Annotated in this window: 53 protein-coding genes (2 of these 53 only partly in view); 27 read left to right on the plus strand and 26 right to left on the minus strand. The window is 62.9% G+C overall.

Going from position 1 to position 57,671, the window contains the following annotated elements; all coding sequences use genetic code 11:
• Positions 1 to 1,441, minus strand: partial view of an amidase gene (locus G9U53_RS07080; protein ID WP_007735205.1) — the 5' portion only. 38 nt of this gene lie to the left of the window's left edge; only the first 1,441 of its 1,479 coding nucleotides appear in the window; it begins with the start codon at positions 1,439 to 1,441; the stop codon falls past the left edge of the window.
• Between G9U53_RS07080 and G9U53_RS07085 the strand changes: the two genes are divergently transcribed.
• A complete protein-coding gene (locus tag G9U53_RS07085) occupies positions 1,433 to 1,573 on the plus strand; it encodes a hypothetical protein (protein WP_155277953.1) in 141 nt (46 codons plus the stop codon). The genes G9U53_RS07080 and G9U53_RS07085 overlap by 9 nt on opposite strands.
• Here G9U53_RS07085 and G9U53_RS07090 read toward each other — a convergent pair.
• Positions 1,567 to 2,676 (minus strand): ring-opening amidohydrolase, encoded by a 1,110-nt coding sequence (locus tag G9U53_RS07090; RefSeq protein WP_007735206.1) that lies wholly within the window; start codon positions 2,674 to 2,676, stop codon positions 1,567 to 1,569. The genes G9U53_RS07085 and G9U53_RS07090 overlap by 7 nt on opposite strands.
• A 223-nt stretch (positions 2,677 to 2,899) precedes the next feature.
• Here G9U53_RS07090 and upp point away from each other — a divergent pair, with 223 nt between their 5' ends.
• From upp to G9U53_RS07110, 4 genes are all read left to right on the plus strand, one after another.
• Positions 2,900 to 3,523: a uracil phosphoribosyltransferase gene (gene upp, locus G9U53_RS07095; protein WP_007735207.1), complete on the plus strand. Its 624-nt coding sequence runs from the start codon at positions 2,900 to 2,902 to the stop codon at positions 3,521 to 3,523.
• A gap of 92 nt (positions 3,524 to 3,615) precedes the next feature.
• Positions 3,616 to 5,313, plus strand: coding sequence for a PucR family transcriptional regulator (locus tag G9U53_RS07100; RefSeq protein ID WP_003946020.1), 1,698 nt, complete (start codon positions 3,616 to 3,618; stop codon positions 5,311 to 5,313).
• Between the two features lie 289 nt (positions 5,314 to 5,602).
• Positions 5,603 to 6,829, plus strand: a complete 1,227-nt coding sequence (locus G9U53_RS07105; RefSeq protein WP_030537716.1) for a CoA transferase — start codon at positions 5,603 to 5,605, stop codon at positions 6,827 to 6,829.
• Entirely contained in the window at positions 6,826 to 8,337 is a 1,512-nt protein-coding gene (locus tag G9U53_RS07110) for a carboxyl transferase domain-containing protein (protein WP_007735211.1), read from the plus strand. Before G9U53_RS07105 ends, G9U53_RS07110 begins: the two co-directional genes overlap by 4 nt.
• A gap of 87 nt (positions 8,338 to 8,424) precedes the next feature.
• Here G9U53_RS07110 and G9U53_RS07115 read toward each other — a convergent pair whose 3' ends face one another.
• The 3 genes from G9U53_RS07115 to G9U53_RS07125 form a co-directional block, all read right to left on the minus strand.
• On the minus strand, positions 8,425 to 9,858 hold the full coding sequence (locus G9U53_RS07115; protein WP_042450598.1) for a solute carrier family 23 protein: 1,434 nt from the start codon (positions 9,856 to 9,858) through the stop codon (positions 8,425 to 8,427).
• Positions 9,859 to 10,006: 148 nt separating this feature from the next.
• Entirely contained in the window at positions 10,007 to 11,650 is a 1,644-nt protein-coding gene (locus G9U53_RS07120; protein WP_165638507.1) for a PucR family transcriptional regulator, read from the minus strand.
• 102 nt (positions 11,651 to 11,752) lie between these two features.
• The gene (locus G9U53_RS07125) at positions 11,753 to 12,868 is read right to left on the minus strand and encodes an XdhC family protein (RefSeq protein WP_007735213.1); all 1,116 of its coding nucleotides are present in this window, start codon (positions 12,866 to 12,868) and stop codon (positions 11,753 to 11,755) included.
• A 282-nt stretch (positions 12,869 to 13,150) separates the two neighbouring features.
• On the opposite strand from G9U53_RS07125, the gene G9U53_RS07130 reads away from it, so the two are divergent.
• Genes G9U53_RS07130 through G9U53_RS07140 form a run of 3 tightly spaced genes read left to right on the plus strand, consistent with a single transcriptional unit; the run spans position 13,151 to position 15,697 of the window.
• On the plus strand, positions 13,151 to 14,338 hold the full coding sequence (locus tag G9U53_RS07130) for a CoA transferase (RefSeq protein WP_003946016.1): 1,188 nt from the start codon (positions 13,151 to 13,153) through the stop codon (positions 14,336 to 14,338).
• 43 nt (positions 14,339 to 14,381) lie between these two features.
• Entirely contained in the window at positions 14,382 to 15,041 is a 660-nt protein-coding gene (locus tag G9U53_RS07135; RefSeq protein WP_003946066.1) for a TetR/AcrR family transcriptional regulator, read from the plus strand.
• Entirely contained in the window at positions 15,038 to 15,697 is a 660-nt protein-coding gene (locus G9U53_RS07140; RefSeq protein WP_007735215.1) for an enoyl-CoA hydratase-related protein, read from the plus strand. The genes G9U53_RS07135 and G9U53_RS07140 overlap by 4 nt, the downstream gene beginning before the upstream one ends.
• On the opposite strand, the gene G9U53_RS07145 is transcribed toward G9U53_RS07140, so the two are convergent.
• The gene (locus tag G9U53_RS07145) at positions 15,665 to 16,210 is read right to left on the minus strand and encodes a hypothetical protein (RefSeq protein WP_257233117.1); all 546 of its coding nucleotides are present in this window, start codon (positions 16,208 to 16,210) and stop codon (positions 15,665 to 15,667) included. The two genes, G9U53_RS07140 and G9U53_RS07145, sit on opposite strands and share 33 nt — an antisense overlap.
• Positions 16,211 to 16,325: 115 nt before the next feature.
• On the opposite strand from G9U53_RS07145, the gene G9U53_RS07150 reads away from it, so the two are divergent.
• Complete coding sequence (locus tag G9U53_RS07150) at positions 16,326 to 17,057, plus strand: MBL fold metallo-hydrolase (protein ID WP_003946042.1); 732 nt, start codon at positions 16,326 to 16,328, stop codon at positions 17,055 to 17,057.
• Here the strand turns inward: G9U53_RS07150 and G9U53_RS07155 are convergent.
• Both G9U53_RS07155 and G9U53_RS07160 read right to left on the minus strand, forming a co-directional pair.
• Positions 17,049 to 18,440 (minus strand): amidase, encoded by a 1,392-nt coding sequence (locus G9U53_RS07155; protein WP_165638508.1) that lies wholly within the window; start codon positions 18,438 to 18,440, stop codon positions 17,049 to 17,051. The genes G9U53_RS07150 and G9U53_RS07155 overlap by 9 nt on opposite strands.
• Positions 18,441 to 18,590: 150 nt before the next feature.
• Entirely contained in the window at positions 18,591 to 18,902 is a 312-nt protein-coding gene (locus tag G9U53_RS07160) for a metalloregulator ArsR/SmtB family transcription factor (protein ID WP_007735219.1), read from the minus strand.
• Between the two features lie 91 nt (positions 18,903 to 18,993).
• On the opposite strand from G9U53_RS07160, the gene G9U53_RS07165 reads away from it, so the two are divergent.
• Both G9U53_RS07165 and G9U53_RS07170 read left to right on the plus strand, forming a co-directional pair.
• Positions 18,994 to 20,055, plus strand: coding sequence for an SDR family oxidoreductase (locus G9U53_RS07165; RefSeq protein ID WP_165638509.1), 1,062 nt, complete (start codon positions 18,994 to 18,996; stop codon positions 20,053 to 20,055).
• A 142-nt stretch (positions 20,056 to 20,197) separates the two neighbouring features.
• The gene (locus G9U53_RS07170) at positions 20,198 to 21,496 is read left to right on the plus strand and encodes a hypothetical protein (protein WP_165638510.1); all 1,299 of its coding nucleotides are present in this window, start codon (positions 20,198 to 20,200) and stop codon (positions 21,494 to 21,496) included.
• Between the two features lie 24 nt (positions 21,497 to 21,520).
• On the opposite strand, the gene G9U53_RS07175 is transcribed toward G9U53_RS07170, so the two are convergent.
• The 6 genes from G9U53_RS07175 to ugpC all read right to left on the minus strand — a co-directional run bounded on the left by G9U53_RS07175 (position 21,521) and on the right by ugpC (position 28,617).
• Positions 21,521 to 23,710, minus strand: coding sequence for a transglycosylase domain-containing protein (locus G9U53_RS07175; RefSeq protein WP_063315382.1), 2,190 nt, complete (start codon positions 23,708 to 23,710; stop codon positions 21,521 to 21,523).
• Positions 23,711 to 23,822: 112 nt separating this feature from the next.
• The gene (locus G9U53_RS07180) at positions 23,823 to 24,032 is read right to left on the minus strand and encodes a hypothetical protein (RefSeq protein ID WP_019746112.1); all 210 of its coding nucleotides are present in this window, start codon (positions 24,030 to 24,032) and stop codon (positions 23,823 to 23,825) included.
• Between the two features lie 22 nt (positions 24,033 to 24,054).
• Positions 24,055 to 24,891, minus strand: coding sequence for a carbohydrate ABC transporter permease (locus G9U53_RS07185; protein WP_003946046.1), 837 nt, complete (start codon positions 24,889 to 24,891; stop codon positions 24,055 to 24,057).
• The gene (locus G9U53_RS07190) at positions 24,888 to 26,063 is read right to left on the minus strand and encodes a sugar ABC transporter permease (RefSeq protein WP_007735224.1); all 1,176 of its coding nucleotides are present in this window, start codon (positions 26,061 to 26,063) and stop codon (positions 24,888 to 24,890) included. Before G9U53_RS07190 ends, G9U53_RS07185 begins: the two co-directional genes overlap by 4 nt.
• 20 nt (positions 26,064 to 26,083) lie before the next feature.
• The gene (locus G9U53_RS07195; protein WP_007735225.1) at positions 26,084 to 27,373 is read right to left on the minus strand and encodes an ABC transporter substrate-binding protein; all 1,290 of its coding nucleotides are present in this window, start codon (positions 27,371 to 27,373) and stop codon (positions 26,084 to 26,086) included.
• Between the two features lie 170 nt (positions 27,374 to 27,543).
• Positions 27,544 to 28,617, minus strand: a complete 1,074-nt coding sequence (ugpC, locus tag G9U53_RS07200) for a sn-glycerol-3-phosphate ABC transporter ATP-binding protein UgpC (protein WP_003946073.1) — start codon at positions 28,615 to 28,617, stop codon at positions 27,544 to 27,546.
• A 114-nt stretch (positions 28,618 to 28,731) separates the two neighbouring features.
• Here ugpC and G9U53_RS07205 point away from each other — a divergent pair, with 114 nt between their 5' ends.
• The 3 genes from G9U53_RS07205 to G9U53_RS07215 are packed head-to-tail and all read left to right on the plus strand — an operon-like array spanning position 28,732 to position 30,477.
• The gene (locus G9U53_RS07205) at positions 28,732 to 29,556 is read left to right on the plus strand and encodes a DUF2786 domain-containing protein (RefSeq protein WP_030537724.1); all 825 of its coding nucleotides are present in this window, start codon (positions 28,732 to 28,734) and stop codon (positions 29,554 to 29,556) included.
• Positions 29,553 to 30,050, plus strand: a complete 498-nt coding sequence (locus G9U53_RS07210) for a TIGR04338 family metallohydrolase (protein WP_042450620.1) — start codon at positions 29,553 to 29,555, stop codon at positions 30,048 to 30,050. The genes G9U53_RS07205 and G9U53_RS07210 overlap by 4 nt, the downstream gene beginning before the upstream one ends.
• Before the next feature lie 58 nt (positions 30,051 to 30,108).
• Positions 30,109 to 30,477 (plus strand): helix-turn-helix transcriptional regulator, encoded by a 369-nt coding sequence (locus G9U53_RS07215; RefSeq protein ID WP_003946041.1) that lies wholly within the window; start codon positions 30,109 to 30,111, stop codon positions 30,475 to 30,477.
• Here G9U53_RS07215 and G9U53_RS07220 read toward each other — a convergent pair whose 3' ends face one another.
• Positions 30,478 to 31,065: an ATP-dependent Clp protease proteolytic subunit gene (locus G9U53_RS07220; protein ID WP_003945993.1), complete on the minus strand. Its 588-nt coding sequence runs from the start codon at positions 31,063 to 31,065 to the stop codon at positions 30,478 to 30,480.
• 4 nt (positions 31,066 to 31,069) lie between these two features.
• The gene (locus G9U53_RS07225) at positions 31,070 to 31,678 is read right to left on the minus strand and encodes an ATP-dependent Clp protease proteolytic subunit (protein WP_007735229.1); all 609 of its coding nucleotides are present in this window, start codon (positions 31,676 to 31,678) and stop codon (positions 31,070 to 31,072) included.
• 280 nt (positions 31,679 to 31,958) lie between these two features.
• Between G9U53_RS07225 and G9U53_RS07230 the strand changes: the two genes are divergently transcribed.
• A complete protein-coding gene (locus tag G9U53_RS07230; protein ID WP_030537640.1) occupies positions 31,959 to 32,753 on the plus strand; it encodes an LLM class F420-dependent oxidoreductase in 795 nt (264 codons plus the stop codon).
• On the opposite strand, the gene G9U53_RS07235 is transcribed toward G9U53_RS07230, so the two are convergent.
• The 3 genes from G9U53_RS07235 to G9U53_RS07245 are packed head-to-tail and all read right to left on the minus strand — an operon-like array spanning position 32,675 to position 36,986.
• Positions 32,675 to 33,904 (minus strand): CoA transferase, encoded by a 1,230-nt coding sequence (locus tag G9U53_RS07235; RefSeq protein WP_165638511.1) that lies wholly within the window; start codon positions 33,902 to 33,904, stop codon positions 32,675 to 32,677. The two genes, G9U53_RS07230 and G9U53_RS07235, sit on opposite strands and share 79 nt — an antisense overlap.
• Positions 33,901 to 35,616 carry an acyl-CoA dehydrogenase family protein gene (locus G9U53_RS07240; protein ID WP_165638512.1) on the minus strand — a complete coding sequence of 572 codons (1,716 nt, stop codon included), beginning with the start codon at positions 35,614 to 35,616 and terminating at the stop codon, positions 33,901 to 33,903. The genes G9U53_RS07235 and G9U53_RS07240 overlap by 4 nt, the downstream gene beginning before the upstream one ends.
• Positions 35,616 to 36,986: an MFS transporter gene (locus G9U53_RS07245; RefSeq protein WP_165638513.1), complete on the minus strand. Its 1,371-nt coding sequence runs from the start codon at positions 36,984 to 36,986 to the stop codon at positions 35,616 to 35,618. The genes G9U53_RS07240 and G9U53_RS07245 overlap by 1 nt, the downstream gene beginning before the upstream one ends.
• A 146-nt stretch (positions 36,987 to 37,132) precedes the next feature.
• Here G9U53_RS07245 and G9U53_RS07250 point away from each other — a divergent pair, with 146 nt between their 5' ends.
• Positions 37,133 to 38,011: a LysR family transcriptional regulator gene (locus G9U53_RS07250; protein WP_064075487.1), complete on the plus strand. Its 879-nt coding sequence runs from the start codon at positions 37,133 to 37,135 to the stop codon at positions 38,009 to 38,011.
• Here G9U53_RS07250 and G9U53_RS07255 read toward each other — a convergent pair.
• The 3 genes from G9U53_RS07255 to G9U53_RS07265 are packed head-to-tail and all read right to left on the minus strand — an operon-like array spanning position 38,008 to position 41,887.
• Positions 38,008 to 39,699, minus strand: coding sequence for an acyl-CoA dehydrogenase family protein (locus tag G9U53_RS07255; protein ID WP_165638514.1), 1,692 nt, complete (start codon positions 39,697 to 39,699; stop codon positions 38,008 to 38,010). The genes G9U53_RS07250 and G9U53_RS07255 overlap by 4 nt on opposite strands.
• 10 nt (positions 39,700 to 39,709) lie before the next feature.
• On the minus strand, positions 39,710 to 41,215 hold the full coding sequence (locus G9U53_RS07260; protein ID WP_030537646.1) for a long-chain-fatty-acid--CoA ligase: 1,506 nt from the start codon (positions 41,213 to 41,215) through the stop codon (positions 39,710 to 39,712).
• Between the two features lie 36 nt (positions 41,216 to 41,251).
• On the minus strand, positions 41,252 to 41,887 hold the full coding sequence (locus tag G9U53_RS07265) for a TetR/AcrR family transcriptional regulator C-terminal domain-containing protein (RefSeq protein WP_030537647.1): 636 nt from the start codon (positions 41,885 to 41,887) through the stop codon (positions 41,252 to 41,254).
• Positions 41,888 to 42,063: 176 nt separating this feature from the next.
• Here G9U53_RS07265 and G9U53_RS07270 point away from each other — a divergent pair, with 176 nt between their 5' ends.
• The 11 genes from G9U53_RS07270 (at position 42,064) to G9U53_RS07320 (ending at position 54,251) form a co-directional block, all read left to right on the plus strand.
• Positions 42,064 to 43,044 carry a helix-turn-helix domain-containing protein gene (locus G9U53_RS07270; RefSeq protein WP_047270147.1) on the plus strand — a complete coding sequence of 327 codons (981 nt, stop codon included), beginning with the start codon at positions 42,064 to 42,066 and terminating at the stop codon, positions 43,042 to 43,044.
• A 204-nt stretch (positions 43,045 to 43,248) separates the two neighbouring features.
• Positions 43,249 to 44,310, plus strand: a complete 1,062-nt coding sequence (locus G9U53_RS07275; RefSeq protein ID WP_165638515.1) for a phenylacetaldoxime dehydratase family protein — start codon at positions 43,249 to 43,251, stop codon at positions 44,308 to 44,310.
• A gap of 115 nt (positions 44,311 to 44,425) precedes the next feature.
• A complete protein-coding gene (locus G9U53_RS07280) occupies positions 44,426 to 44,794 on the plus strand; it encodes a winged helix-turn-helix domain-containing protein (protein WP_007735244.1) in 369 nt (122 codons plus the stop codon).
• Between the two features lie 44 nt (positions 44,795 to 44,838).
• Positions 44,839 to 46,245 carry a substrate-binding protein gene (locus tag G9U53_RS07285; RefSeq protein WP_054187255.1) on the plus strand — a complete coding sequence of 469 codons (1,407 nt, stop codon included), beginning with the start codon at positions 44,839 to 44,841 and terminating at the stop codon, positions 46,243 to 46,245.
• Positions 46,246 to 46,359: 114 nt separating this feature from the next.
• Positions 46,360 to 47,925 (plus strand): amidase, encoded by a 1,566-nt coding sequence (locus G9U53_RS07290; RefSeq protein ID WP_118605719.1) that lies wholly within the window; start codon positions 46,360 to 46,362, stop codon positions 47,923 to 47,925.
• A 73-nt stretch (positions 47,926 to 47,998) separates the two neighbouring features.
• Positions 47,999 to 48,622 carry a nitrile hydratase subunit alpha gene (nthA, locus tag G9U53_RS07295; protein WP_003946052.1) on the plus strand — a complete coding sequence of 208 codons (624 nt, stop codon included), beginning with the start codon at positions 47,999 to 48,001 and terminating at the stop codon, positions 48,620 to 48,622.
• A 26-nt stretch (positions 48,623 to 48,648) separates the two neighbouring features.
• A complete protein-coding gene (gene nthB, locus G9U53_RS07300) occupies positions 48,649 to 49,287 on the plus strand; it encodes a nitrile hydratase subunit beta (RefSeq protein ID WP_065351660.1) in 639 nt (212 codons plus the stop codon).
• Positions 49,288 to 49,385: 98 nt separating this feature from the next.
• Positions 49,386 to 50,585: a zinc metallochaperone GTPase ZigA gene (gene zigA, locus G9U53_RS07305; RefSeq protein WP_042450649.1), complete on the plus strand. Its 1,200-nt coding sequence runs from the start codon at positions 49,386 to 49,388 to the stop codon at positions 50,583 to 50,585.
• Positions 50,586 to 50,616: 31 nt separating this feature from the next.
• Positions 50,617 to 51,531: an SMP-30/gluconolactonase/LRE family protein gene (locus G9U53_RS07310; RefSeq protein WP_165638516.1), complete on the plus strand. Its 915-nt coding sequence runs from the start codon at positions 50,617 to 50,619 to the stop codon at positions 51,529 to 51,531.
• Positions 51,532 to 51,682: 151 nt separating this feature from the next.
• Positions 51,683 to 53,500 carry an ABC transporter substrate-binding protein/permease gene (locus G9U53_RS07315; RefSeq protein WP_003946057.1) on the plus strand — a complete coding sequence of 606 codons (1,818 nt, stop codon included), beginning with the start codon at positions 51,683 to 51,685 and terminating at the stop codon, positions 53,498 to 53,500.
• Positions 53,501 to 53,504: 4 nt separating this feature from the next.
• Positions 53,505 to 54,251: an amino acid ABC transporter ATP-binding protein gene (locus G9U53_RS07320; protein ID WP_003946070.1), complete on the plus strand. Its 747-nt coding sequence runs from the start codon at positions 53,505 to 53,507 to the stop codon at positions 54,249 to 54,251.
• Here G9U53_RS07320 and G9U53_RS07325 read toward each other — a convergent pair.
• From G9U53_RS07325 to G9U53_RS07340, 4 genes are all read right to left on the minus strand, one after another.
• Complete coding sequence (locus tag G9U53_RS07325) at positions 54,237 to 55,421, minus strand: DUF6596 domain-containing protein (protein ID WP_165638566.1); 1,185 nt, start codon at positions 55,419 to 55,421, stop codon at positions 54,237 to 54,239. The genes G9U53_RS07320 and G9U53_RS07325 overlap by 15 nt on opposite strands.
• Positions 55,422 to 55,429: 8 nt before the next feature.
• Complete coding sequence (locus tag G9U53_RS07330) at positions 55,430 to 55,837, minus strand: YciI family protein (RefSeq protein ID WP_165638517.1); 408 nt, start codon at positions 55,835 to 55,837, stop codon at positions 55,430 to 55,432.
• Between the two features lie 153 nt (positions 55,838 to 55,990).
• Positions 55,991 to 56,605, minus strand: coding sequence for a response regulator transcription factor (locus tag G9U53_RS07335; RefSeq protein WP_003946002.1), 615 nt, complete (start codon positions 56,603 to 56,605; stop codon positions 55,991 to 55,993).
• Positions 56,602 to 57,671 carry the 3' portion of a histidine kinase gene (locus tag G9U53_RS07340; protein WP_165638518.1) on the minus strand. Its footprint extends 73 nt past the window's final position, so 1,070 of the gene's 1,143 nt are visible here — the last part of the coding sequence; its start codon lies off the right edge, out of view; it ends in the stop codon at positions 56,602 to 56,604. Before G9U53_RS07340 ends, G9U53_RS07335 begins: the two co-directional genes overlap by 4 nt.

The raw sequence follows: 57,671 nt of genomic DNA on the forward strand, positions 1-57,671 counted from the left end.
CCCACTGGGTTGCCTGCTCGAATGCGTAGGCGAGTTGGAGTACGTCCAAGTCGGCTCCGTGCCGACCGATGATCTGGATACCCATGGGAAGCGAACGATCGTCGAAGCCGACCGGCATCCCCGCAACCGGAACCCCGGCCATCGTCCAGGGAACAACCGTCTCCATCCACCGGTGATACGTGTCCATCGATCGGCCGTCGACGGTCTCGGGCCAGTGAGTGTTCTTGTCGAAAGGAAACACCTGGGCACTGGGCGCAAGAATGTAGTCGTAGGTTTCGAACATCTTGGTAATGGCCGACAGCCAGCCGTTGCGGGCCTCCGCGGCCTTGGTCACGTCGAGAGCCGACAGTGTGACCGCGTGCTCGAGTTCCCACAACAGTTCGGGCTTCATCAACTCGCGCAAGCTCGGATCGTTGTACTGATCGATCAAGCCGAGCTGTGCCCACCAACGCCACCGCAAGAACAGTTGCCAGATGTCCTCGGGTTTGAAGTCGGGAAGCGCCGCCTCGACGCGGCACCCCAACTGTTCGAAGACCTCGAACGAGGATTCGCACAACTCGAGAACTCCAGGTTCGGTTGCCAGGTAACCGTTCCAGTCACCGACCCATGCGATCCGAGAGCCCTTCAGATCACGTGCGAGGCTTTCGGTGAATACCGCGGGATCCTCACGAATCCCCAACGGTGCATAAGCATCCGGCCCCGCCATCGTGGAAAGCAGGTGAGCCACGTCGGTGACGGTTCGGCCCATCGGGCCCACAACGGCGCCCTGAGCGATGAATCCCGTCTCCGGTATCCGACCCCAGGATGGTCGAAACCCAACAACGTTGTTGAATGCCGACGGGTTTCGGAGCGAACCCATGTAATCGCTTCCGTCAGCCACCGGCAACATGCGGAGCGCCAACGACGCTGCGGCGCCACCGCTGCTACCGCCGGCAGTGCGCGAATTGTCGTACGGCGACACCGTCGTACCCCACACCGGGTTGTACGTCTGGGATCCGAGCCCGAACTCCGGTGTGTTCGTCTTGCCGATCACAATGGCACCGGCAGACCTGATCCGCTTGACGAACAGTTCGTCATCTTCGGCGATTCGGTCCGCGAACATCGGCGACCCGGACGTGAACGGCAGACCCTTGGCCGCCGAAAGATCCTTCACCGCATGCGGAAACCCGTGCATCCAACCGAGATACTCCCCACTCGCCAACTGCGAATCACGCTCGCGCGCCTCCGCCGTCAACGCTTCCCGATCCCGCAATGCGACAATCGCGTTCACCGCCGGGTTATGTAATTCGATCTGATCGAGGAAGCTGTCCATCACCTCGACACACGACACTTCACGCCTGCGTATCAGACCACTGAGCGTGACCGCATCGGCCATGACGAGTTCGCGATTCTCGGGCGCACCGGAAACGCTCTCGTCGACAGGGTCAGCAGCATGAACCATCGTGAATCCTTTCAAGCAGTGAAGTGGGGTACGCCGCGGCGGACTCGCCGCCACCGGCAACTGATTCGAGGACGAATTGCCGGTGGCGGCGCGACTGTCGAGGTTTCCAGCGAGGTTCTTGCCTACTACTGACCGAGATCGACGATGGCAGCGACTGGGCCGCCGCCCTCGGGACCCTGGTGCGCTGCCGATACCGAGACGAACACTGCCGGATCGCCGGTGACAGCTGCCGTGACTCCGCCGACACACGACTTGATCTGGCGGTGCCAGTGCACGTCGGAGTCGTCGAGCATCGCATTACGACGGCCACGGACCGTTCCGTCCTGACTGGCCTCGCACTTCAAGAACACGTTGACGAGTTGACCGTCCAGGTCGCTCGAGTGCGGCCGCTCCGGAAGTTCGAGTCCGGCGTCACGGATCGCCGCCCAGATGCCGTCCTGGTCGAGCGGATCCTTCATCACGCTGTGGCCGATCCGGTAGCGTCCGCCGACGCCACGTGCGTTACCGACGACGACGATCTGCGCGCGGTCCAACTCGACGCCGGACGAGCAGGATGCGACAGAGGAGAAGAGTTCGCGGCTGTGCATGACATCCTCGTCGGTCGGCATGTCGATTTCGCCGAGCGCAACCGCGATCCCCAGAGCCGTTCCGCCGTTGGACAGGTCCATCGACTCATGAGTCTGTTCGGTCCACACAGTCTTGCCGCGGCTCTTGGCGTCACGGATGGTGTGAATTGTCAGCAACGGAGTCTTGGTCTGTACGTAGTGCACGTCGGCGGGATCGGTGATGCCGGCATTGGCCATCGCGTCTTTCACTGCCGCAGCAACTTTGGTGATCATGGCCGTACGGCCGATGTCCTCGGGCAGCAGTTGCTCACTCATGGCGACACCCACGGTCAGTCGCGGCTCGTCGGTCTTGGTGACCTTGTCTGCCGGCACGGTCGCGAAGATCGTCGCGTGCGGGCTGATCACGCCGTCCGTGCCGCCGGACCAGACGATCGGCACCTCCGCCACTTCTTCGGGGCTGCGATTACCCTTGGCGGAGAGAACCTCTCGGAACGCTCGGTCCGCGATGATGCGCGTGTAGTCGTTGACGCCGCCGTTACCCTCGGTTTTGCCGATGACTGCAATGACGCGGTCGGCCTCGAGGACACCGTCGTCGATCAGCTTGGCGAGCTCACTGGCGTCGGAGACGCTGTGTAGCGGAACCTTACGGACCTCGATTGCTTCGGGCATTGGCATCTCCTTGTATAGGGAATCGTGGAGGCAAAATTGGGCCTTGACAGCTCCGGGCGCTCAGTCCAGCCGAGCGGTTCGGAACTGCCGTGTCGACCACGCTATGACGACTCGAACCCATCGGCATCGTCAATACTTGCCCAAACGAAAACCGCGATTGGTTATTTCGACTCCGATTCACCGGTTGTGCGCCGCCACATCGGTTCTCACTTACGATTCGACCATGGACACCACTGTTGTCGACCATCCGCTGGCGGCATCGCTGCTCACGACCATGCGCGACGCTCGCAGCGACAACGCAACGTTCCGGTCCGCCTTGCGCAGACTGACCCATATGTTGGTCTACGAGGCCATGCGCGGCGCAGAACTGGAACAGTTCGACATCGAGACGCCAGTTGCTCCGACGCTGGGGGTGCGGCTGGCGAATCCACCGCTCCTGGTCCCGGTCTTGCGAGCGGGCCTCGGCATGGTCGAACAGGCGAGTGCCCTTATTCCGCAGGCAGGCGTCGGTTTCGTGGGAATGGCACGAGACGAGAAGACACACCAGCCGGTTCCGTATCTCGAGTCCCTGCCAGCTGATCTGTCGAGCACCCCCGTCTACGTCCTCGATCCGATGTTGGCGACCGGTGGATCCATCGTCCGCACAATCGATCTGCTCATTGCACGCGGAGCCACCGATGTGACTGCAATATGTGTCGTCGTGGCTCCGGAAGGGATCGAAGCACTGAAGAACTCCGGACATCCGGTCCGGCTCCTCACAGCGAGCATCGACGACGGCCTGAACGAAAATGCTTTCCTGATACCTGGACTCGGAGACGCGGGCGATCGCCAATTCGGGCCGCGGTAGTTGGCAGACATACGGAGAACCGCTCATTCCGAGAGGCTATTTTCGTCAACTGTTGACAATGTTCGTCGCGTGATCGAGCGTAGTCTCGCGACATGGATAGATCTGCCAAATATTCGAGCGAAGAGCTTCAACATTTGCCAGAAGGTGGCGACTACAGACTCACAGTTCGGGATGTCCTCGAGCTGCCCAGTCTGCGTGGAGCCGAAGTCCTTGCCGGGCACGGGGGCTTGCGCCACCTCGTTCAATCGGTGAACGTGATGGAAGTACCGGACATCCTCGCTTGGGTGAAGCCGAACGAGTTGTTGGTGACAACCGGGTTCCCGCTGCGCTACGGGCGAACCGGCGAGCTTCTCGACGACACAGATCTCAGTGACCTCGTCGACGGTCTTGCACGTCGAGGAGTCGCGGCACTTGCCGTGAAAACGGGCCGTTATCTCGACGAGCTGCCCGAGGCGATGCTGCACATGGCAGAGCAGCGAGGGCTTCCGCTGTTGGTTCTTCCCGTCACCGCGGGATTCGACGAGGTGATCTCGGAGGTCTTCACCAAGTTGGTGGCGAAGCAGTCCGCGGCACTCGACATTGCCGATCGACTTCACCGCTCGTTGACGTCGATCGTCTTGGAAGGTGGCGATCTACCTCAGATTGCCGCAGAATTCGCCGCGCTTTTCGACGTCAGCGTTCTCATCTGCTCGCCGGACGGAAGAGTGTTGACGGAGGCCGGAGATTCAGCCGCGCTGAACGCGCTTCCGTTGTTCGAAAGCACCGGTCGGTTCCTGACCGAACGGGTCGCTGTCGGTTTACAGAACGCGCCCAAAGGATTTCCTGGTCAGTTGGCGCTCACCCGGGTGGTGGCCGGCGGCACCGACCACGGCCGAATGGTGGCGTACGCCGGCACCCACGAACTCGGCGCAGTTGTCGTTCAAGCGCTGGAGCGAGCGGCCACCGTTGCCGCGCTGGCCGTCACCAAACAGCTGGCAGTTGCGGCAGTGGAATCCAAGTTCCGCGGCGACTTCCTCCGCGACGCACTGATAGGCGAAGCCGGCTCGCCGGCGGAAGTGAGCGCGCACTTCACCCAGTTGGGGTGGGATGTCACTCGTCCACTTGCCGTTGTGGTTGCAGAACTCGACGTCGATCACCCGGAATCCCAGCACGCGAATTCCACTCGCACGGACCAAGATCGACTCAGCGACGGCTGGCAACAAGTGGTACGAACACACGAGCGGACGGCGCCGTCCGTCGGGTTTCGACACGAGGTGGTCACGCTTTTCCCGACCAGCACCGACCGTGCGGTTCGGGACATCGAAGGGTTGGTGCGCAAGGTTGCCGGCGATCGCACCAGCGGCCGCCGATCCTTCAGCACGGGAGTGAGCCGGGTGATCTACTCCCTGGCCGATCTACCCGCGGCCTACGACCAAGCCTGTACAGCCGTGGTCGTCGGCCGACGTATCAACGGGCCGGGGCAGATCGCACACTTCGACGAACTCGGTGTACACCGACTCCTCTCGCTCCAGACGGACAAGAGCGAACTGCGTTCGTTCACCGATGACGTTCTGAAGTCCTTGTCGGCGGACAACGCCGAAGCCGCTGACCTGCGTCTGACACTCCAGACCCTGCTCGACTGCAATTGCAATGTCGCCGAGGCCTCCCGGGCGCTGCACATGCACTACAACACTTTGCGATACAGAATCGGAAAGCTGGAGAGCGTCGTCGGATCGTTCACCGACGACCCCGTCCTTCGATTGAACGTCTCACTCGCCCTGCAGGTCATGAAGATGCACGAAATGTCATGACTTCGCACGATATGAGCTGACAGAACGTCCCGATAACGGTTCGATACAACCGCAATCGCGCCGCCCGGTGAGCGTTCGTCACTTCTTACCCACCACTGACACCCGTCGTCGGCAAGGTTACCCATGTGCCGTTCACCGGTGCCCGCTTACGGTTCGAAAGACGGGCCGCACATACCTCCTTCGGTGGCCCTGGCCGGTTTCTCGGTCCAGCGGACCGGAGTCGACCGAACTACGGAGGCCTCAACCACCAACTGGCTCAGCCAATTACACCAGAACACGGCGGTGCGACATGAACTCGACTTCGAAGCCTCACAACACAAGTGCTCGTAGTGGTCCGTTACACGACGTGATAGTCGTCGACCTCACGCGCGCACTCGCGGGTCCTCACGCGGCAATGATGCTCGGCGATCTGGGTGCCGACGTGATCAAGGTCGAATCACCTCACGGCGGCGACGACACCCGTGGGTGGGGGCCGCCTTTTGTGGAGCCCACGTTGGAACCACCGAACACGCAACGGGAATCGACGTATTTTCTGTCCACGAACCGGAACAAGAAGTCGATCACGCTCGATCTGAAATCCGACAGTGGGCGCGCGACCCTCGAAGATCTCGTCTGCCGCGCCGATGTTCTCATGGAGAACTTCCGCACCGGAGTTCTCGATCGACTCGGATTCTCGACCGAGCGGCTGGCCGAACTCAATCCTCGACTGATCGTTCTGTCCATCAGCGGTTTCGGCCACGACGGCCCGGAAGGCGGTCGCGCCGGCTACGACCAGATCGCCCAGGGGGAAGCCGGACTCATGTCGCTGACCGGCTCGAGTCCGGACGACGTTCAACGAGTCGGAGTTCCGATCGCCGATCTTCTCGCCGGAATGTACGGGGCGTTCGGTGTCGTCGCGGCTTTGAAGGAACGCGAGCAGACGGGGAGAGGCCGCGTTGTCCGAACGTCGCTCTTGGCCAGCGTGGTCGGTGTTCACGCGTTTCAAGGAACGAAGTGGACCGTCGCCGGCGAGGTAGGCACAGCGCAGGGCAACCACCATCCCTCCATCGCACCGTACGGACTCTTTCGTACCGGCGATGGCGCAGTGCAGATCTCGGTCGGCAGCGAAAGCCTGTGGAGAAGATTCTGCGAAGGATTCGACCTCGACCCTGACGCCCCGGGTATGGCAACAAACGCCGAACGCGTCGAAAATCATTTCCAGGTCGTCGAATTGATCGAACGTACCTTCAAGCCGTACTCGCGTGACGAGCTTCTGACCGAACTCGACCGCATCGGAGTACCGGCAGGACGGGTTCGGACGATCTCCGAAGTGTACGAATGGGAGCAGACCCGATCACAGGGATTGCTCGTCGACGTCGACCACAGCACGCTCGGAAACATCACACTGCCCGGTCCACCGCTACGATTTTTCGATCCGGACGGAACCGAGGTGACGGAGACCCGCCACACTGCACCTCCGGTTCTCGGTGAAGACACTGACGAAATCATGTCGTGGCTACAAGGATTCACCCGATGAACCGCCTGACGGCTCGCGACTTGCTCGACCTGGTGATCGATGCCGGCACCTGGGAATCGTGGGATACCCCTCCGATTCCCGTCGCGACCGACTCCGACTACGCCGAAGCACTTCTGCGGGCCCAGGAGAAGACCGGGCTCGACGAGTCCGTCCTGACCGGAAGCGCCTCCGTCCGAGGCCGCCGTGTGGCAATCATCGTCTGCGAGTTCGGTTTTCTCGGTGGTTCGATCGGCGTGGCGGCGGGAGAACGCCTCGTCGTCGCCATCCGTCGAGCCACCCAAGAGCAGCTGCCCCTTCTTGCGCTTCCCACGTCCGGGGGAACGCGTATGCAGGAGGGGACGACGGCGTTTTTGCAGATGGTCAAGATCACCGCGGCGCTCATCAAGCACAAAGAAGCGCACCTGCCCTACATCGTCTATCTCCGAAACCCCACCACCGGAGGCGTATTCGCGTCCTGGGGATCACTCGGTCACGTGACGATCGCGGAACCGGGGGCCCTCGTCGGATTCCTCGGCCCTCGAGTGTTCGAGGCCTTGTACAACTCACCTTTCCCCGCCGGTGTCCAGACAGCGGAGAACCTTCACGAGCACGGACTCATCGATGCAGTGAGGCCGCCAGACCAGCTCGCCGAAATCGTCGAACGCGCATTGCGCATCATCACCGGGGCGCATCGTGGGTACTTATTGCCCAGTGACCCGTGCTCGTACGATTGCCCACCCGATACGTCGGCGTGGGAATCCGTCGTCGCATCCCGACGCGAAGACCGACCGGGGATACGGGAAGTGTTGCTCAATTCCGCCTCGGACATGCTCCCGCTCAACGGAACCGGCCAAGGCGAGAACGATCCCGGCATCATGCTCGCGCTCGTTCGCTTCGGCGACATGCCCTGCGTCCTTCTCGGACAGGACCGGCGCGGACAGACTGCTCACTCCCCACTCGGCCCCGGCGCTCTGCGGGAGGCTCGGCGAGGTATGCGGCTGGCCGCAGAACTCGACCTGCCGCTGGTGACGATCATCGACACAGCGGGCGCGGCACTGTCGAAGGAGGCCGAAGAAGGCGGACTGGCGGGCGAGATCGCTCGGTGCATAGCCGACATGATTTCACTCGAGGTCCCCACCATTTCCCTCCTGCTCGGGCAGGGCACGGGCGGCGGCGCCCTGGCACTGATTCCGGCCGATCGAGTGCTGGCGGCCCGCCACGGTTGGCTCTCGCCCTTACCTCCCGAAGGTGCGAGCGCGATCATGTTCCACGACGTCACGCACGCGCCGGACATGGCAGCCAGTCAAGGGATCAGGTCCTTCGATCTGCTCGCGGGCGGCATCGTCGATCGGGTCATCCCCGAATTTCCCGATGCCGCGGACGAATCCGCCGCCTTCTGCACTCGAGTCGGAGCGGTACTGCACTACGAGCTGAGCGTGCTCAGTGCTACCGATGCGACTGAACGGCTCAACACCCGCACCGAACGCATCGACCGTATCGGCCTGGTCGAAGCCAGTACCTCCGTCTGATCGATCAGTACCCAGAACACCGGAAAGGCCGGACATCCTCCGCGGAGGATGTCCGGCCTTCGTCGATCGAGCACACTCAGCCAAGCGTCACGTGAGTTGCTTGGCGGGTTCCTCCCGCTCGCCGCCTGGAGTCTTCGAATCCGGCTTGTTCGGTTCCGGATTCTTCGCATTCAGTTCCGGGTTCTTCGAACCGATGAACTGGCACAGGTGGTACATCCCGATCACGACGATGGTGCCGAGCGCGATGCCGCTGAGCGAGAACGTGTCACTGAACTTCAGGGCCGTGTCGCCGATACCGATGATGAGGCCGGCCGCGATCGGCATGAGGTTGAGCGGATTGCCGAAGTCGACGCCGTTCTCCTTCCAGATCTTGGCGCCGAGAAGGCCGATCATGCCGTAGAGCACCACGGTGATTCCGCCGAGAACACCGCCGGGCGTCGCCGAGATGACGGCACCGAACTTGGGGGAGAAGCCGAGCATCATGGCGACGATGCCGGCAACCGCGTAGGCGGCGGTGGAGTACACACGGGTCGCTGCCATGACACCGATGTTCTCGGCGTACGTAGTGGTGGGCGAACCGCCGACGCTGCTGGCGATAGCGGTGGCGAAACCGTCACCGGCGAGCGCACGTCCCATGTACGGGTCGAGGTCGTCCCCGGTCATCTCGGCCACGGCCTTGACGTGGCCCGCGTTCTCCGCGATCAACGCGATGACACCCGGAAGGACCAGGATGATGAACGTGAGGCTGAACGACGGAGCGTGGATGCCGACGATTCCGTTGGCCTCGTCCGAGAACGGGGGAAGGCCGAACCACGACGCCGACTGCACCGAATCCCAGTTGACGCGGAAGTGCTCGGTGATCTGACCGGTGCCTGCGTCGTAGGAGGTGATCGTCCCCGAGACCCGGTCGAGGATCCAGGAGAGGACGTAACCGAAGATCAGCGCCAGGAAGATGGCGATGCGCGCCATGAAGCCGCGTAGCGCGATACTCATGACGATCAGGGCCACCATGACGATCAGGGCCACCCACTGGTCCTGCGGCCAGTACAGCCCCGCGACGACGGGTGCCAGGTTGAATCCGATCAGCATCACCACTGCGCCGGTCACCACCGGGGGAAGAACCTTGAATACGACCCGGCCACCGAGGAAGTGGATCGCGATACCGATGGCTGCCAGGACCAGTCCGGACACCAGGATCGCGCCGGTCACCTCTGCGGATGTTCCGCCCTGGGCACGAATGGCGGCGATACCACCGACAAAGGCCGCCGACGTACCGAGGTAGCTGGGGATGCGTCCCTTGACCACCAGCAGGAAGAAGAGCGTACAGAAACCCGACATCATCACGGCAAGTTGAGGATTGAGCCCCATGATGATCGGGAAGACGAACGTCGCGCCGAACATCGACACCACGTGCTGGCTGCCCAGCCCGATGGTTCTTCCCCAGCTGAGCCGCTCGCCGGGAGCGACCACTTCACCCGGTTTGATGTTCTTTCCATCTCCGTGCAACGTCCAAATCGGCATGATGGGACCTTTCGTGCAGAGGAAGGTGTCCGAACGCTGAGTGTGCTCCAGCTCACAAAACACCGTGACTGGAGTGAAACGCTATTACAGCGCAGGGGTATCGACGTGATGACAATCTGCCAGAACCCACGGACTCGGATTGGCAATATTAGTGATTGATGCCGCGCATCGCGGTTATCTTCAGTGCTAGAGACAGATCCAGCCGTAGCTCGGGTTGCGCCGTGAAGGGTCCCAGCATTTTCTCCAGCTTAACGACCCTGTAACGCAGTGTGTTGTAATGGAAGTGGAGCTTGCGCGCTGTCTCGGCGATGTTGATGTTGGTCGCGAGCAAGACTTCCAATGTCTTGCGCATGTCCTGCGCTTCGGCAGTTTCCTCCGTCAATTCCCGCAGCGTCTCGCGGGCGAACGTCTCGAGCTCGTTTTCGTCCTCGACCAGACTGAGCAGTCTGTACACGCCCAGATCGTCGAACTGAGTCACCGTCCACGGACCGGAGATCCGTCGCCCGACGGTCAGTGCGGTGCGCGCCTGACTGTAGAGCGCCGGAACGGCGTCGATCGCCGCTGTCGGCCGGGACACCCCGACACTGAACGGCCTTCTCCCGCCGCCACCTTCACCGCGAACGACCGTGACGAGGTCCCGCACCAATGCCATCGTGTCGGTGCCGACGCCCATCACGATCACCGTCTCGCCCGTCAGCGCGGTCACCGCCGCACCGGGATCACGGTGGGCGATCGCGCCGGAGAACGCCATCGCCTGGCGATCGACGACGGGCAGCCGAGCGGGCGCCGCCGAGGCCGGTTCGTCGATCGGGTCCGGCTCGATCGAGACGATCACCAGCGGGCGGTCGAAGTCCCAACCGAATGTCTTGGCATGGGAGACAACGTGATCGTGGTCCCCGGCCCGACCGAGGAGCAGGTCGTGAACGAAGTTGGCGCGATGGCGTTCTTCCACCGACGCAACGGCCTGCTCACGGGTGATGACCAACGCGCACACCGACGCGGCCCGCTCGACCAGGTACTGGTCGTAACTCGTCATGACGCGCTCACCGGTGAACAACGCGAGACGCCCGTGGTCGATGTGATTGGCGGAAATCGCGGACACCGCGATGAATTGACCGTCGAACTCGTGCAGACCCAATCCGCCCTCGACGGTGTCGGTCCGCAGACGACCGGTGGAATCGACGGCGGGACAGGCAGACAGATGCTTGCGCTCCGCGGCGTCCCCGGCGCGGCAGATCTCGCGTCCGTCCGAGGTGGTGATCAGGGCAGCGCCCTTCATCTCCCGTGCGATGACCTCGGTCAATTGCGGGCGGCCGCCGCCGCCCATCACGACGTCGACCAGCAGCCGTCGCAAGCGCTCGGCCCCGAACATGGCGTCGATCTGGGCCGACTCCGTCTGCTCACGGTCTCTCGCCGCAGGGTGATCGCACGCACCGTGAAAAACCAGGAGCGGGAAGCCGGCGCTTTCGGCCGCGTCGACCAGCTCCGGCGCGAGAGTGTCCCCGTCTGCGCCGAATTGGACGGCAAGTGCCGCAACACCTCGCGTCGACAACCGTCCGACAAATGCTTTGAAGGTTTCGGTGACCCTGGCGAGGGTTTCCGGCGTGGTGATCAGCAACTGTCCGTGCCGCAGCCACGGTCCGATGTCCGGAACCGCCATGAATCCCACCCGGGCTACCGTCGGGTCTTCGCAGCCGCCGGCGACCTTTCGAACACCAGGAAGGAGCTGGGTTCGAAGAAGTTCGGAGAGAACAGCATTCACCTCGGATGCCGGTACGGCCGGGTTTGCCACTTGGCAGGCACCTCGATTTCATTCGGATCACGGAAGATGGTTCACGAAAGAAACGATCCTATCCCCACCGAACACAAGATGTCCGAATTCAGCGCAGTCGACTCAGGCCGTTCGATGCAGGGCGGTCGGATTCTCCTGAGGTGGCGGGTGGATCGGCCCCTGCAGATCCCGCAGTTCCAAACCGGAGGCATTGCGAAGGGTCTTGGTCATCTCGGCGAGGATCGACACTGCAGTCTCCTCCGGTGTCCTCGCGCCGAGATCCAACCCGATCGGTGAGTGCAGACGCCCCAACTCGGCGTCGGTGACGCCTCGCTCCTTCAACAGCGCCACCCGACGCTCATGCGTCGCACGACTTCCCATCGCGCCGACGTACGCAGCCGGCGAACGCAGCGCGATCTCGAGCAGGGGGATGTCGAACTTCTCGTCGTGCGTGAGCACGGCCAGGACGGTTTTGTTGTCGATCGGTGCGGTTTCGAGGAACTTGTGTGGCCACATGACGACCAGATCGTGGGCGTCGGGGAAACGCGCCCGTGTCGCGAAGACCGGCCGTGCGTCCACGACGGTCACTCGGTAACCCGCAAAGGCGCCCAATGTACACATCGATGCCGCGAAGTCGATGGCCCCGAACACGTACATCCGCGGTAGTGGCGCGAAGATCTCGACCAGCAGGTCGTGCTGCGAATCGATGAGAGTTCCCGCCGGCGCGACAAAAGCGACGGACTCACCGGTGTCCATCGTGCGCAGCAGGATGGACACCTCGTCCTCCGTGGCATCCAGATCTCCGCTGCGTCGGCCGTGCTCGACGACGAGGTGCCGTGCCGGTGCTCCCGGACGCACTTCGGTGACCACGACGACGGGCGTATCGGCCTCGATCCGTTCACAGACCTGACCGAACTCGACGAAATCGGCTCCGACGGCCTGGACGAACACTTCGATGGTTCCGCCGCAGGTCAGCCCTACTCCGATGGCGTCGTCGTCGGAGACGCTGAAGACCTCGACGCGACTGGTGCCGTCGGCGAGAACCTCCTGGGCGATCTCGTACAGTGCACTCTCGATACACCCGCCCGAGACGCTGCCGACCACCTCGCCGGAGCGTGAGACGGCCATCGAAGCACCGGGCATGCGCGGTGAGGATCGCCAGGTACGGACAACCGTCGCCAGTGCAAAATCCTCGCCGCGGGCGTGCCACTGCGCCAGCTGAGTGGAAATGTCGCGCATCGCCTCGCCTCCCGCTTGCATCGCCGTCCGTAGAGAGTTCACGGTATCGGCCCACCGCAATCCTGCCTGTCACACAATGCGCCTAAATCCGGGCCCTGCAGTTGTGCAATGTCGCCGTCGCATCACCTTGCGCTCTCGACCAGTGTTGTCACCGAGCCCAGCCGAAAGCAGGCCTGACCTTCATTCTTCCCCTCTCCGACGATCACTGCAGCGGCAATCCACGCAGATGGTGCGACGGATCGAGTGGGCGACGTTGCACACCACAGAACCGAGGTTTCTCCCATGGACCAATTGCTCAGCGGTATCAAAGTTCTCGACCTCACCCGTGCTCTCGCGGGGCCTCTGTGCACGTCGCTGCTCTCGGACTTCGGCGCCGACGTGGTCAAGGTCGAAACCCGTGGCTCCGGCGACAGTTCGCGTCAGTGGCCTCCGTTCGACGGCGATCGAAGCCTCTACTTCGCTTCCGTGAACCGCGGCAAACGGTCGATCGCCATCGACATGCGCAGTGACCGCGGGCGGAAACTGCTTCGCAGCCTGGCCCTCGACGCAGATGTGCTGGTCGAGAACTTCCGTCCGGGAGTACTGGCCGACATGGGGCTCGATCCCGACTCGCTCGAGCAGGAGAATCCAGGGCTCGTCGTGATGAGCATCAGTGGTTTCGGCCCGGTGGGCCCGGACCAGTTCGCGCCCGGACTCGATCAGGTGGCCCAGGGCATGTCCGGGCTGATGTCGGTCACCGGTGCCGGGGAACAGACCCCGATGCGGGTCGGTATCCCCATCATCGACACGGTCTCGGGCATCTACGCGGCACTGGGAATCACGGCGGCGCTTGCCTCTCGCGGTCGCGACGGTCGTGGGCACCGCGTGCAGACCTCGTTGCTGGAATCCGCGATCTCGATCATGACCTTCCAGGCGCAGGACTACCTGAGCACCGGGCGGGTTTCGACGCCGAACGGCAATACGCACCCGACGATCACGCCGTACGGCGCTTTCGACACTGCCGACTTCCCGATCAACATTGCCACCGGCTCGGACAAGCACTGGATCGCACTGTGCTCGGTACTCGGTGACCCCGAGCTCGCCTTCCGTACCGAATATGCCACGGGTAAAGAACGTTTGGCGCACCGAGACCAACTGACCAAAGAACTCGAGGACCTACTGACCACGAAGGGCGCGGCGCAATGGATCTCCGAGATCCGCGGTGCCGGAATCCCCTGCGGCCCGATCCATTCGATCGATCAGGTGTTCTCCGACCCTCAGGTCGAGGCATTGCAGATGGTCGAGCAGACCCAGAGCGCCGACGGAACGTCGATTCCCGTTGTCCGCGGACCGTTCTGGGTGGACGGCAAGACCCTTCCCGTCAGGAATGCGCCACCCATGACTCTCGGCGGTGACGCCGACGACGTACTCACCGACTTCGGCCTGCGCCCGGAGGAGATCGAGGATCTTCGCGCAAATTCGGTGATCTGACCGCACACTAGTAACAGAGCAGACGCTCTGTTACTGTGCGTTCATGCCTCGGCCACGCGTCCACGACCTCGACACCCTGCTCGACGCTGCCGAAAAACTTGCCGCCACTGCCGGACCGAGCGCTGTCACGGTCCGGGCAGTCTCCGACGCCACCGGTGTATCCAACGGGGCGATCTATCACGCATTCGGCTCTCGCAGTGGACTGGTCGGTAGCGCGTGGCTGCGTGCTGCGCGACGATTTCTCGCGCTTCAACAATCGAGAGTGGACGACGCTCTCGCGGACCCGTCGCCGACTTCGGCGGTTTCCGCCGTCGTCGCAGCCGCCGAAGTTCCGGCCGTCTTCGCGCTCGACTACCCACAATCCGCGTTGCTGCTGTTGACGATCCAGCGCGACGAACTGCTCGGCACCGACGTCCCTGCCGACATCGCCGAGCAACTCACACAACTCGACCGGTCTCTGGTCGAGTTGTTCATCCGGTTGTCGACCGCGCTCTGGGGCCGCAAGGACGGCCGAGCCGTCGAGGCAATCGAGGCCTGTGTTGTCGGCCTGCCTACCGGATTACTCATTCATCCCGCCAAACGCGCCGACGGTTGGCGAGTCCCCGACGCCGCAGCACGCGCGCGGTTGGATGCCGCCGTTCGAGCGGTTCTGCATCTCGACCCACCACTGCCCAAGCCACGCAACAGGAAAGGCCAATCATGACCGCAACTCTGCGCTTCGAAGACAAGATCGCCGTTCTCGATCTCGGCGAGGACGAGAATCGATTCTCGCCGGAGTGGCTCGATTCCGTCGACAAGCTACTCGACCAGGCTTTAAGCGAAAGCGCTCATGCCCTGGTCACCACGGCGACGGGCAAGTTCTACTCCAACGGACTCGACCTCGACTGGCTGGGCGCGAACGGCGACAAGGCGAAGTGGTATGTGCAGCAGGTGCAGTCGCTGTTCGCTCGGATGCTGACGTTCCCGATGCCCACCGTCGCGGCGATCAACGGCCACGCCTTCGGAGCCGGCGCCATGCTCGGCATCGCGCACGACTACCGCGTCATGCGCGATGATCGCGGCTACTACTGCTTCCCGGAGGTGGACATCAACATCCCCTTCACCGAAGGAATGGCAGCTCTCATCCAGGCCAAACTCAGCCCGGCGTCGGCAATCGTCGCCATGACCACGGGGCGGCGATACGGCGGAAGTGACGCATTCGCAGCCGGTTTGGTGGACTTCACCGCATCAGTCGACGCTTTGACCGCCAAGGCCATCGAAATGGTTGCACCGATCGGCCCGAAGAATGCGGGCACACTGGGGGCAATCAAGTCGACGATGTTCGCTTCAGTGGTCACCGCTCTGAACACCGACGGCTAGAAGCGACGGACTGTGTTCTCGCAGAGCCGCTTCCAGATCGTCGGCAACACTCTCGGGATCGCGGCCTTCGGTGCTCAGAACCACGTCGACTCCACTGAGCGTCGGCATCGAACCGGCCAGCAGTTGTGACGCCTCCACCAACTCGTCCAACCCGGCCCAGCCGGTCGGTTCACGTTCGATGATTCTGGTACGCAATGTATCCGGATCGGCCTCGAGGCGCGCCAGCAGGTGCCCCTCGGCGCCGGTCGCGGCCAGCAAGGCATGCCCGTAGTCGTCGTCTTCGACGGTCGCCGTGAGGAACAGGAGTTCGTACCCCGCTTCCCGGTACGACGCGCACAACATCCCGACGTGTGCGATTGCCCGTTCGGTCCCCAGCGGCGGATAACACCGCTCGAGTTCGTCCACCTCGATCATCGCGTTGCTCACCCCGGCCTCGCCGAGTCGATCGTGAAGCGCGGTCAGCACGGAACTCTTCCCCGCGCCCGGCGGGCCTGTCAGCAGTAGTACGAACACGTCCTCCACTATTGCAGAGCCGTAAGCACGTCCAGAACCTTGTGCAGGCGCGGGGCGGCGAGAAGGCTGAAGAAGACAGATTGACGTGTACAACAGCCCTGATCGGAGCACCGCGATGACCACCACGATCACCGAAATCGCGCCGGACATCTACCGACTGTCGACCTTCGTGGACGAAGCGAACCTCACGATGAACCAGTTTCTCGTCGACGGCGAGGAACCCTTGCTCTTCCACACCGGGCAGCGAGCGTTGTTCACCTCGGCTTCCGACGCACTCTCCACGCTGATCGACATCGACCGTCTGAAATGGATCACGTTCGGTCACGTCGAGGCCGACGAATGCGGGTCCATGAACTCCTGGCTTGCGGCGGCCCCCGAAGCGCAAGTTGCACACGGTGCGATGGGGTGCTTCGTCCAGGTCAACGATCTGGCCGATCGGGCGCCACTTCCCTTGCAGGACGGCGACGTACTCGAAACCGGCAGCCGCCGAGTCCGGCACATCGACACCCCACACGTCCCACACGGTTGGGACGCGGGTCTGATGTTCGAGGAGACGACGTCGACGCTGTTCTGCGGAGATCTCTTCACTGCGTTCGGGCACCACCCCGCGACCACCGAGCACGAAATCGTCGGTCCCGCTTTGGAAGCCGAGGACTTGGGCCACGCCACCTGCCTCACCCCGGATCTCGAACCCACGATCCGCGCCCTGGCCGACCTCGAGCCGCGGATTCTGGCTACCATGCATGCACCGACGTACTACGGCGACTGCGTCACCACGCTTCACGACCTTGCCGACTCGTACGCAACACGTTTCGCAGCCGAAACCGAAAGATGGAAGTCAGACTAGAGCTTGCGCATTCGACGTGATTCGCGCCGCCACGGACAGCGCAACATGCTCGTGGAACGGCCGGGCCACCACTTGCACCCCGACCGGTAAACCGTTGCGGGAGAGTCCTACCGGAACCACGACCGACGGAAGGCCGAGCACACTGATCGCCCGGCAACTCGCGAGCGCGTCCATCCACGTGAGTTTGCGACCGCCCACCTCGAAGCTCTCCACACCGAGCGGCGGAGCGAGCACCGACGCAACCGGCAGAATCAGTACGTCTCCCATCTCGCCGAGGAATTCGCTGATCAACACCGCGCGATCCGCCCACAGCGCTTCCACCTCGGCGGAACTCCGATCATGGCCTGCCGCAAGCATGGCGGTGATGTCCGCGTCGAAAGAGTGCGCTGAACCTGCGGCGAGAGAGTGGATGTCCGCGTGGGTCTCGACCGATCGCAACGCGCCGAAAAGCGCGTTGGCCCGCGACAGGGCCAGACCGTCGTACTCGCTCGCATCCAGACTGTTCGCCACCGAGCGAACCGCCGTCAGGATTTCTTCGTCGACAGGCATGGTTCCCTCGCCGGGTGCCCAGCGGATGTCGAGATCGTCGACGTCGACCGAATCAGGCTCGCTCCACGAGAAATGCGGCTTCGACAGGACGCGCAGCGCAAGCGTCGCATCACCGAGGTTGCGGGCCAGTGGGCCGATGGTCTGGATCGTGCCGTGCATCGTCGCAGGATTGGCGAGTACCCGTCCATCCGAAAGCACGCCGGGGTATTGCCCTTCAGGGTCGACACGTCCGGGCGTCGGGCGAACCGAAGTGAGGCCGGTGCAGTGGGCGGGCCAACGCACCGAGCCACCAAAATCCGTACCGAGTCCGAGCACGCTCATTCCGGCAGCAACCGACGCGGACTCGCCGCCACTCGATCCGCCGGGGGACCGGACGACGCCGTCCGGTCGCACCGGACTGGCCGTGGTTCCGAACAGTTCGTTTCGAGTCAGGCCGCACGCGCCGAATTCCGGGGTGTTGGTCTTGCCGATCAGAATTGCACCGGCAGCCTTGAATGCCGCGACGGCCGGGGCGTCGACGGTCGGGACGTTGTCCGCCAGAGTGCGAGAACCGGCAGTGGTGCGCACGCCGGCAGTGGCGATCAGGTCCTTGACCGTGAACGGAACCCCGGCAAGGGGGCCGAGTGTCTCACCGAGAAGGCGTCGTTCGTCCAGGGCATCCGCGGCCGTGCGAGCCTCCTCGGCGCACATGGTGACCAGTGCGTTGAGTTCGTCATTGCATTCGTCGACCCGTGCGAGGTGGTCTTCGACGATGGTCCGCGCCGACGCCTGACCCGACCGCACGGCTTCGGCGATGGATCGGGCATCACGGCCCACCCAGCTCTCACGACTCATCGCACGCCTCTCCTTGCCAGTACCCTCTGCCGAGCTTAAGGACAACGAGCAAGCCGAGAAACGACCACAATGCACATACCGACGGCTCCGGCGATGTGAGGTTTTGCCACAACGTTGGCAGCTCCCGAGGGATCGGTCAGGTGCTGGTATCTACAAACCCTGCCTGATGAATGCTGCAAGCTTCTCGATCTGTTGCTCGTTTCGTTTGTAGTGCCTCCACTGGCCGATTCGTGTGGTGGTCACCAAATCCGCGGCCTGGAGTGCGGCCATGTACTGAGACGCAGTCGATTGCGACACCTTCGCCCTCGCTTGAATGTGCTTGAGGCACACTCCGACCTCCTCGGCAGGCTCGAGTTGAGGGGGAAAGCTCCCGGGGTCTTTCAACCACTGCAGGATTTGCACACGCATCGGGTTGGCCAGCGCCTTGAACGCCGTTTCCCACTCGGTTGTTGCGTCTTCCATGTTCGTGAGCATACCGCTAGATCGCGAAATGCCGATATGTGTGGTTCACTCCCTATATCGCAACATCGCGATATACCAATGGGAGACTGAAATGGTGCAGCACGACAAAGTGGCCCTCGTGGTCGGAGCCCGAGGCGTGATCGGTGGGAACTTGATCGATCACCTCGAGTCGACCGGAGAATGGAAGAAGATCATCGGACTCTCGCGGCGAGGCGGTACGGACACCGACCGGGTCGAACACATCGCAGTCGACCTGCTCGATCCTTACCGGACTGCAGCGGCACTGAGCGGACTGGGCGACGTCACTCACGTCTTCTACGCCGCCTATCAAGACCGCCCGACATGGGCCGAGCTGGTTCCGCCCAACTTGGCGATGCTGGTCAACACTCTCGACGCCATCGAGCCCGTTGCGGGCGGACTCGAGCACGTCAGCCTGATGCAGGGCTACAAGGTTTACGGGGCACACCTCGGACCGTTCAAAACTCCGGCCCGCGAGAGCGATCCACCGCACATGCCACCCGAGTTCAACGTCGACCAACAGCAGTTCCTCGAACGCAGGCAGCTCGGCAAGTCGTGGACATGGTCGGCGATCAGACCCTCGGTCGTCTCCGGATTCGCACTGGGTAACCCGATGAACCTCGCGATGGTCATCGCCGTCTACGCGACCATCTCGAAGAAACTGGGTGTCCCACTCCGATTCCCCGGCAAACCCGGCGCGTACACCAGCTTGATCGAGATGACCGACGCCGGACTCCTGGCCGAAGCGACGGTCTGGGCCGCGACCAACCCCGAGTGCGCAAATCAGGCGTTCAACATCAACAACGGCGACCTGTTCCGCTGGCAGGAGATGTGGCCGAAGATCGCAGCCTTCTTCGGCATGGACGTCGCACCTCCGCTCCCGATGTCCCTCGACGTCGCAATGGCGGACAAGGAGTCGGTGTGGGATGCGCTCGTCGAGGAACACCACCTTGCTCGGACCCCGTATTCCGATGTCTCGTCCTGGGGGTTCGGTGACTTCGTATTCGGATGGGACTACGACTTTTTCGCCGATGGATCCAAAGCTCGGCGGTTCGGATTCCATCGCCACGTCGACACCGAAGCGATGTTCCTGGACATCTTCGCCAATCTGCAAGCTCGGAAGATAATCCCCTGACCAGGAACACGGTCACGCCTGACTCGTACAAACATCTGCACTGTCGGACCCCACGACTAACGTCGTAGGCGGGGTTTGAAAAGCAGGGGTTTCGGCGAGTCGTCGGTAGGGCCCCATGCGCCCCCGGACCAGAGGAGCGACGATGTCGGACAATACTTTCGATCTGGAAATCCTGAGTGCCTGGACTACTTTCGAGACTCATCTCGCTCGCTACATCTCCGTGATGGAGGACGACGACACCCTCGTGGTGGAGTCGCATTACGACAGCATGGACGAACTGGCCGACGCACCCGCGTGCATCCAGTTCTTCGCATGGAACCAGACCTCCGTGCGCTGTGAAGTTCCTTCCAACAGGTTTCTGCATCCACTGCGCATGCTCGAACCGGAAGACCATTCAGCGCTGCTCGACATGGGGTTCAACGCTCCCGATCTGTGCGAGCACGAACCCGAGGGCAATGGGTCCATGTCCTTCTACATCGACGTCGACCGCGCTCGTCCCGAGGAGCTGGTGACAAAGGTGTTGCGCGTCTTCCGCGAAATGTGGAGCATTGCGCACCCGTCGTTCCTGCGTGCCAGCACCAGTGGGCGCGAGTCGACGCCGGCGTTCGCCACGACGCCGTCTCACGCTCCCTCGGGTTCGGGCGACATGCTGCGGATCCTGGTCGACGGGGCCGTCGAGCGCCTTCTCGGTCATCCGCCCAAGCGTGACGACGACGGCGATATCCCGCTGGTCCGCGGTGAGCAGGTCACCTATGTTCGTGTCCTCGAGGACGACGAGTACGTAGAGGTGTTCTCGCGGGTCGTGCATTCGGTGGAGAACCTCGAGAACGCTGCTGTAATTCTTGCTCAGCTCAATCGGCAATGGCCGACCATCAAGCTCATTCTCGTCGAGCAGAGTGTGCTGGGCGTGGTCCGCGTGGACGGCGCACCCTTCGTCGCCGAGCACCTGCTGCGGGCTCTGCGCTCGTTCGCCGAACTGGCCGAAGCATCCGACCAACTCGCCGAAGAACTGGGCGGGCAACCCATCCGCGCAACCGGAGACACCGCCTTCAACGACGGCATGGCCTCCGAGCACGAAGATCCCGGTGCCGAATACGAGTCACACGAGTGCCACGAATTTCCGCCGGCTCTCATGGCGCTCCTCGAACTCGACGCAGACGGAACGGGCGAGCTCAGCGCCGAAGAGGTTGCCGTGATCTGTGAGCACGACCGCGACACCATTCTCGACTACCTGCGGATCAGCCAGGAGCAGGAGACTGCCTGGCACGAGGCGTTGACCGAGTCCATCCGCCGCAAGGACGACGACACCGACCTGTGTGCGGGCGAGAAGCGCGCGTGGACGCACGCGATCCGCAACCTCAGGCGCGGACTGCGCGTCGTCGTACTGCCCGCCAAGGATGCAGCGCCCACCCAACTCGGTCTCTTCGACGATCAGGCCTGAGAACCGGAAATCGGGCGCTGCTTGTCAGCCCGGTAGTGGGATGACGATGCCCGGCAGGATCTCGATCTGACGCGGCAACTGGGGGAGCGGCGGTACTTCGATCGGCGGTAGGCCGGGCACCTCGATGGGCGCCGGGGGAGCGACCGCGCCCGTCGTGGGCGTGCCCGTCCCGTCCCCCGAGGTCACGCCGGAGTTCGCGGGAACGCCGGCCTGCCCGCCGATGGGGTCCGGCCACGGAAAGCTCTCCCAGTCGGATCCCTTCAGCGCGCCGTCCATCGTGCTCTTCCAGATGTCCGCAGGCACTCCGGAGCCGTAGATCAAACCACCGTAGGAGTTGGTGATGGCCTGAGCGTCGGAAGTTCCGATCCACACCGCGGTGGACAGCGACGGCGTGTAACCGACCATCCACGCATCCTTGTTCTGGCCCGTGTCACCCAACTGCGCGGTACCGGTCTTGGCTGCAGACGGGCGTCCACCGGCAAGCGCGTGACCGTTCGAGTACGACGCGATCGGGAGCATTGCCTGCGTGACGTTGTCGGCAACGGCAGCATCGAGACGACGCTCACCGGGAGAGACCGGGCGATCGAGCAGGACTTCACCTTCGGCCGTCACGACCTTCCGGATGAAGTGCGGCTGCTGGTACACACCGGAATTGGCGAGCGTCGCGTAAGCGGACGCCATGTCGATAACGCGAGACTGATACTGGCCGAGCACGATTCCGTTCTCCGGCGGACCACCCTCCTGTGTGAGCGTCGGGTAGTCGAGTCCGGGAATGTGCTCGGGGATGCCGGCCAGGTGGGCGGCGTCGGCGATCTTCTGGGGACCGTTCTCCATCGAGAGCATCAACCGGTAGAAGCTGGTGTTCAGCGAACGCTTGAGTGCCTCGGCGATGGTGCATCGACCACAGGATTCGCCGCCGACGTTTCCGATGGTCACGCCGTTGATCGTGAGCGGTGAACTGTCGAACCGTGCGGACAGCGGAATGTCTTCCATCAATGCTGCGACCAGACCGAAGACCTTGAACGCTGAACCGGTCTGCAGCGGCGCCTGGGCGTAGTCGAAGCCGGCTCCGTCGTCACCGCCGTAATAGGCGTCGACGCCACCGGTCTTGGGGTCGATGGACACTACTGCGGTCCGCAGGTCTTCCGGCTCGCCCTCGAGATTCCGCCTGACGGCGTTCAGCGCAGCTTCCTGCGCAACCGGGTCGATGGTCGTCGTGATCTGCAGACCAGCGGTGTTCAGCGTCTGATCGCTGATACCGGCCTCGGCCAGTTCCTTGAGTACCTGGGTCTTGATGTGGCCTTCGGGTCCTGGCGCCTGGTTCAGATCGGTCGGCCGATTGGCGGGGGCGACGACCGGGAACTGCATCGCGTCGCGATCCGTCTTGGTCAGGCTGCCCAGTTCCACCATGCCGTTTAGAACGTAGTCCCAGCGCGCTTGCAGCGCGGACAGATTGGTCTCGGGGTCCAGGAACGACGGGCTCTGGATGACGGACGCGAGAACTGCGCCTTCCTCGACACTCAGCTCACTGACCGGCTTGTCGAAGTACGCGTTCGACGCGGCGGCGATGCCGTACGCACCGCGACCGAAGTAGATGGTGTTGAGATACGCGGCAAGAATGTCGTCCTTGGACCATTCGCGCGCCATCTTGGCGGAGATGACGAGCTCACGCAGCTTCCTGTCGATACTGCGCTTGTCACCGACCAAGACGTTCTTCACGTATTGCTGAGTGATCGTCGAGCCACCGCCGGCGCTTTCCTTGCCCATCACGTTGTCGCGGGCAGCGCGAGCAAATCCGGAGATCGAGAACCCGGGGTTGGTGTAGAAGTTGCGATCCTCCGCCGAGAGCACCGAATCGCGGACGTGAATCGGGATGGCCGACAACGCGACCTCGGTGCGGTTTCCCTCCGCCGGCACTACCTTGCCGAGCACGGTCGTGCCGTCGGCCATGTAGATGGTGGACACCTGATTGGTCTGCATGTCAGAGGGGCGCGGGACGTCGGTCCGGCTGTACGCGACAGCAAAAACCGACGCGGGCACGATGACCATCAGGAGCACGAGCACGTAGATGGTCCGCCGGACGTACCGCCACTTCGAGCGCTGCTTTTTCGCGGGCTTGGCCGACTTGTTCGACCGGGGCGAATTAGCCGACTTGCCCGATCGAGCCGACGACTGATCGCCACCCGTCGCACTCGATCTGTTCGATGGACTCACTCAACACTCCCGGTCGTGGATCCGGACTTACCGGCACCATTCCACCAGGGTGATATCTCGATCAGATAACTCCCGGCAACTGCGATACCGAAATGTCACCCTACCGGGCTGGCTACTCGCGACGTTCTGCTCGGACCGCGTTCCGATATCCGCGGAACGCGAGCCCGAGAGCGACGACGCAACCGAGCAGCACCAAAGACGGCATCACGCCGGGGTCTCCCTTGACGATCGCGACCACAGCGCCGATCAACGCCATGAGGGCGAAGACCGAGATGAAGCCGGCAATCAGCTCCATACGCTGGGCGCGCGAAGCCCGCCTCATCGAAACCGTGCGCAAGCGCGCATCACGACTTGACGCCGCCTGCGGTCAGACCGGCGATGATGCGTCGCTGGAAGATGAGAACCATGATGACCAGCGGGACCATCACGAGGGTTCCGCCGGCCATGATCGAGGTGTACGGCGTGACGAATGGGTCCGTTCCGGAGAACTTGGCCATCGCCACGGTGACGGGTGCGGTCTTGTCACTCGAGAGTTGGAGCGAGAGCAGGTACTCGTTGACCGTTGCGATGAAGGCGAGGATCGCGGTGGTGAACAGTGCCGGCGCGGCGAGCGGAAGCATGATCAGACGGAAGGCCTGGCCACGGGTGGCGCCGTCGATACGCGCCGCCTCCTCGAGCTCCCACGGAAGTTCGGAGAAGAACGACGTCAGCGTGTAGACCGTCAGCGGCAGCACGAACGAGATGTTCGGGATGATCAGCGCTTTGTAGCTGCCGATCCAGCCGATGTCGGTGAACAACTGGAACAGCGGGGTCACGAGGGCGACGACCGGAAACATGGACGCGCCGAGGATGATTCCGGTGACGAAGTATTTGCCACGGAAATCGAAACGCGAGAGCGCGTACGCCGTGAACACGCCGATGACCAAGGCGATCAGCGTGGTCGCGCCCGCGATGATGAGGCTGTTCATCAGTGCACGGGTGAAGTTCACCTTGGCATCGGGATCGAGCGCCGCGGTGAAGTTGGACAGCGTGAGATTGGTGGGCCACAGCGACGTCGAGAACGTGTCCGCGGGGTCGCGCAGCGCCGTCACGATCATCCAGTAGCAGGGAGCGAGTCCCCACACGATGATCAGTACGACGCCGATGTAGGTGCCGATCTTGCCGCGTAGTGCCTTGTTCATACCGGCTCCCCCTTCCGCTGCTTTTCCTGCGTGCTGACCGCATTGGCTCCGAGGAATCGGACCAGGATGAAGGCCACAGCGAAGATGATGAGGAACGTGATGGTGGACAGTGCCGACGCCGAATTGGCGCCGACGCGCATCTGATCGACCACCAGAACCGAGATGGTGGAGGTGGCGGGATTGGATCCCATCATGATCGCGGGCAGGTCGTACATGCGCAGCGCGTCCATCGTGCGGAAGAGCACCGCCACCATGAGTGCGGGCTTGACCAGCGGAAGCGTGATCATGCGGAACCGCTGCCACGCCGTCGCACCGTCGACCTTGGCGGCCTCGTAGACGTCGGCGGGAATCATCTGAAGGCCCGCGAGGATCAGCAACGCCATGAACGGCGCGGTCTTCCAGACGTCGGCGACGACGATCGCGAATCGCGCCGGCCAGGGGTCCGCCGTCCACAGGATGTTGGTGCCGAGGATCTTGTTGGCAATGCCGTCGTTGGCGAAGATGAAGAACCAGAGCTTCGCGGTGACGGCGGTGGGGATGGCCCAGGGAATCAGCACGGAAGCGCGGAGCAAACCGCGTCCGCGGAACGTCTTGGCCATGATCAACGCCATCGACAGACCGATCACCGTCTCGAGCAGGACGGTGACGACGGTGAAGCCGAACGTATTTCCGATCGACTGCCAGAACTGCGATCCGAGTGTGCCGGGCGGGCAGGGAATCGAGCCGTTGGCGGTGTTGCAGGACTGGGTGATCCAGTTCTTGTAGTTGTCGAACCACGTGAACTGACCGGTGACGAACATGCCGGTCTCGGGATCGAGCTTCTTGCCGTCGCTGTGCATCGACATCCAGATCGCTCGTCCGAGCGGATACAGAATGATGACGGCGAGAACGATCAGCGACGGTGCGACGAACGCCCACACCGGAACTCGTCGACGCTTCTTCGGCTTGTCGGCCGACGCAGGCGGGGGCGAGGTCGGTGGGGGTGGAGTAGCTGCAAGGTCAGGCAGAACCTTGGTCAGGGATGTCCCTGCTGCCTCGGATGCCGACGGCTCTTCTAGCGGTTCCGGTGCACGGTGTCTCCCACCAACGCCCGAACGGTCGGGACCGGTTGAACCGGCCCCGACCGTGGGGTTGGTAGGCACAGCCGCGGAAGGATCCTGCGGTTCTGCCATTGCTTATTGCTCCTGGTAGATCAGTTACCGGCGGTTTCGATGCCGGCCTTGGTGTCCGCCAAAGCCTGCTCGACGGTCTTCTCGCCGCGAATAGCAGCGTAGGTGTTGTCGGAGATCGACTTCGACACCTGCGTGTAGTACGGCGTGACGGGGCGCGGCTGAGCGGTGGCGAGTGCTTCCTTCAGGGTCGCGAAGTACGGGAACTGAGCGAGCACTGCCGGATCGTCGTAGACAGCCGAGAGAACGGGTGCGCCGCCGACCTCGGTGAAGTACGTCTGCGACTTCTTGGTCTGCATGAACTCGAGGAAGTCACGAGCCGTGGCGGGTGCGTCCGAGTACGCGCTGATGCCGACGTTGTAGCCGCCGACGGTCGAAGCGCCCGGTCCGTCGACACCCGGAAGAACGGTGTAGCCGTACTTGCCGGCAACCGAGGTCTTCTCACCGTCGACCGAGAAGCCGGACCACGTGCGCATGAAGAGTGCCTTGCCGTCGCCGAACGCGGTCTGCGACTCGCCCTCGGAGTAGGTCAGCGCTTCCTGCGGGATCGTGTTGTCGGCGAAGTTGTCGACGATCGACTGAACGCCTGCCTTCGTCTTGTCGTCGATGGCCGGGGTGAGTCCGTCCGGGCCGACCCACGGGCCGTCGAAGGCGTTGGTGATCTCGGTGGTGTTGACCGTCAGGCCCTCGTAGTTCTTGAACTGACCGATGTAGCAGGAGATGCCGGCTTCGACAGCCTTCGGGCAGTTTTCCTTGAGCTCGGCCCACGTGGTGGGGGCCTTCTCGACGAGGTCCTTGCGGTAGTACAGGAATGCGGCGTTGGTGTTCTTCGGCGCTGCGTAGAGCTTGCCGTTGTAGGTGCCCGAAGCGACGGTCGACGGCAGGAGGCCGGACTCGTCGATCGCGAGGTCACCCTCGAGCGGCAGCAGCCAACCGTTTGCGGCGAACTGGGCGGTGTTGACGACGTCGACGCCGATGAGGTCGTACTCGTCGCTCTTGGCCTGCATGCGCTGGGTGATGTCGTCGACCTGCGCGTTGGCTTCCTTCGCCAGCGGCTTGAGCGTGACCTTCTCGTCCGGATGCTCGGCATTCCAGTCGGAGATGATGTTTTCGAGCGCCTCGTTCAGGGCATCCTGCCCCTCGACGATCGTGATGGGGCCGCGGCCTTCGCTCGAGGACGATCCCCCGGATGCGGCCGTGGTGCTGGTTCCGCTGTCCTTGTCCGAATCGGACGAACAGCCTGCCAGTACCAGCATGGACGCTGCCGTGGCTGCAATTGCAGCGCGGCGCATCGCCTTCGAGTTCAGAACCATGGATTCGCTCCCCGTATGTGTATGACAAATAGACGGTCACCGAGAGCCTGCTCACGGCATGCGCCATGAGTGCCGGCTCCCGGCATCGGCCCCTACTGTGGCACGAGACACCCGTACTTGTGGGTATTACGCCGAACCTGAATCGGTCATGTGTCGTTTGACAGGTCGACCTAACCCAGGCGACGCCCGTCGGTGGTGGCAAAAATGTGCACCTTCTCGGGGTCGACGCGCAGGTTGACGCGCTCGCCCTTCTGCGGCGGATTGCGCCAGTCACCACGCGAGACGATCTGCTGCAACCGTCCGCCGATCGTGGTCCGGCCGTAGACGTAGGCGTCCGAGCCCAGTTCCTCGACGACGTCGACCTCCATCGGCAGGCCTTCGGCGGCGATCTCGAGGTGCTCGGGGCGAATACCCAGAACAACCTCGGTTTCGACGACGCCGTTCATCGTCTCGCGCGGAACCGGAACGATCCCGTCACCGAATGCGACGCCGCCGTCGACGACGGGGAGGGTGAAGAGGTTCATCGCGGGTGAACCCATGAAGCCGGCGACGAAGACGTTCTTCGGCTTGTTGTACAGCTCGCGTGGCGAGGCGCACTGCTGCAGGATTCCCTTTTCGAGGACGGCGACGCGGTCACCCATCGTCATGGCCTCGACCTGGTCGTGGGTCACGTAAACCATCGTCGTCGCGAGGCGTCGTTGCAGCTGAGCGATCTGCGTACGTGTCTGCACACGGAGTTTCGCGTCGAGGTTCGAGAGCGGCTCGTCCATCAGGAAGACCTGCGGCTGGCGGACGATGGCGCGGCCCATCGCCACTCGCTGACGCTGGCCACCGGACAGCGCTTTGGGCTTGCGATCGAGGTACGGCTCGAGATCTAGCATCTTCGCGACCTCTTCGACGCGGGCGCGGATCTCCGTCTTGTTGGTTCCGGCGAGCTTGAGCGCAAAACCCATGTTCTCGGCCACCGACATGTGCGGGTACAGCGCGTAGTTCTGGAAGACCATCGCGATGTCGCGCTCTTTCGGCTCCTGACCGGTGACGTCGCGGTCGCCGATGAGGATGCGTCCGCTGTGGACGTCTTCGAGCCCGGCGAGCATGCGCAGGGTGGTCGACTTTCCGCAGCCGGAGGGTCCGACGAGGACGAGGAACTCGCCGTCCTCGATCTCGAGGTCGAGCTTGTCCACTGCCGGAGTGTTCGATCCGGGGAACAGGCAGGTGGTGCTCTCGAAAGTCACTGAAGCCATGACGGGGTTGATCCCTTCTACCGGCAGGAACGTGCCGGACGATCCAAGTTGAGGGTGAGCGTGTGCGCTAGCAGCATAAACGTCCGTGTCGGCGCGCGAGCGTAGTCTTTCACGGTGAGTTCGGAGAAGATGCTGACCCGCATCGGTGCGCTGCTTCGCCAAGCGGAGTCCACCGACAATCCACACGAAGGTGAAGCCTTCATGGCTGCCGCTCAGCGGTTGGCCACCAGTTCCGCGATCGACCTGGCGGTCGCGCGTGCGCATACCGCGTCTTCGGAAAAGCGTGCGACGCCCACTCAACGGCTCATCACCATCGGCGAACCGGGCAAGCGCGGACTGCGAACGTACGCCCAGTTGTTCATCGCGATCGCCGCTGCCAACGACGTGCAATGCGACATCGCGCAGACGTCGGCCGTCATCTACGCCTACGGCTTCGCCGGCGACATCGACGTGTGCGAGGCCCTGTATTCGAGCCTGCTCTTCCAGATGGTGCGTGACTCCGATGCCTACGTGCGTTCCGGGGCGTACCGCGGCGAAACGTCCGTGCGGACCGTCGTCGAAACTCGTGGACGACGACGCGTCAGCACGCAGGTCCGCAAGCCGGTGGCCGGAGTGACGGCGCGCCTGAACTTCCAGATGGCGTACGCGTCCCGCATCGGCGCTCGGTTGGCCGAGACGAAGCAGGAGACGGAGAAGACCGCGATCGCAGAATCTGCCACGTCGTCTTCCGAAACCGCACTCGTGCTGCGTAACAAGGAAATCGAGCTGAAGGACTACTACTCGTCCAACTCCAAAGCGCGTGGGACGTGGCGGGGCGGCGGCCGCGCAAGCGCCGGGCATTCCTCACATGCTCGACGAGCGGGTGATCGGGCGGCGCGCTCCGCACGTCTGGGGAACCTTCCGGAGATCGGCGGGGTGCGCGGGCAGCTGGACTCGTGAGGGATACGCAGCGGAGCGCCGTCTACGAGGCAGAGACGTTGGTGCGCACCATGTTCGATCGCGCCGACCAGCGTGGACTTCGGAGCGTCGAGGTCATGGGTTCCACCATCACCTTGCCGGTCGAGCGCAAATTCGGTTCCGTGGAGTCGGTCCAGGCGTACTGCGATCAGCTACTCGGGCTGAATTGGGTACGGGAGACCTGGACTCGCGCAACCATTCCGGTGTCCGTACGCTCCCGCGGCGGCAATGCCGCCGCTCACTACTCGAACGACGTCATCGCCGTCCCGGACGACCGTGACGGCCGGTGGGCGCTACGCGAATTCGTTGTCTTGCACGAACTTGCGCACCACCTCGGCGACCCCGCCTCCGACGAGGCTTCCCACGGGCCCGAGTTCGTCGACCGCTACACGAGCCTTGTCGGCGAGATCATCGGGCCCGAGGCGGCCTTCGTTCTTCGAGCGATGTTCCTTGCCGGTGGTGTTCGAACGGACTAGATGTCAGCCCTCGGTGAACCGGGTGGTGTGCGAACCGGTCGGCTGGAATACTCGGCCTATGGATGCGCCGCGCAGACTGGTCCTGGTCAAGGGTGAGTCGGAACTCCCCGATCCGGCTGTTGCCGTGCGCAAACCCCCACTGATTCGTGAAGCCTACGGACGAGTGCTGCGGGAGGTTCGACGCGATCAGGACCGAACTCTCGACGACGTAGCCGCAAAGGTCGGGATGTCGAAGCAATACCTCTCCGAGATCGAACGGGGCAAGAAGGAACCGTCGTCGGAAATTCTGCGCGCCATCTGCGAAGCGCTCGGGATGCCGCTCGAGCACCTGCTGTTCCGAGCGGGCAACAGGATCGTTGCGCTCAACTCCCTCACCTTCGGACATTCTCCCGCCCCGATCTCCGGTCCCGTCCTGATGGCAGCCTGATCAGTTCCCTTCGATGAGGGTGTCAGCCAGTCCGTAGGAGATAGCGTCGTCGGCAGTGAAGATCCTGTCGCGATCGGTGTCCTTACGGAGCCGCTCGACGCTCTGACCGGTGTGCTTACTCAGAATCGCCTCGGTCTGCTCCCGGATTCTCAGGATCTCGGCTGCTTGAAGCGCGAGGTCCGAGATGGTGCCACTACCTTGCGTCGACGGTTGGTGCAGCAGCACCCGCGAATGGGCAAGAACATGCCGATGGCCTGGAGTGCCGGCGGCCAGAAGCACTGCAGCAGCCGAAGCCGCTTGACCCATGCAGTACGTGGAAATCGTCGGTTTCAAGAACTGCATGGTGTCGTAGATCGCGAGCATCGCCGTGGTGGAACCGCCGGGAGAGTTTATGTACAAACCGATTTCACGATCCGGGTTGTCGGCTTGCAGATGCAGCATCTGAGCCATCACGACGTTGGCGACGCCGTCGTCGATCTCTGTGCCGAGAAAGACGATGCGTTCGTTGAGCAGCCTACTGAAGATGTCGAAAGATCGCTCACCCGTTGGTGTTCGCTCGATGACGCTGGGAATCGTGTACTGGGACATGACGTCACAATCCGATCTTGGGGAAGGTGGCTTGCGGTGCTATCTCGGCGAAGGACGTCACGACGCGGTCGACGATTCCGTACTCGCGCGCCTGCTCGGCGGTGAACCAGCGATCCCGATCGCTGTCGGTCTCGATCTCTTCGACGGTCCGGCCCGTTTCGGCGGCGAGGATTTCCTGCGATTGACGCTTCATCAGCTCGAGACTCTCGGCCTGGATCGCAATGTCCACCGCAGTGCCACCGATACCTGCCGAAGGTTGGTGCATCATGATGCGGCTGTGCGCCAGGCTGATTCGCTTGCCGTGGGTGCCGGAGCAGAGGAGCACCTGGCCCATGCTGGCCGCGAAGCCCATCGCGACCGTCACGACGTCATTGGGGATGAGCTTCATCGTGTCGTAGATGGCCAGGCCGGCAAACACCGATCCGCCAGGTGAATTGATGTAGAGCACGACGTCGCGCTTGGGGTCGGTGGTGGCGAGGAGCACCAGTTCCGAACACACACGTTCGGCCATGGCGTCGTTGACCTCGCCGGTGAGCAGAATGGTTCGCTGTCGGAAGAGCCTGTCTGTCAACAGGTCACGGTAGCCGGTATCGGTGGGAGCTTCAGTAGTCATGAATCCATTCCTACCGGCGCGGCAGTGCCGCGGCCCCGCCTGTCTGCTGTGGGCAGACCACCCCTGTTTTTACCCGCCCCCTGTTGCCTGCCCCCCTTTGACTGCCCCCTTTCTGAGCGAACGGCACGTTCAGTCGATCTAAGGCGCCGAAAGTACCGTTCGCTCGAAAAGGGGTGGGTACAAGAGCGGGCAAACCCGTCACCGACGGCGGCGGTAGCGGTACCGCGCACACCCGGCCATGATGGGAGAAGACAACCATTCCTCTCGTCAGGAGCGTGGCATGACTCGTCCGGTACGCATCGGTGTTCAACTCCAACCCCAGCACGCACCCGATTACGGGTTGATACGCGACGCCGTCTTGCGGTCCGAGGACGCCGGGGTGGACATCGTCTTCAACTGGGACCACTTCTACCCGTTGACCGGCGATCCCGACGGCGCCCACTTCGAATGCTGGACCATGCTCGGCGCCTGGGCCGAACAGACCGAACGCGTCGAGATCGGCGCCCTGGTCACCGGTGGTGGCTACCGCAATCCGGATCTGCTGGCCGACATGGCGCGAACCGTCGACCACATCAGCGGCGGACGCCTGATCCTCGGCATCGGTGCCGGCTGGTTCGAGAAGGACTACGACCAGTTCGGATACGACTTCGGCACTCCCGGTTCACGGCTGAAACTGCTGGGCGAATACCTCCCCCGCATCACGGGCCGCCTGGCGAAGGGCAACCCGCCGCCGACGCGCAACATCCCGGTCCTCATCGGCGGTGGCGGCGAGAAGAAGACCCTGCGCCTGGTCGCCGAGTACGCCGACGTCTGGCACAGCTTCGGCGACCGTGAGACACACCTTCGCAAGTCAGACATCCTCTCCGACCATTGCGCCGACGTGGGCCGGAACCCGCTGGAAGTAGAGCACTCGGTTCCGTGGCCTGGGCTCGAGAATGCTGCTGACCTGGTCGCCGACGGTGTCTCGCTCTTCACCGTCGGCGTCAGCGGACCGGACTACGACCTCACGACGCTTGCCGAGGCCATCGGTTGGCGCGACGACAACACGCCGCCTGCGTTGAGCGGGCTGGCCTGAGGGGTACCAAGGACTTCGTCGTTGTCGGCGCCGAGAACGGGCGGCGCCGACGTCAGGCGTGGCCTCTGGCCGGAGAAGTTGACCGGGAAGGCCACTTGCTTCAACGGTCCGAGCGTCGGATGGTCGACGGTACCGACCATTCCGAGCGCGGCGGTGTGGGGATCGGAGTAGATCTCGTCGAGATGCCGGATCGGTGAGACCGGTACGGCGCGTTGGGCGAGAAGAGCGCACCAGTGTTCGACGGTTTCCGATGTGAAGGCGCTGGTAAGTTCTCGTTCCAGACTCTCGCGGTTCTCCACCCTGTCGCGGTTGTGGGCAAAACGCGGATCGGTGACCAGTTCACTCCTTCCGATGGCCTCGCACAGCGACGCCCACATCGCGTCGTTGCCGACAGCGATGACGAAGTACCCGTCGCTGGCAGGAAATGCTTGATACGGAGCAAGATTCGGATGACCGGAGCCCAACGCAGTCGGGCGCTCACCGGTGGCGAAGTAACTGGTCGCCCAGTTCACGTGCATCGCGAGTTGGCACTCGTACAGCGACGTGGTCACGTACTGTCCGCGCCCGGTCCGGCCTCGCTCGACCAATGCAGCCAGGACACCGACCAGTCCGAAAAGCGCTGCGCCCAAGTCTCCCAACGCAAACCCGGATTTCATCGGAGCACCACCCGGTTCACCGGTGAGCGACATGAGCCCACCCGCGGCCTGCGCGATCATGTCGTATCCCGGTTCGTCGCGCAGCGGTCCTTCTTCACCGAAGGCAGAGATGTGCAGGGTGATCAGATGCGGGTATCGCTCGGACAGTGCCTGGTAGTCGAAGATCTTCTGTAATCCGCTGCCCGGCTTGAAGTTCTCCACGACCACATCGGTCTCTTCGAGCATGCGGTGGATGATCTCCTGTCCTTCGGTGGACTTGAGGTCGATCGTGACCGACTTCTTGCCGCGGTTGATCGCGAGGTAGTAGGCGGCATCTACGCCGACGAAGGGAGGCCCCCACGAACGCGTGGGGTCGCCGCCTTCAGGGTGTTCGATCTTGGTGACGTCGGCTCCGAGATCGGCAAGCGACATGGTTGCGTACGGCCCGGCAAGGATCTTCGACAGATCGAGCACGCGGACACCAGCCAAGGGTGTGGGGCCTGTTGGAGAATTCACTGGTGAACCCCTGCTACGGAGAGGAACTCGGCTACGACGTCACGTGCATCATCCAGCTCGACGTCACCGCCGTCGGTGATCACGTCGAGATTGCCGAGTGCAGCCGACGGCACCTTCCCCACAAGACCGGCCAGGTAGGAATTCGCCACCAGCAGTGACCGGTACCCATTACCGTGTCGGATGCCGTGATCCGCAAGGTCGAAGAGCAGGGTCGCCATGACGGTACGAGCCAACTCGTCGGAGTACCTTGCACTCGCAGCCTGCGCGGCATCGTCAGATCCGGAGATCAGACGATCTCCTTCCTCTACCAGTTCCTCCCAGCGCCGCAACAGAACTCCGGCCCCGGCTTCGCAATCCGGTCCGACGGTGGACAAGATGTCCGTCATCGCTTCCGCGACCGTGCGGTGCGAGTTGAACTTGCGTAGGCACCGAAGTACGTCCAGCGCAATGACATTGCTCGAGCCCTCCCAGATCGAGCCCAAGTGGGCATCCCGCACTAGTCGCGCGTTGGCCCATTCCTCGATGTAGCCGTTTCCTCCGCGCACCTCCATGGCCTCGCCGGTGACCACCCGCGCGCGTTTGCAGACAAAGTGTTTGGCGATCGGTGTCAGCACCCTGATCAGTGCGCGCGCCTGTTCGTCGCCGCCGTCTGCTGCCTGAAGACACTGTGCGCTGTACGCGACCAGGGCCAGCGAAGCCTCGGCATCGAGTGCAAGGGGAAGAAGCGTCGCCCGCATCAGCGGCTGGTCGAAGAGCTTCTTACCGAACACGACTCGACTCTTCGAATGTTCGACGGCTTCGCGGACTGCTCGGCGCATGAGAGCGCTCGAACGCATCGCATTGGACAGGCGAGACGTGTTGACCATCTCCGCCATCTGGCGGAATCCTCGATCGAGTTCGCCGACCTGGAGTGCGTGCGCGCGGTTCAGCGTCACCTCGCCGCTCGGCATGGAACGCGTACCCAGCTTGTCCTTGAGACGATCGATCGTGAGGTTGTTGCGCTCGCCGGATCCCAAGGTCTTGGGCACCATGAACATTCCGACTCCACGCGTCGAACCATCCTGTCCGCCCGGGAATCTTGCGAGGGTGATGATCACATCGGCATCCGGGTTGGAGGCGAACCACTTCTTGCCCGTCAGAACCCATCCGTCGCCGTCGCGCTCGGCGCGTGTTTCGGTGCAGGCGATGTCGGTGCCTGCCTGAATCTCGGTCATGAACATCGCACCCGTCTTCGCCTGATCGGGGTCCGTCGACGTCAACGCTTCGATCCAGGGCGAGAACACGGCCGGATCACCGAACATACGCAGGGTCCGCGCAGCAGCATCTGTCATCGACACCGGGCAGGCCAGCCCGAACTCGGCCTGCACGAAGATGTACGACGCGAGGTACTTCGCGAGTGGCGGATGCACGGAGTCCCATCCGTGCAACCCTTTTCGGTGCGACATGGCGGACAGGCCGTACTCGTTGTACGCCGCCCGGCACAGTTCCAGGTAGGCCGGGTGATAGGAAATCCGGTCGACGCGGTCACCGGCCTTGTCGAATTGCTGCAGCACCGGCGGGTTCTTGTCTGCGATGTCGGCAAGCTCGGACAAACGGCCGGCTGCGTCTCGGCCCAGTCGGTCGAGCAATCCGTTCAACGTCTCTCGGTCCGCCCCGGCGGTCCATCTGTCCACTACCGCTGTCAGAGCGGGGTCGGTGTGTGCAAAGTTCATCAGTGGTCAACGCCTTTCAGGGTGGAAGCATCAGTCATGTTCGAGGAGCTCGTCGACTCCAGCCCTTGCCCGTGCAGCGCACTCCTGCGCAACAAAGCAGTCATACAGACAAGGGAGAGAACGACATACACGAGCCCTAGAGCTACGACCGGCCAGATCGAGTTGGTTCGCGTCAGCAGATACTGGCTGACCATCGGGGCCGTTCCGGCAAATACGGCGGTCGACAATTGGTACGACAGAGAGATGCCGGTATACCGAACATTGGTGGGGAAAACCTGCGCCAGAATGCCGGCCAACGCGGCGTAATACATTGCGTGAGGCGCCGTCGCGAGGACCATCCCCAGAATCGCCAAGGGCACGGAGCCCGTCTGAACCAGCACGAACATCAGTGGTAGGAGCACGATCTCCGGAAGCAGCATCCAACGGACCGCTTTCGACGGATCGATCCGCGTGGCCAGCACAGCACCGAAAGGCTGTACGAGCGCCTGGGCTACCAGTGCCACGGTGATCACGAGGAGGAAGTCACTGCGCTCGAAGCCGAGATCCGTTGTCGCCCATGAGAGCGCAAAAGTTGTCTTGACGTACGTGATGGCAACACCGGCAACCACAGCGCCGACGCCGAGAGCAAGTTCGACGGGATGCGACCGCAACACTTCGACCAGCGGCATCCGTGTACGCTCCTGTGCCGCAACAGCCTTCTTCATCTCGGGCGTCTCGGAGATGTGCAACCGGATGTAGAGAGCGACGATCACCAAAGCTGCGGATCCGAGGAACGGCAGACGCCAACCCCACGACTCGAACACGGAATCCGACATCAACGTCAGGCCGAGGAAGGCCAGCGTCGCGAGCAGGTTGCCGACCGGTGAACCCTGCTGCGCAAACGCGCCGTAGAGCACTTTCTTCTTCGGGGGAGCGAATTCGGTGGCGATCAACACGGCACCGCCCCATTCGCCACCCATGGCGATGCCCTGGAGAACACGCAGTGCCACAAGCAGTATCGGTGCCCAGATCCCGATCTGGGAGTACGTAGGGAGGAGGCCGACACCGACAGTTCCCAACCCCATGAGCGCGAGGGTGATGATCACGGCGTTCTTGCGACCGAACTTGTCTCCGAAATGACCGAACACCACTCCGCCGACCGGACGAGCCACGAATCCCACGGCAAAAGTCGCGAAGGCTGCGAGTGTCCCCACCGCCGGCGACGCATCCGGGAAGAACAGCGGGCCGAGCACCAAGGCGGATGCGGTTCCGTAGATGTAGAAGTCGAACCATTCGATGGTCGTTCCGACAAACGCCGTGATTCCGGCCTTGCGTGCCTGTTTGGTGTTGTATTCAGGCGGATTGGTGTCTTGACCTGGGTGTTGATCCACGGTTCTCCCTGATTCTCGCGTCGGGCATCACCAAGGGATGCAATGTGAGGCGTGAATCACTATCGTCCGAAATCCATGTAGAGTCCAAGACTTAGTTCGACTTATTTATGTGGGAGAACCACATAATGAAACCCGGGAGGAGCGACGTGGAACTGCGTCAACTGCGCGCGTTTCTCGCAGTCGCCGACGAACTTCATTTCGGCCGGGCCGCCGAGCGACTCCACATCGGGCAGTCCCCGCTCAGCCAGACCATTCGGGGGCTCGAGCGTGAACTGGGTACCGACCTGTTCGTCCGGACCACCAGATCAGTGCAACTGACAGCCGCCGGCGAAGCCTTGGTCACGCCCGCACGGATCATCGAAGCGCAGATCGCCGTGGTACGAGAAATCGCATCGGCCGCGTCGACTGGCGAGACGGGCCGTGTCACAGTGGGTTTCGGCGGAACAGGCGGCTACACCGTCCTGTCGGCCCTCACACGGTCCTTGGCCGACTCCCATCCGGGAATCGAACTGGAACTACGGCCGCAGATGTACTCGGGTGAGGTGCTCGACGCTCTCCGACGCGGAGCACTGGACATGGGCATAGTCGGCCTGCCCATTCCGCGCGGATTCGAGACTCACACTGTGCGGGAGGAAACCTTGATGGTCGCGGTTCCGGCCAGGCATCACCTCGGTACGCATGACTCGGTGTCACCGGAAGACCTGGCAACCGAGCGATTCGTGATGTATCCCGCCGAGCACGGCTCGGTGGTGCGCGATGCAACGTTGTCCGTTTGCGCCACAGCAGGTTTCACGCCCACCATCGCACACGAAGCCCCCGATCCGTACAGCCTGTTGGCCATGGTCGGAGCGGGGGTCGGGATCGCCGTCGTCGTGGAGTCGACGGCGCATCTGTCCATGGACGGGGTCGTGTACCTGCCGATCGCCGGGGCCACGCCCACGCTGAAAATCGCGATGGCATGGCGACCCAACAATCCGACGCCGGCAGTACACACCGTCACCAGGGTACTGAGGGAGCAGCCTTAGGCTCTCGCGAGAACTCCGGCGAAATCTGTTCCCACAGGCAGAGTTCCGTACTCGTGACCACGGTCGGCGCCGAGGCGAGCGGCAATGAACGCATCGGACGAGGCGGCCGGGGAGTGGCGCACCATGAGCGAAGCCTGCAGTGCCAACGCCATAGCCTCGACGACGGTCCGAGCGCGGAGTTGAGCGTCGGCAGGTGCCATCGTGGCGAGCTCACCGAGTTGGCGTCGTACTCGATCGAGGTGCTGATCGAGGACCGGGTTGTTGCCGCGGGCGAGGTTGATCTCGTGGTCGAAGGCGGCAACGGAGTCGGGTTCACGGGTCATCGCGCGCAGGACGTCGAGCGCGATGACGTTGCCCGACCCCTCCCACACGGCCATGACGGGCTGCTCACGGTAGCGACGGGCAAGCGGGAAGTCCTCGGTGTAACCGTTGCCGCCCAGGCACTCGAGGGCTTCGTAGGAGTGGTGCGGGCCGCGCTTGCAGATCCAGTACTTCGCAACAGCCGTCGCGAGTCGGCGGAACGCCTTTTCCTGCTCATTCGCGTCCTCGTCCTGCGCACGAGCCAATAGCAGTGCGGTGATGGTCGCGGCTTCGGATTCGAGAGCCAGATCGGCAAGCACCGAGGTCATCGCCGGCTGATCTGCCAGGACGGCACCGAAAGCGCTGCGGTGCCGTGCGTGCCACACCGCTTCGGCGACCGACTGACGCATACCTGCCGTGCTGCCGAGGATGCAGTCGAGTCGCGTCTGGGACACCATTTCGATGATGGTCCGCACGCCACGTCCCGGTTCGCCGATCATGGTGCCGACGGTGCCGTCGAGCTCGATCTCGGACGACGCGTTGGACTTGTTGCCCAGCTTGTTCTTCAGACGCTGGATGCGGAAGACGTTGCGTGTGCCGTCGGGCAGGATGCGGGGGAGAAGGAAGCAGGAAAGTCCCTCGCCGGCAGCACCTTCGGCCTGAGCGAGAACCAGGAAGGCGTCGGACATCGGCGCGGAGCAGAACCACTTGTGTCCGGTGAGGAGGTAGTCCGCACCCGGGCCGCCACGTCCGGCAGGCTTGGCGATGGTCGTGTTGGCTCGCACGTCGGAGCCACCCTGCTTCTCCGTCATCGACATTCCGAAGATCGCGGATGCCTTTCCGGGAGCGTCCAACTCGGGGGTGTAGCTGCGAGAAAGGGCTCGCGGCGTCCAGAGAGCGGCCACGTCCGGTTGCAGCTCGAGCGAGGGGATCACAGCGTGCGTCATGGAGATCGGGCACGCGTGGCCCGGTTCGACCTGGGAGAAGAGCATGAATGCCGCGGCCCGAGCCACGTTGGCACCCGGCTTGGGGTCAGCCCAGGCAGAGGTGTGAGCACCGTGCGCAACGGCGGCAGAGATGATCCGGTGATACGACGGATGGTATTCGACCTCGTCGATGCGGTTTCCCCAGCGATCGAAGGTCTTCAATTCGGGGATCACCGTGTTGGCCAGCTCGGCGTCGTGCTGGAACCCGGCACTGCCGACCAGTTCACCGATATCGGTGAGTTCACTGGTGGCCCAATCGGCGTCGTGACGCGCGACGCCTTCGGCCAGGACCGTATCGAGCAGGAACTCGTTGACGTCCGTGCGCGGTACCGACTGGTTGAGCACTGCATGGGTGCGATGCGGAGCCGGGTGGGTGACGGTCTTCTCGGAAATATCAGTCATGACAGGCCTTTCAGCTCGCTGCGCGGATGAGGTGCTTCTGGATCTTGCCGGTCGGTGTACGCGGAAGAATGGTCGCGAACACCACTTCACGCGGAATCTTGTAGCGCGCCAACTTGTCCGAGAGGTAGTCCTTGATGTCGTCGGCGCTGATGACATCCGGTTCACGCCAGACGACGTGCGCGACGACGGTCTCGCCCCATTCTTCGTTGGGTTTTCCGACAACGGCGACGTCGACGACGTCCGGGTGGCCGGAGATCACGTCCTCGACCTCCTTGGAGTAGACGTTCTCGCCGCCCGTGATGATCATGTCCTTCGCGCGGTCGACGATGAAGAGGTAACCGTCCGCATCCTTGCGCGCCAGATCGCCGGTGCGATACCAACCGCCGTCGGCAAAAGCAGCCTTCGTGGCAGCGGGGTCGTCGAGGTACCCCTGCATGACGGTGTCGGCGCGCAGCCAGATCTCACCGATCTGATCGGGCTCCGCGTCGGTGCCGTCATCGGCAACCAGGCGCAGGTCGACGCCGGCCAGCGCGACGCGGCCGATCGAGCCCGCCTTGCTCAACTGCTCTTCGGGGTACAGCACGGTGCCCACTGGCCCGGTCTCGGTCATGCCGTAGACCTGCCGGAATTCGGTGGTGCCGTACGACTCCACCAGTCGCCGAGCGACATCCGCGCCGATCGGTCCCCCGCCGTACAACCACGCACGAACGCTTCCGAGGTTGTAGTCGGCAAAGTTCGGCACGAGGTTGAGTGCGGTGGTATAGATGACCGGCGGGCCGAAGCAGAGGGTAATGCGTTGTTCCTGAACTGTTTCCAGAAATTTGACGGGATGGTACTCGCGCAGCAGCACGACGGTTCCGCCCATGTAGAGCGTGGACATGAACCAGTTGTTGAGCGGGGAAGCGTGCCAGATCGGGACGGCCATGAGCAGTCGCTCGTCCCGAGTCGTCGACACGGCGAGGGCCGCGGTGACGGCAACACCGACGACGTTGCGGTGGCTGTGGACGCAGCCCTTGGGCGAGCCGGTAGTCCCCGAGGTGTAGAGGATTTCGGCCGGATCGTTCTCGTCGATGTCGATACCGTCAACGCCGTCCTGGCGGGTGATGGCGTCGTCGAAGAAGTCGAAACCGTCTGCGACAGAGTCCGTGCTGATCAGCTTGGCCGTTGTCTCCAGTCGACCGACAACCGGCGCCAACTCACCGTCGAAGACGCACACCGACACCTTCGCGTGTCCCAGCACGTAGGCAACTTCCGGAGTCTGCATCTTGTGGTTGATGGGGACCACGACGGCGCCCAAGCGCCAGGCACCGAGCATCGCGTACACGAATCCCGGAGTGTTGTAACACATCAGCGCGACGCGGTCGCCCGGCTGCACGCCCAGCGACTGCAAATAGCCTGCGGCGCGTCGACTTCCGTCCTGAACCTGGGAGTACGTGTGATCGTGACCGTCGAATATCAGGAAGGGTTTGTCCGGGGTCTTGGTGACGTTGCTGTCGAATACGCGAACGATATTCATCGAAGTCCTTGTCGGAGAATCACGCTCGAAGAGAGTTCATTCCATCGAGCTGTTGAGTACGGCGTCGGGTATCTGGAGGGTGGCGAAGATGACGGCAACCGCCTCCTCGAGGGAGTAGCCGAAGCTCTCGCCGGTGGCAGTCTTCTGGATGACGAGGCCGAAGATCGCAGACCAGAAGGCCTTGGACTCGACGTCGATGCCCGCGCGCAGCTGCCAGCCGGTGCGGATCAAGGTACGGAGGAGGGCGGTTTCGCCCGAGGAGTGCAGAGTGCGAAGCGTTTCGGAGATCAGGTCGCGGAGTTCACCACGACGACCCGTCATCATCATCGCTTCCACGAAGAGTTCGACGCTGGGAGCGCCCGAGCCCAGGAGGGATCCGACCAGCTTCTCGGTGTAATCGCCGACCGTGTCGGCGTCGGCGGCATCGACCTCGGCACGCTTGCCTGCGCGCAGAACGGCCGCGCACGCCACCTCGACGAAGAGCTTTTCTTTGGAGCCGTAGTAGTAGGTCACCTGGTTGGGATGGGCGCCGGCGGCCGTGCAGATCTGCGCGATGGAGACGCTGTCGCCGTGCTCGAGGAACAGCTCGGTTGCGGCGTTGAACAGCGCCATGCGCGTCTGCTTGCCCGACTCACGCGTCGCGCGCGCTGCGGGAACTGCCTCGGTGGCCATCACGAACTCCTACTTGTTTGTACGACAAACAATAACTCGGCGTTGTTTGTATGGCAAACAATTTCTTCCCGACGCGATGACATGTCGACTTCTATCGACATGTCTGATGTGCGGGATTACTCTCTGAACATCGAGCACCCGAGAACTTCGGCTTTTCTGCGAGGAGGCGCCCTGCAATGCTCGCGCGATCCGGCTTCTCCCTGCCCACACGCACGACTCTCACGGGCGACTGGGCAGATTTGTTGCGCGAGCATTTTGTCGCGCTCGACGTATCCGATATCGGAGACGGCGATCGATTCAGCGGGGCCGTCCACTCGGCCCAACTCGCACACGTTCGGGTATCCGCAGTTCAATCGATGGAACAACGAATAGTCCGTAGCAACAGCCTCATCAAAAGCGACGGCGCGGACTATCTGCAGATCGGGATGATCCGCCGCGGTAGCGCGGTAGTGCGCCAAGACGACCGCGAATGCGTCCTGCGACGTGGCGACTACGTCCTGTACGACACCACGCGTCCCTTCGATTGGCAGATCGAGGGACACGCACACGACGGCATCTGGGGACTCGAGGTGTTCACCTGGCCACGGTCGTACCTGTCGCTCAGCGACGCGGAGGTCACGAGCCTGACCGCCATCGCCTTCGACGGACACGCGGGCCTGAGTGGTCTGCTTGGTCGCTTTCTTCACGATCTTGCCTCCGTCCGCATGACGTCCGACGCAAGCGGAGACGAAGAGGAAGTCGTCAACGAGATCGGCAACCTGGTCAAGTCCGTTCTTCACACAACTGCGCGACCGATCACCTCGCGGCGAACCAGCCTCTACGAATCCGCCCTGTCGGTCATAGACGCCCGCATCGCAGACCCGGCCCTGTCTCCGGTGGACATCGCGGGATCGGTCAAAGTCTCCATTCGGCAGTTGCACCGAGCCTTCGCCGAACACGGCACGACGGTGTCACGGTCGATTCGCAGCCGTCGACTCGACGGTTGCCGTCGTGAGATCGTGCAACGACACGGAGTAGAGCGGTCGCTGACCCAGATTTCTCACCGCTGGGGATTCACCGACCTGGCCGCCTTCAGTCGAGCCTTCAAGGCGGAATTCGGGATCAGCCCGCGGCGGTACCGGTCGCAAGCAGCGGCCCCCACAAGTACTACCCGCTGATCTGTAACATCTTCGGACACTTACCCATTGAACATGGTGTTCAAAATTTTCTGTCGCCGAAACGTATCCACAATTCTTGGCACGGTAGGCCAAGCATCGGGCGCTGACGGCCAAGTTTGCTCGGCTGAGCGGGCGTAGATTTTCGGCACGGCGTTGCCAAGTGCCAGGCACCCGATTCGACCACCTACATCACAGGGAGCACTCATGGAATCTGCAATCGGCGAACACCTTCAATGCCCGCGCACTCTGACCAGGCGGGTCCCGGATACCTATACGCCACCGTTTCCCATGTGGGTCGGGCGCGCAGACGACACATTGCACCAGGTCGTGATGGGCTATCTCGGCGTGCAGTTCCGCGGCGAGGATCAGCGCCCGGCAGCACTGCGGGCGATGCGGGATATCGTCGCCGGCTTCGACTTGCCGGACGGACCGGCACACCACGATCTCACCCATCACATCGACAACCAGGGCTACGAGAACCTGATCGTGGTCGGTTACTGGAAAGATGTTTCTTCCCAACATCGTTGGAGCACATCACCTCCAGTGTCCTCCTGGTGGGAGTCCGAAGACCGCCTGTCGGACGGATTGGGGTTCTTCCGCGAGATCGTGGCACCGAGAGCCGAACAATTCGAAACGCTCTACGCGTTCCAAGACGACCTCCCCGGGGTGGGAGCTGTCATGGACGGTGTCAGCGGCGAAATCAACGAGCACGGCTACTGGGGTTCGATGCGCGAGCGGTTTCCGATCTCCCAAACCGACTGGATGCAGGCCTCGGGCGAACTGCGGGTCGTCGCCTGTGACCCCGCCGTAGGTGGACGCGTAGTAGTGCGGGGACACGACAACATCGCACTGATCAGGTCCGGGCAGGACTGGGCCGACGCGGAAGCAGACGAGCGCAGCCTCTACCTGGACGAAATCCTGCCCACTCTTCAATCGGGCATGGACTTCCTCCGCGACAACGGCCCGGCCGTCGGGTGCTACAGCAACCGATTCGTACGCAATATCGACATCGACGGAAACTTCCTCGACTTGAGCTACAACATCGGCCACTGGGCCTCCCTCGACCAACTCGAACGGTGGTCGGAATCCCACCCGACCCATCTACGGATCTTCACGACGTTCTTCCGGGTGGCCGAGGGCCTGTCGAAATTGCGTCTCTACCATGAGGTCTCGGTATTCGATGCCGCCGATCAGCTCTACGAGTACATCAATTGCCATCCCGGGACCGGAATGCTGCGCGACGCGGTGATCACCGCCGAGCACTGACCGAAGTCGCCGGCAATCTTCGGCCACATTCTTTCCCTCGGAGGCAACTCGAGATATGTTGACGGGTGTCGACATATCTCAGTAGAGACCATCGAGGAAGCGCGGACAGCAGACAGTGACTACTCAACGAAACGAAGAGTTGGCGTTTGCTGTGCTGGCCGACCAAGTGCGTCGACAGATTCTCGACACGCTGGCTACCCACGGCGAGTGCAACGCGGGCTTCATCAGCGATCAAATTTCGACGGTCGGTCGCACCACGGTATCCACACATCTCAAGGCGCTGCGGTTGTCCGGCGTGATCGTCGAACGGCGTCAAGGACGTCATCGCCTGTTCTCGATAGATCCATCGGGGCCCGCCAACGATGCACTCCAGTTCCTGCGCGACGTCCTCGGGCGAGCGCTGGAAGCAGGTTCGAACGCCTCCGAGTTGCCGGCCACTGCGACTGAGGATTCAGACGTCGCATCGGTGCGTCGCCGAGCGTGAGGCCTTGTTGAGCCCCAGCACCTATTTCAGGCAGGAAGTAGAACGTGCCAGGTCTCTCCGTAACGGCACAGATCGTGACGACCGACCCACCAGGGTCAGCCTTCGAGCGCCTCGAAACGGGGCAACTGCTCGAACTCGAATGTGAGCAACTGACGGTCGGGGCCGCTGCCGCCATCTCCCTTCCCGTCGGCGACGGCGCACGCGCAGATCCAGTCGGAATGCCGATCACGCTGTTGGGATACGTCGCCGGCGTGAAGCGGGGCCGATCGGTCGTGATCGTGCACCACCAACCGTGGCGCGGCCGCCTGACGATCCGGTTCTTTCCCGACGGCGCTGGGACCCGGATCGTTCTCGAGTCCAGCCTCGATCAGGACGGCATTTCCTGGCTTGCCAACAAGCGCGGATTCGCTCCACCCGAACCTCCGCGTTCCGACCGACATCGGATCGGGCTGCTGGTCAGCAAATCCGGCCCGGCAGCTGTATTCGCCCAGGCGACAGAAACACTCGCAGCCCTGGCCGTGGAAGAAATCAATGCCGACGGCGGCATCGGCGGCGTTCTCGTCGACTTGGTGATCGGCGATGACGCTTCCGACTCGGCGGCCGGAGCGGCGACCGCACTGCGATTGGTGAAAAGCGGATGTCGCGCCGTTTTCGCGTGCGTGACATCGTCAACCTTCAATGCCGCTGCATCTGCATTGCAGAACACCGGTGTGCTGTTGGTGCACACAGTTCTCAACGAGGGAGGTCGATCGCGTCCGGGAGTCCTTCGATTAGGTGAGCGACCACTCGACCAGACGCGAGCGGGCATACCCGCAATGATGTCCGAGACCGGTTCTCGCACTTGGTTCCTGGTCGGCCAGCAGTATTCGTGGTCGTTCGGAGCGCATTGGGCGGCCCGGCGTGTGATCGCCGAATCCACAGGTTCGGTGGCCGGCGAAGTCTACGTACCGTTGGGGACAACCGACTTCTCACGCATCATCGAGTCGATAGCCGACTCCGGGGCCGAACTGATTCTTTCCACCCTGGTGGGCCATGACGAGGTCTTCTTCGAACGACAATGCGCCCAGCACGGACTGCGGGCCACCACGCGGACGTTTGCATTGGTCCTCGACGAGGCCACTCAGCAGCTCATCGGCAATTCCGATGCTGACGGAGTCTGGGCGGCATTCGGCTACTTTCAATCCGCAGCCGGCGATCACGACCTCGAAAAGCGATACAGCGCGAGCTCGAACGAACTCCTGCCTCCGCTCAGTTCCCTGTCGGAGACAACGTACGAAGCGATCGTCGCTTACGCACGCGCAGTCGAACGAACGTCGGCAGGCGATCCGGAAACAGTACTTCGGCAGCTTGTCACGACGTCGAAAAGCTCTACGAACAACGGCGTTCCACTGCATCGACCGATTCTGCTCGCTGAATCACGCCGTGGGCGCCTGTACCCCCGTTCTCTCTGAGCGCGCGTAACCCGAACTTAACGAGTCAATATGTCGATACCTATTGACGCAATTATGGATCCGGCCCTAGTCTGAAAGACAAGTGAAGCCGATCACATCAGGAGCACACTTCTCATGGCGACAATCCGACCTGACGACAATGCAATAGACACCGCCGCAAAGCATTACGGCATCACTCTCGACCAATCAGCCCGGCTCGAGTGGCCGGCACTGATCGACGGAGCACTGGGCTCCTACGACGTCGTCGACCAGTTGTACGCCGACGAGGCAACCCCGCCGACCACGTCACGTGAGCACACGGTGCCAACAGCGAGCGAAAATCCTTTGAGCGCTTGGTATGTGACCACAAGCATCCCGCCGACGTCGGACGGCGTCCTGACCGGCCGACGCGTGGCGATCAAGGACAACGTGACCGTGGCCGGAGTTCCGATGATGAACGGGTCTCGGACAGTAGAGGGGTTCACTCCGTCTCGCGACGCGACTGTGGTCACTCGACTACTGGCGGCCGGTGCAACCGTCGCGGGCAAAGCTGTGTGTGAGGACCTGTGTTTCTCCGGTTCGAGCTTCACACCGGCAAGCGGACCGGTCCGCAATCCATGGGACCCACAGCGTGAAGCAGGTGGATCATCCGGTGGCAGTGCGGCTCTCGTCGCAAACGGTGACGTCGATTTTGCCATCGGCGGGGATCAGGGTGGATCGATCCGGATCCCGGCGGCATTCTGCGGCGTCGTCGGACACAAGCCGACGTTCGGGCTCGTCCCGTATACCGGTGCATTTCCCATCGAGCGAACAATCGACCATCTCGGCCCGATCACACGCACGGTCCACGATGCCGCACTGATGCTCTCGGTCATCGCCGGTCGCGACGGTAACGACCCACGCCAAGCCGACAGCGTCGAAGCAGGTGACTATCTGTCCACCCTCGACTCCGATGTGGATGGTCTGCGAATCGGGATCGTTCGAGAAGGTTTCGGGCACGCGGTCTCACAGCCCGAGGTCGACGACGCAGTCCGCGCAGCGGCACACAGTCTGGCCGAAATCGGTTGCACGGTAGAGGAAGTAAACATCCCGTGGCACCTACATGCTTTCCACATCTGGAACGTGATCGCCACGGACGGTGGTGCCTACCAGATGTTGGACGGCAACGGATACGGCATGAACGCCGAAGGTTTGTACGATCCGGAACTGATGGCACACTTTGCTTCTCGACGCCTTCAGCACGCCGACGCTCTGTCCGAAACCGTCAAACTGGTGGCTCTGACCGGCCACCACGGCATCACCACCCTCGGCGGCGCGAGCTACGGCAAAGCCCGGAACCTCGTACCGCTCGCCCGCGCCGCCTACGACACTGCCTTGAGACAATTCGACGTCCTGGTGATGCCCACACTGCCCTACGTCGCATCCGAACTACCGGCGAACGACGTGGATCGTGCAACCTTCATCACGAAGGCTCTCGGGATGATCGCCAACACAGCACCATTCGACGTGACCGGACACCCGTCCCTGTCCGTTCCCGCCGGCCTGGTGAACGGGCTTCCGGTCGGAATGATGATCACCGGCAAGACCTTCGACGATGCGACGGTCCTCCGGGTCGGGCGCGCATTCGAAAAGCTTCGCGGCGCGTTTCCGACGCCTGCCGACCACATCTCCGACTCTGCACCACAACTCAGCCTCACCTAGTTCTGTATCCGCACTTGCACAACAAATTCCACCGATTCACACATGATCAGCCCGCATAGAAAAGGTGAACCAGATGTCAGTAACGATCGACCACACAACGGAGAACGCCGCACCGGCCCAGGCGCCGGTCTCCGATCGCGCGTGGGCCCTGTTTCGCGCACTCGACGGTAAGGGATTGGTACCCGACGGTTACGTCGAGGGATGGAAGAAGACCTTCGAGGAGGACTTCAGTCCAAGGCGCGGAGCGGAATTGGTCGCGCGGGCGTGGACCGACCCCGATTTCCGGCAACTGCTTCTCACCGACGGTACCGCCGCGGTTGCCCAGTACGGATATCTGGGCCCCCAGGGCGAATACATCGTGGCAGTCGAAGACACCCCGACCCTCAAGAACGTGATCGTGTGCTCGCTGTGTTCATGCACCGCGTGGCCCATTCTCGGCCTGCCCCCTACCTGGTACAAGAGTTTCGAATACCGTGCGCGAGTGGTGCGTGAGCCACGGAAGGTTCTCTCCGAGATGGGAACCGAGATCGCGTCGGACGTCGAGATCCGCGTCTACGACACCACCGCCGAAACTCGCTACATGGTTCTCCCGCAACGTCCCGCAGGCACCGAAGGCTGGAGCCAGGAACAACTGCAGGAAATCGTCACCAAGGACTGCCTGATCGGCGTCGCAGTCCCGCAGGTCCCCACCGTCTGATCACCCCGACAAGAAAGAAGCACACCATGGATGGAGTACACGATCTTGCCGGAGTTCAAGGCTTCGGCAAAGTCCCGCATACCGTCAACGCCGACATCGGCCCCACCTTCCACGCCGAGTGGGAACACCTGCCGTACAGCCTGATGTTCGCCGGTGTCGCCGAACTCGGGGCATTCAGCGTCGACGAAGTTCGATACGTCGTCGAGCGGATGGAACCACGCCACTACATGATGACCCCGTACTACGAGAGGTACGTCATCGGCGTCGCGACACTGATGGTCGAAAAGGGAATCCTGACGCAGGAAGAACTCGAAAGCCTTGCAGGGGGACCGTTCCCACTGTCGCGGCCAAGCGAATCCGAAGGGCGTCCGGCACCCGTCGAGACGACCACCTTCGAAGTCGGTCAGCGAGTACGCGTGCGCGACGAGTACGTTCCGGGGCATATTCGAATGCCTGCGTACTGCCGCGGACGAGTGGGAACCATCTCTCATCGGACTACCGAGAAGTGGCCGTTTCCCGACGCAATCGGCCACGGGCGCAACGACGCCGGCGAAGGACCGACGTACCACGTGAAGTTCGCCGCCGAGGAATTGTTCGGTAGCGACACCGACGGCGGCAGCGTAGTAGTCGACCTGTTCGAGGGTTACCTCGAGCCTGCGGCCTGATCGTCCAACATTCCGGGCGGCGGTCACGCGATCACAGCGTTTCGCGTGACCGCCGCCTGATCACAGCAATTCTCTCATTCGGAAGGACACTGGAAATCATGGTCGACACACGACTTCCGGTCACGGTGCTGTCAGGTTTCCTGGGCGCCGGGAAGACGACACTACTCAACGAGATCCTGCGAAATCGAGAGGGTCGGCGGGTCGCGGTGATCGTCAACGACATGAGCGAAATCAACATCGACAGTGCAGAAGTCGAGCGTGAGATCTCGCTCAGTCGCTCCGAGGAGAAACTGGTCGAGATGACCAACGGCTGCATCTGCTGCACTCTGCGAGAGGATCTTCTTTCCGAGATCAGTGCCTTGGCCGCCGATGGCCGATTCGACTACCTACTCATCGAATCTTCGGGCATCTCCGAACCGCTTCCCGTCGCAGAGACGTTCACATTCATCGATACCGACGGCCACGCCCTCGCCGACGTCGCCCGACTCGACACCATGGTCACCGTCGTCGACGGCCACAGTTTTCTGCGCGACTACACGGCTGGGGGCCGCGTCGAAGCCGATGCCCCGGAAGACGAACGAGACATCGCGGATCTGCTTGTCGATCAGATCGAATTTGCCGACGTCATCCTGGTGAGCAAGGCCGATCTCGTCTCGCACCAGCACCTGGTCGAATTGACCGCAGTCCTGCGCTCTTTGAACGCATCCGCTGCGATAGTTCCGATGACGCTCGGTCGCATCCCACTCGACACGATTCTCGACACCGGTTTGTTCTCGCTCGAAAAGGCTGCACAGGCCCCCGGATGGTTACAAGAACTCCAAGGTGAACACATCCCCGAAACCGAAGAGTACGGAATCAGTTCGGTGGTGTACCGCGAGCGCGCACCCTTCCACCCCCAACGGCTGCATGATTTCCTCAGCAGCGAGTGGACCAACGGAAAGTTACTTCGGGCCAAGGGCTACTACTGGAATGCCGGCCGGTTCACCGAGATCGGGAGTATTTCTCAGGCCGGTCATCTCATTCGCCACGGATACGTCGGCCGTTGGTGGAAGTTTCTACCCCGTGACGAGTGGCCGGCCGACGATTACCGTCGTGACGGAATCCTCGACAAGTGGGAAGAACCCGTCGGAGACTGCCGACAAGAACTCGTCTTCATCGGCCAATCCATCGACCCGTCTCGACTGCACCGAGAACTCGACGCGTGTCTACTCACCACAGCCGAGATCGAACTCGGGCCAGACGTGTGGACCACCTGGAGCGACCCTCTGGGCGTCGGCTATACCGACCAGACCGTTTGATATTGGTCCGGTTTGCCGTAAGTTGTGCGCAATGGGGGTATCACGCAACCGAACTCGGGCGTTGTTGATCGTCGCGGCGATCGCAGCCGGGACCGTGGCCGCGGTGACGCCGGCGGGGGCCACCTGGACAGTCGCGCCGATGTGCGGCGAGTGGCGGGTCGAAACCGTAGCGCAAGGGTTGGAACAGCTCGAAAACCTCGAGCCCGATGACGACGGCGGGTTCTACCTCTCCGGCGAGTCGAAGATCTATCACGTCGACGCCGCAGGACAGGTACGAACTGTCCTCGACGACATGGCTGCCCCTGGCGGTTTGCAACTCGACGGTTCGAGGCTGTCCTTCCTCACCAGACAGGACGGCAAGCTGTGGCACCTGGACACCTCGACGGATCAGCTGTCCGCACCCGTCGACTTCGCGGGCAACGGCCTGCTCCGGCTTCCCGACGGCGATCTGCTGACCACGTGGGTCGGAACAGAAGGAGGTCCGCCAAAGGGCGTCTCGCGCTATCTGCACGACTCCGGAGCCGTCGTCCCCAATTGGTCGACAGTGCCGCGTTCGGAGGGACTCGCGCTCAGTCCGGATCATCGAGCCGTGTACACCGATGACCTGTTCACCGGTCAGATCATTCGAGTGCCCTTGGATACCCCTGACGCGTGGACAGTTGTAGCGACGGTCCCGAGCCTGATACCCGGACTCGACGATCTGACCATGTCGCAGGATGGAATGCTCTACGCCGCTGCTCACGTCGAAGGCTCGATCTATCGCGTACACCCTGAAACCGGCACTTCCTGCGTCGTCGCTTCGGGTCTGTCGAATGGGTGGAACGGGCCGAGTTCCGTGCGTATCGGACAGGACGGCGACGGCTGGGCGCTCTACGTCACCGGCTTCGACGGAACGCTGCGTCGCCTGGTACCTCCGTCGGGCGTCGAACTCGCACCCGTCCGCTGACGCCGATCTCTTCGGCACGAGATTCCCCGACCTGGCGATACTTAAAATCACGCTGATTTGAAGGCATGCCCGCAGCGCAACGGCCCCTTGTCCGAAAACTGTCAACAGTTCTACACGGAGAAATGGCTACCCTTAGGTTTACGCTGCACGCATGTTTTCTTCCGTCGCAGCGAAGATCCGTCTGGTGGTGGCACTGCTCCTCACTGCCCTCCTGGCGCTGACTCTGTCATCGTGCTCGAGTGGCTCGGATTCGTCGGCAGCCCCCACAGACCTGTGTGCACCTCCAGGAGTGGGAGCTGCAACCGCGGCGCCCACCAATCTGGACGCGGCAGCGGGTGCGGGCGCCGAAGACCGCTACACCACGGCCACCGTCACCCCGGTCGATCAGATCGACACCTCGAAGCTGAATCTGATCAAACCCGGGGTCATCACGGTCGGCACGCTCGGTGACGCGCCCCCGAGCATCTGCGTCAACTCCGAGAATCAGTACACCGGATACGACAACGAGCTGCTGAAGGCCGTCGCGGACAAGCTGGGCCTGAAGGTCGAGTTCGTCGGCACCGAGTTCGCCGGGCTTCTCGCCCAGGTTGCCGGTCGACGCTTCGACGTCGGCTCGTCGTCCATCACCACCACGGACGACCGTCGCAACACCGTCGGCTTCACCAACGGTTACGACTTCGGATACTTCTCCCTCGTCGTGCCTAACGGCAGCCCGATCACCGGCTTCGGAGACCTGGATGCCTCCAAGCGCATCGGCGTCGTGCAGGGAACCGTGCAGGACGACTACGTCGTGAACACGCTCAAGCTCGATCCCGTGAAGTTTCCCGACTACGCCACGGCGTACGCGAACCTCAAGTCCGGACAGATCGACGCCTGGGTAGCTCCGTCTCAGCAGGCCGAAGGTGCAATCGCTCCCGGTGATCCGACCTCGATCATCCAGAACACCTTCTCGGTCAACAACTTCGTCGGCTGGGCGGTGAACAAGGAAAACCAGCCGCTGATCGACGCCCTCAACTCCGGCCTCGACGCAGTCATCGACGACGGAACCTGGTCTCAGCTGTACGCCGACTGGGTACCGCGCCAACTCCCTGAAGGCTGGAAGCCCGGATCCAAGGCCGCGGCCACTCCGGAACTGCCCGACTTCGCAGCCATTGCCGCGGAAAACGCAGCGAACGGCGACGGTGGCGATACCGCGTCGTACCAACCGAAGTCGACGCTCGAACAGCTCAAGGACACGTTCTTCGACTGGGATCTGTACAAGAAGGCATTCCCCGATCTCCTCAAGACCGGTCTTCCCAACACCCTGATCCTTGCGCTCGCGTCCGGCATCATCGGCACGATCCTCGGCATGCTGCTCGCTGTCGCCGGTATCTCGCGCACCCGTTGGCTGCGCTGGCCGGCCCGCGTCTACACCGACATCTTCCGTGGCCTACCCGCAGTCGTCATCATCTTGATCATCGGGCTCGGCGTCGGACCGATCGTCAAGGGAATCACCGGTAGCAATCCGTACTGGCTCGGTGTCGCGGCGCTGTCACTGCTCGCGTCGGCATACATCGGTGAGATCTTCAGATCCGGAATCCAGAGCGTCGAGTCCGGGCAGCTCGAGGCTTCACGTGCCCTCGGTTTCAGCTACCGAAAGTCCATGTCGCTGGTCGTCATCCCGCAGGGTGTACGACGCGTTCTGCCGGCGTTGATGAACCAGTTCATCTCGCTGATCAAGGACTCGTCGCTGATCTACTTCCTCGGTCTGCTCGTCACCCAGCGGGAACTCTTTGCCGTCGGACGTGATCTCAACGCCCAGACCGGCAGCCTGTCCCCGCTCGTTGCGGCAGGCTTGTTCTACCTTGCTCTGACCATCCCGCTGACGCACCTCGTCAACTACATCGACAACCGACTCCGGACCGGACGCGCCGACACTTCAGGCACGTTGGATCCGCTCGAGCAGGCCATCGTCGTGGAAAGGGGCTGAGGACATGACCACCAGCTCTGAACTGAAGTCCGTATCGCTCACCGGCAAGGACCTGCATCTGTCCTTCGGTACCAACAAGGTGCTTCGCGGCGTCAACCTGCACGTCGACGCCGGAAACACCGTCACCGTCATCGGGCCCTCCGGTTCGGGCAAGTCGACGCTCCTGCGCGTGCTGAACCGCTTGCACGAGCCCGAGCAGGGTGACGTGCTGCTCGACGGGAAGTCCGTCCTGAAGGACAACCCCGACGAGCTACGCCAGCGGATCGGCATGGTGTTCCAGCACTTCAACCTGTTCCCACACAAGACCGTCGCCGAGAACATCGCACTCGGGCCGAACAAGCTCAAGGGTTTGTCGAAGGAGCAAGCTCGGGCGCTCGCGCTCGAGCAGCTGGATCTGGTGGGGCTCAGGGAGAAGGCCGACTCGCGGCCCGGCAACCTTTCGGGTGGTCAGCAGCAGCGCGTCGCCATTGCCCGCGCCCTGGCGATGAAGCCCGAGGTCATGTTCTTCGACGAGGCGACGTCAGCTCTCGACCCCGAACTGGTCAAGGGTGTTCTGGCATTGATGGCCGATCTCGCGAAGTCCGGCATGACTATGGTCGTCGTGACGCACGAAATGGGTTTCGCGCGTTCCGTTTCCGACAAGGTGCTGTTCATGGATCGCGGTGCCGTTGTCGAAACCGGTACTCCGGAACAGCTTTTCGACGATCCCGAAACAGATCGACTGCAAGCGTTCCTCTCACAGGTTCTCTGACTCAGGGGCGCTTGCAGGAGATCGACGGGCGTTGATCCTGGACGCCTGAAGCATCAGATGGTCGCGTTCGGCGAGGTTGGATGCCTTGTGCGCTGCATCGGCATACAACCTCGCCGCCGACTCGAGGTCTCCGTCGCGTTCACGCAGATAGGCCTCGACTGCGGCATGGCGTGGAAGTGAATCGTCCAGCGCTGCAAGAGCTGCCAATCCGGCGCGTGGTCCGTCTGCCTCGCCGACGGCCACCGCTCGGTTGAGCCGGACAATCGGGCTGTCGGTCAAGGCTGCGAGTTCGTCGTACCACTCCACGATCTGCACCCAGTCGGTCTCGTCTGCTGTGAGAGCGTCGGCATGGAGTGCAGCAATGGCGGCCTGGGCCTGGAACTCACCGAGCCGGTCGCGGGCGAGAGCTGACTGGAGGATTGCGACTCCTTCGGCAATCGAATCGGTGTCCCACCGGCTGCGATCCTGCTCGGCTAGCGGAACCAGACTGCCGTCCGCGGCAGTTCGCGCGGCTCGACGAGCGTGATGGAGCAGCATCAGTGCGAGCAACCCTGCGACTTCGGGGTGATCGATCGCGGCCGCCAACTGCCGGGTGAGCCGGATGGCCTCGGCAGCCAGGTCGACGTCGCCGGAGTACCCCTCGTTGAAGACCAGATAGAGGACACGCAGGACGGTGGCGACATCGCCGGGTTGCTCGAACCGGACGCCGGAGACCGTGCGCTTGGCTCGGCTGATGCGCTGAGCCATAGTCGCCTCGGGCACCAGGTAGGCCTGCGCAATCTGGCGGGTGGTCAGCCCGCCGACAGCGCGCAGCGTGAGTGCGACGGCGGACGACGGCGTCAACGACGGGTGCGCGCACAAAAAGTAGAGCTGGAGTGTGTCGTCCACGCCCGGCACCGACCCGCTGACCGGCCGCTCGCCTGGCTGCTCGTCAGCCAGAAACTCCCGCTTGCGACGAGCCGCATCCGACCGGATCCCGTCGAGGAACCGCCGCCAGGCCACTGTGACCAGCCAGCCCTTGGGGTCCCGCGGCGGGTTGTCCGGCCAGGTCCTGACCGCCTCGAGCAGAGCGTCTTGCACGGCGTCCTCGGCCGACGCGAAATCTGCTCCGCGGCGGACGAGGATGCCGAGCACGCTCGGAGTCAGACTCCGAAGCAGGGCGTCGTCCATGACAGGTTTCAGTCCGTGATGGTCGGCGGCTCGGTCAGGAACGGGCGCAGTTCGAGCCATTCGTGAATCGGCTTCCCGCCTGCGCCGGGCGCGGCCGAAAGCTCGCCGGCCAATTGGACGGCACGGTCGTAGTTGTCGACGTCGATCACCATCCAGCCGGCAATGAGGTCCTTGGTTTCCGCGAACGGACCGTCGGTGACCGGCGGGCGACCCTCACCGTCGTACCGGACAAAAGTGCCCTCAGGAGCGAGAGCCTGACCGTCGACGAACTCGCCCGCCTTCTCGAGCCGATCCGCGAAGTCCTGCATGTACTTCACGTGGGCAGTGATCTCGTCCGGCGTCCACTCGTCCATCGGCACGTCGTTGACTGCAGCCGGAGCGCCGCGGTAGTGCTTGAGCAGCAAGTACTTGGCCATCGTGAATCTCCTCTGTGTCGGTGCCACCCATTCTGGTCGCACTTCACTACAGGGACGAAGCAAGTCGGGGATTCTCGACATCGCGGGGCCTTCGGCCCTGTGCGCCTTTTTGGTAGTGCCCGCAACCAGAAAGGCGCACGGGGGCCGGAGGCCCTAAATCCACCCCTGCCGGCGGGCGATCACCGCTGCTTCGTGCCGGTTGGCAGCACCGAGTTTGGTGACAGCTGACGACAAATAGTTCCGGGTGGTTCCTGCCGAGAGGTGTGCCCGGGAAGCGATCTGCTCGATGGATGCTCCGTCGGCCGCGTACTCGAGTACGTCCGCTTCGCGCGGAGTAAGCGGTGAGTCGCCGGCGCCGATCGCCTCGGCAGCCAACGACGGATCGACGTACCGCCCGCCCGCGTGGACGCTGCGGACCACCTCGGCGAGCGTCGCCGCAGGCGTCGTCTTCGGCAGAAATCCTCGGACGCCTGCTGACAGTGCCTTCTTCAGATACCCGGGACGCCCGTGGCTCGTCACGATGATCGAGACGCACCCCGAGACCGTCTGCGCAATCTGTTGCGCCGTCTCGATGCCGTCGATACCTGCCATTTGAAGGTCGAGCACGGCTACGTCAGGTTGATGTTTTGCAGCAGCGACCACGGCATCCTCGCCGGATTCGGCTTCCGCGACGACAACTATGTCGTCCTCGAGCGACAACATCATGGCCAGAGCCGAGCGGATCAGGTTCTCGTCGTCGGCCAGCAGTACCTTGATCGGCTCGGTCACCGAGGCTCCTTCGTTCGGGACGGAAAGTGGGCGGTGAGGGTGAAGCGATCTTCGTCCTGCACGGTTTCGACAATTCCTCCGACGGCACCGACGCGCTCGCGCAATCCGTTCAGGCCGGTTCCGTTGTTCGGCTCTGCGATCCGTGCGCCGTCGTTGGCGATCACGACGCCGTCCGCGAACACTTCGATGCTGCAATTCTCGGCACTGGAGTGCCGGAGAATGTTGGTGACGCCTTCACGGACGACCCAGGCGGCAGCTTCGGCCAGTTCCACCGGCAGCTGATCTGCCGATCCACGTATCGCAGTGGAGATTCCGGCGGCCTCGAGCAGAGACTGCGCACCGGCCAGCTCGGACGCCAAGGCGATGGACCGGTATCCCCGAACCAACTCGCGCGCTTCGTCGAGTGAATCTTGCGCAAGTTCGCGTACTTCGTCCATCTGCGCGGCGGCACGATCGTCGCCGCGTCGTGAAAGAGTAGCTGCAAGTTCACTTTTCACCGCAATTGCAGACAGTGCCCGCCCGACGACGTCATGGAGATCGCGTGAAAATCGCAACCGTTCCTCGGCGACGGACAGAGCGGCAGCGGCTCCGCGTGCCTCGTCCAATTCGGTGACCATCCGCAGCAGCCACACCGACATGTAGACGGTCAGCCCCATGAAGGCGGCGACGATTCCGACGGACACGCCGCTTTCCGGACCCGCAAGCAGTCCCAGTACAACCCCGGCGGCCACCGAGCCCACGATCAGCCAGCGCAACGACGTCAACCCCGCAAGGGGCACGACAAGGATTGCCGCCAGCCAGAAGTACGGGCCGTTCTCGCCATTGCTTCCCAAGGCAATTCCCGCCGAGCAGAACGCCGACAACGTCATCACGGCAAGAGGAATCTGGACGGGCTTGGCCACGACTCCGCCCAGATCAGGCATCCGAGACACGGCGATGACGCACGCAACGGCACTGATTCCGAGGAAGACACCCGACAGGTACCGATCCGCAACTATCTCGGTGACCGCACCGAAGCCACCGAAAACCACTGCGACCATGATGAACGATTGCCGCGTGTAGAGGC

The organism is Rhodococcus sp. D-46 (assembly GCF_011290655.1).
GTDB lineage: Bacteria > Actinomycetota > Actinomycetes > Mycobacteriales > Mycobacteriaceae > Rhodococcus_F > Rhodococcus_F qingshengii.

Coding starts and splice junctions, on each gene's coding strand:
- G9U53_RS07135 (WP_003946066.1), top strand. CDS start 14,382: ATGCCTCGGCCACGCGTCCACGACCTCGACACCCTGCTCGACGCTGCC.
- G9U53_RS07225 (WP_007735229.1), bottom strand. CDS start 31,678: ATGACTACTGAAGCTCCCACCGATACCGGCTACCGTGACCTGTTGACA.
- G9U53_RS07180 (WP_019746112.1), bottom strand. CDS start 24,032: ATGAGGCGGGCTTCGCGCGCCCAGCGTATGGAGCTGATTGCCGGCTTC.
- G9U53_RS07255 (WP_165638514.1), bottom strand. CDS start 39,699: ATGACTGATATTTCCGAGAAGACCGTCACCCACCCGGCTCCGCATCGC.
- G9U53_RS07100 (WP_003946020.1), top strand. CDS start 3,616: ATGGATAGATCTGCCAAATATTCGAGCGAAGAGCTTCAACATTTGCCA.
- G9U53_RS07110 (WP_007735211.1), top strand. CDS start 6,826: ATGAACCGCCTGACGGCTCGCGACTTGCTCGACCTGGTGATCGATGCC.
- G9U53_RS07290 (WP_118605719.1), top strand. CDS start 46,360: ATGGCGACAATCCGACCTGACGACAATGCAATAGACACCGCCGCAAAG.
- G9U53_RS07125 (WP_007735213.1), bottom strand. CDS start 12,868: ATGCGCGACATTTCCACTCAGCTGGCGCAGTGGCACGCCCGCGGCGAG.
- G9U53_RS07240 (WP_165638512.1), bottom strand. CDS start 35,616: ATGAACTTTGCACACACCGACCCCGCTCTGACAGCGGTAGTGGACAGA.
- G9U53_RS07150 (WP_003946042.1), top strand. CDS start 16,326: ATGACCACCACGATCACCGAAATCGCGCCGGACATCTACCGACTGTCG.
- nthA (WP_003946052.1), top strand. CDS start 47,999: ATGTCAGTAACGATCGACCACACAACGGAGAACGCCGCACCGGCCCAG.
- G9U53_RS07330 (WP_165638517.1), bottom strand. CDS start 55,837: ATGGCCAAGTACTTGCTGCTCAAGCACTACCGCGGCGCTCCGGCTGCA.
- G9U53_RS07270 (WP_047270147.1), top strand. CDS start 42,064: ATGCTCGCGCGATCCGGCTTCTCCCTGCCCACACGCACGACTCTCACG.
- G9U53_RS07320 (WP_003946070.1), top strand. CDS start 53,505: ATGACCACCAGCTCTGAACTGAAGTCCGTATCGCTCACCGGCAAGGAC.
- G9U53_RS07140 (WP_007735215.1), top strand. CDS start 15,038: ATGACCGCAACTCTGCGCTTCGAAGACAAGATCGCCGTTCTCGATCTC.
- G9U53_RS07230 (WP_030537640.1), top strand. CDS start 31,959: ATGACTCGTCCGGTACGCATCGGTGTTCAACTCCAACCCCAGCACGCA.
- G9U53_RS07220 (WP_003945993.1), bottom strand. CDS start 31,065: ATGTCCCAGTACACGATTCCCAGCGTCATCGAGCGAACACCAACGGGT.
- G9U53_RS07165 (WP_165638509.1), top strand. CDS start 18,994: ATGGTGCAGCACGACAAAGTGGCCCTCGTGGTCGGAGCCCGAGGCGTG.
- G9U53_RS07185 (WP_003946046.1), bottom strand. CDS start 24,891: ATGAACAAGGCACTACGCGGCAAGATCGGCACCTACATCGGCGTCGTA.
- G9U53_RS07085 (WP_155277953.1), top strand. CDS start 1,433: ATGAACCATCGTGAATCCTTTCAAGCAGTGAAGTGGGGTACGCCGCGG.
- G9U53_RS07275 (WP_165638515.1), top strand. CDS start 43,249: ATGGAATCTGCAATCGGCGAACACCTTCAATGCCCGCGCACTCTGACC.
- G9U53_RS07310 (WP_165638516.1), top strand. CDS start 50,617: ATGGGGGTATCACGCAACCGAACTCGGGCGTTGTTGATCGTCGCGGCG.
- G9U53_RS07130 (WP_003946016.1), top strand. CDS start 13,151: ATGGACCAATTGCTCAGCGGTATCAAAGTTCTCGACCTCACCCGTGCT.
- G9U53_RS07160 (WP_007735219.1), bottom strand. CDS start 18,902: ATGGAAGACGCAACAACCGAGTGGGAAACGGCGTTCAAGGCGCTGGCC.
- upp (WP_007735207.1), top strand. CDS start 2,900: ATGGACACCACTGTTGTCGACCATCCGCTGGCGGCATCGCTGCTCACG.
- G9U53_RS07115 (WP_042450598.1), bottom strand. CDS start 9,858: ATGCCGATTTGGACGTTGCACGGAGATGGAAAGAACATCAAACCGGGT.
- G9U53_RS07105 (WP_030537716.1), top strand. CDS start 5,603: ATGAACTCGACTTCGAAGCCTCACAACACAAGTGCTCGTAGTGGTCCG.
- G9U53_RS07195 (WP_007735225.1), bottom strand. CDS start 27,373: ATGGTTCTGAACTCGAAGGCGATGCGCCGCGCTGCAATTGCAGCCACG.
- G9U53_RS07215 (WP_003946041.1), top strand. CDS start 30,109: ATGGATGCGCCGCGCAGACTGGTCCTGGTCAAGGGTGAGTCGGAACTC.
- G9U53_RS07265 (WP_030537647.1), bottom strand. CDS start 41,887: ATGGCCACCGAGGCAGTTCCCGCAGCGCGCGCGACGCGTGAGTCGGGC.
- G9U53_RS07155 (WP_165638508.1), bottom strand. CDS start 18,440: ATGAGTCGTGAGAGCTGGGTGGGCCGTGATGCCCGATCCATCGCCGAA.
- zigA (WP_042450649.1), top strand. CDS start 49,386: ATGGTCGACACACGACTTCCGGTCACGGTGCTGTCAGGTTTCCTGGGC.
- ugpC (WP_003946073.1), bottom strand. CDS start 28,617: ATGGCTTCAGTGACTTTCGAGAGCACCACCTGCCTGTTCCCCGGATCG.
- G9U53_RS07315 (WP_003946057.1), top strand. CDS start 51,683: ATGTTTTCTTCCGTCGCAGCGAAGATCCGTCTGGTGGTGGCACTGCTC.
- G9U53_RS07090 (WP_007735206.1), bottom strand. CDS start 2,676: ATGCCCGAAGCAATCGAGGTCCGTAAGGTTCCGCTACACAGCGTCTCC.
- nthB (WP_065351660.1), top strand. CDS start 48,649: ATGGATGGAGTACACGATCTTGCCGGAGTTCAAGGCTTCGGCAAAGTC.
- G9U53_RS07260 (WP_030537646.1), bottom strand. CDS start 41,215: ATGAATATCGTTCGCGTATTCGACAGCAACGTCACCAAGACCCCGGAC.
- G9U53_RS07170 (WP_165638510.1), top strand. CDS start 20,198: ATGTCGGACAATACTTTCGATCTGGAAATCCTGAGTGCCTGGACTACT.
- G9U53_RS07325 (WP_165638566.1), bottom strand. CDS start 55,421: ATGGACGACGCCCTGCTTCGGAGTCTGACTCCGAGCGTGCTCGGCATC.
- G9U53_RS07190 (WP_007735224.1), bottom strand. CDS start 26,063: ATGGCAGAACCGCAGGATCCTTCCGCGGCTGTGCCTACCAACCCCACG.